Here is a 55,935-nt window from a genome sequence, read left to right as displayed (position 1 = left end):
GGCGGTGGCGACGGTGCAGGCGCAGGACTTCACGCGAACGATGACGGCGGAGGAGCAGGCCGCGGCGGGTTTGGAGAAATTGAGCCCGGCGGAACTCGCGAAGCTCAAGGCCGCGGTCGAGCGCTACAAGGCCGGTGCGGTCGCCGTGGTGCAGGAGGCGGCGGAGCAGAAGGTCGCGGCGACGCAGGCGCAGGTGCAGGAAGTCGCGCGTCAAGCCGCGGCGTCCGAAGCGAAGGCGAAAGAGGCCGAGGAGAAGGCCGCGGCTGCGGAAGCGAAGGCCAAGGCGGCGGCGGAAAAGCCGGCGGTGGCCGAGAAGAAGGGCCCCGGTTGGCTGGGAGCTCTGATCACTTTGAGACGCGCGGAGGCGAAGCCGGAGGCCGAGGAGGCGATCGAATCCCGTCTGGCCGGCTCCGTCTCGACGTTCAGCGGACGCCGGACGTTCACGCTGGAGAACGGACAAGTCTGGCAGATGACGGAGTCGGACGCCTATGCGGGGCCGACCTACGATCATCCCGTGGTGCGGGTGCGGCCGGGGATGTTTGGCACTTTCTGGCTGCAGATCCCCGAGGCGGCGATCCGTGTGAAGGTTAAGCCGGTTAAACTCGAATAGCGCACTTTTCGTCGCGCCGCCGTTGCGAGGCAGCGATGACGCGCTAGTTTTCGGAATCATGAAACTGATCGCATGCCTGCTCGCTGGGATGATCGCGGTGTCTGCGACCGCAGCCGACGCGTTCCTCAAGAACCTGCCGCCCGAGAAATTCGCCGCCGCCGGTTTGAACAAACTGACAGCCGAGGAACTCGCGCAATTGGAACAGTTGATCGCCGAGCGTGAGCAGGGGGCGGTGAAAACCGCCGTGGCGACCGTGCGCGCGGAAGCGCCGAAGGCGGCGGCCAAGGCGGAGACGAAGGCGAGTGGTCCCAGCTGGCTGCGCGCGCTGGTGACGCTCCAGGAGACGGCGGACAAGCCCGAGGCGGCGGAGGCGGTCGAGAGCCGGCTGGCGGGCGACTACGAGGGGTGGACCGGCAAGACCGTTTTCAAACTGGAGAACGGCCAAATCTGGCAACAGACGGGCGGCAGCGCGCGCTACGACGACAAGCGCCACGCGCCAGCGGTGAAGATCTACCCCGGTATGCTCGGCGCCTATTGGCTCGAGATCGAAGGCGTGCGCGAGCGGGTGAAGGTGAAGCCGGTAAAGTTGAATTGAAGTGCGGGTTGGGTGCCCGCACCCGGCGTCCGGGCAGTAATGCGATGGCCCGCGGGGTGAGGGCGCACCGCCCACAGAAGATGGGAAAGAAAAAGGCGCGCCGTTGGGCGCGCCTTTGAAGGGAGGGAGGGCCGGCGGGAAGCCGGCGCTACTCAGACGGACGGAGGGGCGTCGGGGGCGGGGGCTTCAGGGGCTTCGTTCGCGGCTTCCTCGTCCGGGGAGGAAATCACTTTCGCGATCGCCAGGAGCTTGTCGCCAGCCTCGAGGTTGACGAGGCGGACGCCTTTCGCGCCGCGACCGGTTTCGCGGATTTCCTTCACGCGGGTGCGGATGCTTTGGCCCTTGGCGGTGAGGAGCATGACCTCGTCGGTGTCGCGGACGCTGAGGGCGCCGGCGACCGCGACGGAGCCGTCGTCGGGCAAGTCGATCGCGATGACGCCAGTGCCGCCGCGGCGGGTCTTGCGGTAGTCTTCGAACGGCGTGCGTTTGCCGACGCCGTCTTCGCGGGCGACGAGCAGGCGCGCCTCGTGGTCGCAAACTTCGAGGGCTTGCAGGTAGTCGCCGGCTTTCTTGAAGCGCATTCCGGTGACGCCGCCGGTGAAGCGGCCTTGCGAGCGCAGGCCGAGCTTCGGGCCTTCGGCTTCCTCGCCTTCGGCGGCGGGCGCGGTGGTGGCGGTGGCATCGGCGCCTTCGACATCGTCGGTCTCGGCGGCGCCTTCGTAGAAGCGGACGGCCTGGCCTTGGTGCGAGACGAGGACGATCTCGTTCGAGCCGTTGGTGAGGACGGCGCCGACGATGGCGTCGCCTTCGGAGAGCTTCATGCCGCGGATGCCGCCTTCGCGGGTGGCGCCTTCGTATTCGGCGAGGGCGGTCTTTTTGATCGCGCCGCTCTTGGTGGCCATGACGACGAAGTGCTCGGGCGTGAATTCCTTTACGCAGAGGAGCGCGGCGAGTTTCTCGCCGTTGGTGAGGCGGAGGAAGGAGGCGACGGACTTGCCCTTGGCGGTGCGGGTGCCTTCGGGGATTTCGTAGACCTTCTTCGCGTGGCACTGGCCGGTGCTGGTTAAGAACAGCACGTAGTCGTGCGTCGAGGCGGTGAAGAGGTTTTCGACGAAATCGTCCTCGTAGGTCTCGGCGCCGATGACGCCTTTGCCGCCGCGTTTCTGGGAGCGGTATTCGGCGACGGGCGTGCGCTTGATGAAGCCGAGGTGCGAGACGGTGATGACGGCGCCCTCGTTCGGGATGACGTCCTCCATGCGGAGGTCGCCGGCGTCGTCGATGATCTGCGTGCGGCGCGGGGAGGCGTATTTGTCGCGGAGGGCGATCAGCTCGCTCTTGATGAGGGCGAGGAGCTTCGACTCGTCGTCGAGGATGCCTTGGAGCTCCTCGATGAGTTTCATGAGTTCGAGGTATTCGGCTTCGATCTTGCCGCGTTCGAGGCCGGTGAGCTGGTAGAGGCGGAGTTCGAGGATGGCGTTGGTCTGCGCTTCGGAGAGCGGATACTTGAGCATCAACCGCTGCTTGGCCTCCTCCTTGTCTTTCGACGCGCGGATGATCTTCACGAAGTCGTCGAGGTTATCGAGGGCGATGATGTAGCCTTCGAGGATGTGGGCGCGTTCCTTGGCGCGGTTGAGGCGGAACTGCGTGCGGCGGGTGACGACGTCGCGGCGGTGGTCGATGTAGCACTCGATGAGTTCCTTGATGTTCATCTGCTTCGGCCGCTTCTTGTCGAGGGCCAGCAGGATGACGCCGAAGGAGGATTCGAGGGCGGTCTTCTGGTAAAGCTGATTGATGATGACCTGCGACTGCTCGCCGCGCTTCAGCTCGATGACGATGCGCGTGTTCTCGTCGGACTCGTCGCGGAGGTCGCGGATGCCGTCGATTTCCTTTTCGCGGACGAGCTCGGCGATGCGGAGCACGAGTGTCGCGCGGTTAACGTTGTAGGGAATCTCGGTGATGACGATCTGCTCGCCGCCGCCCTTGAGTTCCTCGGTGTGGGCTTTGCCGCGCATGCGGACGATGCCCTTGCCGGTGGTGAGGTAGGAGCGGATGCCGGCGCGGCCGTTGATGTAGCCGCCGGTCGGGAAGTCGGGGCCGGGGATGTAGGTGACGAGCTCGTCGACGGAGACGTTGGGGCGGTCGATGACGACGCACGTCGCGTCGATGATCTCGCTGAGGTTGTGCGGCGGGATGTTGGTCGTCATGCCGACCGCGATGCCGGTCGAGCCGTTCATCAGGAGGTTCGGCAGCGCGGCGGGAAGGACGGTGGGCTCGGTGGTCGACTCCTTGTAGTTAGGCGCGAAGTCGACGGTCTCTTCCTCGATGTCCTTGAGCAGCTCTTCGGAAATGTCGCGGAGGCGGCACTCGGTGTAGCGGTAGGCGGCGGGCGGGTCGCCGTCGACGGAGCCGAAGTTGCCCTGCGGGTCGATGAGCTGGTAGCGCATCACCCAGTTTTGCGCGAGGCGGACGAGAGTGTCGTAAACGGAGGAGTCGCCGTGCGGGTGGTAGTTCTTAAGGACTTCACCGACGACACCGGCGCACTTGTCGAAGGCGCGGTTGTGGAGGAGTCCTTCGCGGAGCATCGCGTAGAGGATGCGGCGCTGCACCGGCTTCAGGCCGTCGCGGGCGTCGGGGAGCGCGCGACTGATGATGACCGACATCGAATAATCGATGTAGGCGGTCTGCATGATGTCGGTGATGTTGGCGGTGGAGAGCTTTTCGTTGGCCGTATACATGGCTGCGGGGAAATCTTTCTCGTTCTCTTACTCGTTCTCGTTCTCCCGGTCGCTTTCCCGTCGAGAACGAGAAAGAGAACGACGAACGAGAACGATGGGAATCAAACGTCCAGATATTGGACGTTGAGGGCGTTGTCTTCGATGAACTGGCGGCGGGGGGCGACTTCTTCGCCCATGAGGAGGGTGAAGAGGGCGTCGGCTTTCGCGGCGTCGTTGATGTTCACCTTGAGGAGGCGGCGCTTGTCGGGGTCCATCGTCGTCTCGTAGAGCTGCTTCGGGTTCATTTCACCGAGACCCTTGTAGCGTTGGATGGAGAGGCCCTTGCGGCCGTTGGCGCGGATCTGGCCGATGATCTCGAGCGGCGAGTGCAGCTCGGTTTTGACCTCGTTTTTCGTGCCGGGGTTTTCGGTGAAGACGTAGCGCGCGGCCTCGGTGGGCGCGAACTTCGTCTCGATGCCGGCGTGCGCGAGGGCCTTGAGGAGCTTGGTCATTTCGTTCGCCTCGAAGATCTCGTGGATCGTGACGCGGCGAACGGGGCCGGAGGGCGCCGAGGAGTTGCCGTTCGCGGCGGCGGCTTCGGATTCCTGGGCATCGGCGGCGGCGCGGTCCTTGTCGGTGCGGAGGAACTTGTGCGACTCCTTGTTGCCTTCGCGGATGCGCTGGATGTAGCGCGGCAGTTCGTGGGTCTTCGGGTCGTGTTGGTCGAGGTATTCCGAGAGCTGCGCGCCGTAGCGCGTGATGCCGCTGCCGAGCTTCTCGAGGGCGGCGAGCATCTCGACGATCGGGTCGATCTGCGTGGGCGCGAAGACGTGTTGGTCGGCGGCGCGGGCGAGGACGATGTCCTCGGAGCCGAGTTCGAGGAGGATGCGGTTGAGCTGCTCGTCGTTGTCGACGTATTGCTCGCGCTTCTTGCGCTTGATTTTGTAGAGCGGCGGCTGGGCGATGTAGACGTAACCGCGCTCGATCACGCCCTTCATTTGGCGGTAGAGGAACGTCAGGAGCAGCGTGCGGATGTGCGAGCCGTCGACGTCCGCGTCGGTCATGATGATGATGCGGTGGTAGCGGGCTTTGTCGGCGTTGAAGGAGGCGTCGTCCTCGCCGGTGCCGATGCCGGTGCCGATGGCGGTGATGAGGGTGCGGATTTCCTCGTTGGAGAGGACCTTGTCGAGCTGGGCCTTCTCGGAGTTGATCAACTTGCCGCGGAGTGGGAGGATGGCCTGATAGCGGCGGTCGCGGCCCTGTTTGGCGGAGCCGCCGGCCGAGTCGCCCTCGACGATGTAGAGTTCGCAGACGGCCGGGTCTTTTTCGGAGCAGTCGGCGAGTTTGCCGGGGAGGCCGCCGCCGGAGAGGGCGCCTTTGCGGATGGTCTCGCGGGCCTTGCGCGCGGCTTCGCGGGCGCGGGCGGCCATGAGCGACTTTTCGATGATGCGCTTGGCGATGCTCGGCGTCTGTTCGAAGGCGAACATCAGGCCCTCGTAGGTGGCGGAGCCGACGATCGACTCCACTTCGGGCGAGAGCAGCTTCACCTTGGTCTGCGACTCGAATTTCGGGTCGCTGTGCTTGATCGCGATGACGGCGGCGAGGCCTTCGCGGACGTCGTCACCGGTGATTTGCGGGTCCTTTTCCTTGAGGAGATTGTTGGCCTTGGCGAATTGGTTGATCGCGCGGGTCATCGCCGAGCGGAAGCCGGAGAGGTGCGTGCCGCCGTCGGGATTATGGATCGTGTTGGTGTAGCAGAGGACGAGGTCGTTGTAGGAGTCGTTGTATTGGAGGACGACTTCGAGGTGCACCTCGGCTTTTTTCTCATCGATGGTGGTCTCGACTTCCTTGGCGATGCGGACGGGCTGCGGGTGCAGCGCGGTCTTGCCTTGGTTGATCTGCTTAACGAATTCGACGACGCCGTCCTTGTAGAAATAGCGCTCGGGCTTCGGCTCGGAGGGGCGCTCGTCGGTGAAGATGATCTCGAGGCCGGAGTTGAGGAACGCCAGTTCGCGCAGGCGTTGGGAGATTTTGTCGGCCTTGAAGACGGTGGTCTCCTTGAAGATTTCCGGGTCGGGCTTGAAGGTGATGAGCGTGCCGGTGCCCTTGGCCTTGCCGATGACTTCGAGCTTTTTGGTGGTCTTGCCGCGTGCGAAGGTCATGTGGTGCACCTGCCCGCCGCGGGAGACCTCAACCTCGAACCACTCGGAGACGGCGTTCACGCACTTGGCGCCGACGCCGTGGGTGCCGCCGGAGAACTTGTAGCCGCCCTGGCCGTATTTGCCGCCGGAATGGAGCGTGGTGAGCACCATCTCGACGCCGGGAATCTTGTATTGCGGATGGATGTCGACCGGGATGCCGCGGCCGTCGTCGCGCACGGAGATGGAGCCATCGAGGTGGATGGTGACGTCGATGCGTTTGCAGTGGCCGGCGAGATGTTCGTCGACGGAGTTGTCCAACACCTCGGAAACGCAGTGGTGCAGCGCGCGTTCGTCGGTGCCGCCGATATACATGCCGGGCTTTTTGCGGACGGCTTCGAGGCCCTCGAGTTTGCCCAGTTTGGAGGCGTCGTAGGTGTCGCCGGCGGGAGGATTTTTCGGTGCGTGGGAGGCGTCGTCAGGAGCGGACATTCAGGTGAAAATGGGTATGGGAAAACGTCGCGGAAAAGGGCGGGCGGCACAAGGGATTTTTCAGGTTTTTTGGGGTATTTTAGAAAACTGAAAACCAACAACTTACAGCGTAAAACGGACGCTGGTTTTTGGGGCGCGGCGGGCGGTGCCACGGAGAGCCATTCGGCCCGGTTGGAGTCGAGCGCGATTGAGCGCAGGTTTTGGCGGAAATTCCGCGTGCCGGAGGTTTCGTTTGACGGTGTCGCGGCGCGGCGGGCAGTGTCGCCGCATGGCTGCGATCAAATTGGATAACCTGCTCGCGTTGCAGGAGGCGGACATGAAGCGCTTGACGCTGGAGCAGCAACTCGGTGCCGTGCCCCGCGACATCGCCGCCGTCGAAGCGAAGATCGCTTCCGAAAAGCAGGCGATCGAGACCGCGAAGACCGAGTGGCACGGGCTGGAGGCGAAGAAGAAGTCGCTCGAGAACGACATCAAGTCCGCGCAGGAGAAGGCCGCCAAGTATCGCACGCAGCAGCTCGAGGTGCGCAAGAACGACGAGTATCGCGCGCTCACCCACGAGATCGAGACGATGGAGGCGACGATCGGTGGCTTCGAGGAGGAGGAGCTGAAGGTGATGTATGCGATCGACGAGGCGAAGAAGCGCTTCGCCGCCGCCGAGCGCGTGCTGAAGGAGAATATTTCCGGCCACGAGGCGAAGATCGCGTCGCTGCGCGCGCACGAGAAGGAGCTGAAGGCCGACCACGACCGCGCGGTCGCCGAGACGAACGCGGCGCGCGGCGCCGTGCCGGAGCCGCAGGCGCGGCTCTACGATCGTCTCGCGAAAAAGCCGGGCTTGCCGGTGTGCGTGCCGGTGCAGGGCGGCCGCTGCGGCGGTTGCCACATGAAAGTTTCCTCGAACATCGAGTTCGAGGCGCGCAAGTCGGAGAATATTGTCACTTGCGATCAGTGCGGCCGCATCGTTCTCTGGCGGCTCTAGTTTCGGGGCCAGACCTTCGCTCCGAGTTCTTTGAACCAGGAGAGGAAAGTCCGGACACCATCGGGCAGGATTCCGCGTGAAAGCGCGGGCGCGTCGCGTCAAGGCGTCGCGATGGACAGTGTCACAGAGAACAAACCGCCCGCCGTCGCTCGGCTTCGCCGAGCTATGGCGCGGTAAGGGTGAAAAGGTGGGGTAAGAGCCCACCGCGCTCGGTAGCAATGCCGGCGGCACGAAAAACCCAATCCGGTGCAAGGCAACATAGGCGGCTGGGCGGCCCGTCCGATAGCCGCGGGTATGCCGCACCCCGTCGGAGTTCCGCGCAAGCGGCGCGAAGACGGGGCAAGTCTCTGCTTGCAGGGAGTTGAGAGAAATGAAGGTCAGCCCCGACTCTGTCGGGGTCACAGAATCCGGCTTACGGCGTCGAAACTAGTTCATCACCACGCGGGGCGTGCTGCGACGAGCGGCACGCCCCGCTCCATTTGGCGGAAGGACGGGCCGCAAAAGCGCAAGAAGCGCCAAAGCACACCATGGGCGGCCCGGGTCGTGTCACTTTGGGTGGCGTTGCGGTGGGCGCTGCCGGCGGTATCTTTACGGCGGGCGAGAGGGTGGATCGGGTTGACCTCAACCCGATCCGAGCGCGTTGGGGTCAACGCGTTCCACCGGCGGGCGAGGCGATTTCGAGGCGGACAAGGGGTGGCGGCGCGGCTTTCATGCGCGGCGTGCGGAATCGCGGACTATTGCCGAGGCAGTTTACGAGCACGTCCTGGATGCCGGCCGACACGCATCTGGTGTTGGCCGCGTGCGGCGTGTTGCTGTTCACGGCTCAGCGGCTGACGGGCTACATGGGATTGTGGCTCTACCATCATCTCGCCTACGAGCATCTGGTGCTGGCGGCGCATGTGTTGGGCGGGGCGGGACTCGTAGTGACGCTCACGCTCGGGGCGCGGGAGGTGGCGATGCAGTCGCGCGTGATGCCCGTGTGGCGTGTGGTGGCGAACCACGGCTGGAGCGTGGGAGCGTTCCTCGTCGTGTTGCTGTGGTGGATGTGCTGGCCGGGCTGGCGGCCGGCGACGAACGGCGGGCGCGCGCTCGCGGCGAGCGTTTATCTCGTGGCGATGCTGGCGGCGTTGCGGCCGTTCGAGGCGTGGGTGGCAACGCGGCCGCGCGCGGGGGCTTGGCGGGTGTGGTTGCCGGTGGTGCTGTGGCAGGCTTACAGCCTGCATTGGGAGCTGGCGCTGAATTTCCTGAAGGACGACGTCACCGGGCAGCGCGGCGCGGTGCAGTGGGAGCAGATCGCGGCAGATTTCGCCGGAACGGCGCTGGGGCTCGCGTGGGCGCGGTGGGCGGCGCGCGGGGCGAGGGAATGAGCGGGACGCGGGCGTGGGCGGGCACCGCGCGACATTCGCGGCGGTCCCAGCGGTCCCGCCCTACCGCACGCGGTGGGTGTGGCGGGCGCAGTGGGTGGCGTGGAAGTGCGCGTGGGCGGGCGGCGCTAGAAGGTCATGACGCTCGTGTAGACGGCGCGGTCGGTGGCGGTGTTGAGTTCGTCCCAGCGGGTGACGCGGAACGGGTTGGCGCCGCCGAAATTGCCGAGCGATTCGTCGTAGTGAAATTGGGCGCTGGTGCCGTTGAGCGTGATGTCGTTCGCGACGACGGAGCCGAAGGTTTGGACGGAGCCGTCGAGCGTCACGGAGCCGAAGGGCGCGTAGAGCACGCCGGAGAAGACGCCGTTGCCTTTGACGCTGATGGCCTGCGTGCCGCTGGTTTTGGTGCCGTAGATCTGGAGGTTTACGGGCTGGCCCATCGTGGCGGCGGAGGTGCCGCCGTTCATGGCGCCCTGGCCGCTGATGTTGATGTCGCCGGCGGCGTAGATTTCGAGGGAAGCGCCGGAGCTGACATTGATGCCACCGCTGCCGCCTTTGATGTCGATGCAGTTGCCGACGGTGTCGGTGACTTTCAGGACGACCTTTTTGCCGGCGGCGATGGTGTAGACCTTGTTCGAGCCGCCAATGCTGGAGCAGGAGATGTAGTATTTCCCGTCGGCGGCCAGCGTGGCGCCGGCGATGTCGTCGGGCAGTATTTTGCTGGTGCTGAGGGCGCCGGCGTTGGCGTAGGTGTAGGTGGAGGGCGCGGAGACGTTGTCGAAGCTCGCGGAAAAATCCGTGGTGACGTGCGAGGCGACGGTGGTGCCGGTGGGGGTGCCAAAGGGTCCGATGGTGCCGGTGGCGCCGACGCTCGGGGCGGAGCCGCCGGTGCCGACGTAGCCCCAGATGTCGGCGTTGTCGACGAGGACGGCGTTCACGCCGACGGAGATGGAGCCGACGGAGCCGGCGTCGTTTTTCGTGGCGGCGCTGTAGACGACGGGGGCGGTGGCGGGGTTGTTGTCGGGGTCGGAATTCCAGCTGTCGATCTGCGGGCTGCCGTTGAAGTTGATGGTCTGCTTGGCAACGAGGCCGTTGGCGAATTTCGAGGTCTTGCGCAACTGGACGCGGACCCATTTTTCGACGGGGGCGACGGTGTTGTCGCCGCGGACGGTGACGAGGGAGCGGGCGATGATGTTGGGCGCGGCGGCGCCGTCGTAGTTGTAGACGTAGACGCGGAGTTCGCCGGTGGCGTTCTGGTCGAACTGGAGCGTGCTGTCGGAGGACGAGGTCCACTTGCGGCGCATGTCGTTCGAGCCGACGGCGGTCCAGCCGTCGCTGGTGAACGAGTAGGTGGAGTCGGCCACGAGCTTGTTGATCGAATACATGGCTTCCTCGAGACCGTTTTCCGCGAGGTTCATCGCGGCGTTGTTGTAGAGGGAGCGGTTGGAGGTCTTCAGCGCGGAGCGGCCGACGTTGATGTAGGTGACGAGCGAGATGCCGATGACCGCGCAGAGCAGCATCGCCACGATGAGGAGGGAACCGCGTTCGGCGACGGCGCGGGCGCGGCGCGGCGTGCGGGAGGAAGGAGACGGCGTGATCATCGGCGTCGGCGGGTCAGGCGGTGACGCGCTTGTTGCGCAGGATGTAGCGGGCGGAGAGCACGAGGTTGGTGGCGCGGGCGGCGGTGGTGGTCGTGCGCGCGGCCTCGAGGGAGATTTGGAGCTGCTTGGTGGTCTGGCCGGCGGTGGTGAGGGCGGAGGCGCTGGCGAAATCGGTGATCTCGGCGCCGTTGATCGTGTAGGCTTTGTAGGTGAAGGAGGTGATGCCGCTGAGCATCGTGCGCGCGGTCGCGGTGCCGACTTGGCGCGAGAGCGCGCCGGACGCGTAGGCCCAGGTGATGTTGGTCGAGTCGACGACGAGCGTGACGGATTGGTTGCTGTTCCAGGTGATGGCGCTGGCTTGCCGGACGTCCTGGGCGAACTGCTCGAGGCCGCGGCGGGCCTGGCCTTCCATGTCGTTGTAATTTTGGATGTTCGCGCCGCTGCGTCCGAGAAACAGGAAGCACGTCATCACGCCGGTGAGGATGAACGCGGCGAGGCTCGAGCTGATGAGGACTTCGACGAGCGTGAAGCCGCGACGGCGAGTGCGCGGGCCGGCGTCAGGGACGTGCGAGAGTGTAGTAGTAGTCATAGAGTCCGTTTTTCATGTAGCGCATCTGGAAGCGGCGGTCCTGCGTGCGGCCGTCGTAGGTGCGCCATCGCACGGAGATGGTGATCAGCGCGACGTCCGAGGGGCGCGCGGAGTCGAGCGCGGTGGTGCGGGTAATCGTGTAGTCGCCCTGGATGGCGGTCGCGGTGGAGAAATAGGTGGCGCCGTCGAACATCTCGACACCGGCGGGGCTGCCGGTGGGAAACGGCGCGGTGGTGTCCGTCGCGGTGGCCAGCGCGGTGACCGTCGTCCAGCTCATCATGCGGATGCGCTCGATCTCGCTTTGGATGATCTGGGAGGCGAGCGTGGTGCCGCGCGCGACGTCGAGGAACTTGTAGCCCTGCTGCATCGCGAGGATCGAGGTCGAGATGCCGAGCGCCATGACGAACGTCGCCATCATGACTTCGAGAATGGTGAAGCCGCGGCGCGCCGCGCGGCGCCGTGGGGCGGGAGGCGTTGAAGCGGAGAGGGAACGGACCGGATGCACGTCCCGAGCTTAGCGCTCGCGGACGCGGACCGACACAGACGGAGGCCTCGCTAAACTGGCCCTACGCGTCAGGGCCGAACGGGCGGTTTCGGGCTGCGACTTTCGGCATAGAGCACCGCGGCTTGGGAGCGGCGGCTGATCTGCAGCTTCTCGAAAATGTTGCTGAGGTAGTTCTTCACCGTCTTGTCGCTCAGGCCCATCTGCTCGGCGATTTCCTTGTTGGTCTTGCCGTCGGCGACGAGGGCGAGGACGCGGCGTTCCTGCGCGGAGAGTTGGGCGAGTTTGTCCTGCTCGCTTTGCGGCGCGCCGTGGCGCACGAGGTTGAGCACGCGCGTGGTGACGGCGGGATCGAGGATGAATTTGCCCGAGGCGACGTCGATGATCGCCTGCCAGAGCGCCTGGGCGTTGATTTCCTTGAGGAGGTAACCGTGCGCGCCGCTGCTCATGGCTTCGTAGACGAGGTTGTCGTCGATGACGGAGGTGAGGATGAGGACGCGCGTATCCGGGAGTTGGGCGAGGATCTGGCGGCACGCTTCGAAGCCGGTGCCGTCGGGGAGGCGGATGTCGAGCAGCACCACGTCGGGCTGGAGGCGCGTCGTCTCGGTGACGGCGGTGGCGACGGACGAGGCCTCGCCGAGCACCTGCAAATGGTAGCCGTCCGCGCGGGTGGCGAGGAGCGTCTTGAGTCCGGTGCGGACGAGTTCGCTGTCGTCGACGAGGAGGAGGGTGATGGTCTTGGTGGCGGTGCTGGTCATGGGGTCGAGGGACGTTGGGAAAATTGGAGGGTGATCTCGGTTCCCTTTCCGATGGTCGAGGCGATCGTGAAGGTGGCGCCGATCTCGCTGGCGCGCGAGGCGAGGTTGGCGAGGCCGCTGCCGCGACGGGCGTGGGCGGCGTCGAAGCCGGCGCCGTCGTCGCGGATGCGCAGCACGGGCCGATCGGTTTCGCGCGCGAGTTGGATGGCGACGTGGCGCGCGCCGCCGTGGCGGAGGGCGTTGCTGACGCACTCGCGCACGATCTGGAGCGTGTGAACTTCCTCGCGGGCGGAGAGCGTGGCGGCGGGCAGCTCGATTTGGAGTTCGAACTGGACCGGATGGAGCGACTGGAGCGTGGTGAGGAGCGAGCGGAGGACTTGGTCGAACTCGGGGCGGTCGGCGAACTCGGGTTCGAGTCCTTGGATGAAGGAGCGGACTTCGCGAATGGTCTGGTTCAACGCATCCCGCGCGGCGTCGAGTTTGCGCTCGGCGGCGGCCGGGTCGCAGGAGAGCGACGCGCGCACGCCTTCGAGGCCGAGGCCGGCGGCGTAGATGGACTGAATGACGCCGTCGTGCAGGTCACGGGCGAGGCGGGCCTTGAGTTCGCTGGATTGGCGGAGCTCCTCGCGGCTCTGGCGGAGCGCGGTTTCGGCGCGGCGGCGTTCGTCGATCTCGCGCTCAAGTTCCTGGCGGTGTTCGAACGACCCGGCGACGAGCGTGGCGAGGCGGCCGAAGATGTCGGGTTGCATCGCGAGCGCGTGGAGGGGCGCGGGGGAGTTTTCCGCGAGGCTTTGTTCGAGGCGGCGCAGCGGGCGCACAACCCAGCGCGTGACGCCGATGGCCGTGGTGACGATGACGATGCCGCCGAAAACCAGGAAAAGCAGGATCTCGTAGTCGTTGCCGATGTCGATCGGCTCGGCGGTGCGCACCCGGTGCACGGAGCGGAAGACCGCGACGGTTTGCCCGGTCCAGTCGGCGAGTTTTCGATCCGTGACGACTTCGTTCGGCGAGGCGGGCGGCGGCTCGGCGCCCGGCGCGACGATTTGGACGTCGCTTTCGAGGACCTGTTGCAGGCTGCGGCGGTAGTCAGAGTCCCAGAGGCGTGCGACGATGAACCAGCCGTGCGGAGCGGTGGTGCGCGTGGTGTCTTCCGAGGGCTGGATGGGGCCGGCGCGGATTTCCAGGAGGCCGGCTTTGCTCGCGAAGAAGAAATGGGCGAACTTCTTCTGCCGCAGGTGAGGCAGGACGTCGGCCACGGCGAACGGCGGCGTGCGCAGCGCGGGGTCGACGCCGCGCACCGCGCCGTGGATTTGTTTGCCGTTGGCGCAGATCACCCAGGCGGCGTGAGCGTTGAAATTCGGCAGGCTGGCGTCGATGTTGACCGTGGCCCAGTTTGGATCGGGCTTGTCGATGAACTGGAACATCTCGCCCCAGTTCGAGTAGTCGTTGGCGAAGTTGCGCAGCGTCTGGCCGGTCAGTTCGAGCAGACGTTCGGTGAGCGCGGCGCGTTCCTGGGCGATTTGGCCGAACATCTGGCTGCCTTCGCGCTTTTGCGAATCCCGCAACAGGCCGACACTCAGCGCGAAGACCCCGAGGACGAGGCAGAGCAGCACGATGAGCCGGGTTTGAGTCTTCATCCAAGGTTTCAGGCTGCGACATAGGGGGTTTCACCCGGACGAGCAACCAAACACAAGGCGGAGGGCCATTTGGCCCCATGGGAGAAAGCTCTTGACTCACCCCGGCGATTTTGGGTCCTTCCACGTTTCCTAAATTTTAAACCGTCATGGCCAACACCAAGTCCGCTATCAAAGCCGCGCGTAAATCCGCCCGTAACGCCGCGCGCAACAAGACCGTCAAGACCCGCCTGAAGACCCTCGCCAAGGCGGTCGCCGCCAGCGCCAACGATCCGGAGAAGGCCCGCGCCACCGCCATCGCCTACAGCTCCGCCCTGGACAAGGCCGTGAAGAGCCACGTCATCCACCGCAACACCGCCTCGCACCACAAGTCGCAGGTCGCGAAGTATATCTTCGCCAAGAAGTGAGCGGTCGCTGACGCGATCCCTTTAAAACCCCCGCGCGCCGTGAGGTCGCGGGGTTTTTCTTTGCCCGAGCCGGACGTCGGCGCGCGGGTGCATCGTGGGTTGCGCTGATGCGCGCCAAGCTCTGGAGTAGTCGCGTGGTCGAGGCTCCCGAAAACGTGCGGCGTCACTTCCTGACGTGGCAAACACCCCTGCTGCCGCCAGCGGTGGCGTGGCTCGCGCGCGGTTGGGACGGCGCCGGTCCGCTCGATCTGTCGCGTGTCGCGGTCATCGTGCCGACGCGGCAAGCGGGGCGCCGTTTGCGGGCAGGCCTCGCGGAGCACGCCGCGACACGCTGGCAGGCGGCGTTCCCGCCGCTCGTCCTGCCGCCCGAAGCGCTGCTGGCGCCAGCGGAGAAAGCCGCCCCGGTCGCCACGGCGTTGCAGGCAACGCTCGCGTGGACGCGCGTGTTGCAGGACATCGATCTCGCGGAGTTCCGCGCCGTTTTCCCCGTCGATCCGCCGGCGCGCAACTTCGCGTGGGCGCTGCGGCTCGCGCAGGAGCTCCAGCGCCTGCAGGCCACGTTGGCCGAGGAAGCGCTGACGCTGGCCGACGTCGCGACGCGCATGCCGGCCGACTTCGTCGAGCGCGAGCGCTGGCTGCAGCTCGGCGCGCTCGGCCGCCTGCACAGCGCCGCGCTCGCTGCGCGTGTCTGGCGCGAACCGCAGGCGGCGCGCATCGCGGCCGCGCGCGAACCGGCCGCGTTGGCCGGTATCGAGCGCATCGTCGTCCTCGCCGTGCCCGATCCGCTGCCGCTCGCGCTCACGGCGCTCGCCGCGCATGCGCGCGAGTTGCCGGTCGAGGTCGTGGTTTTTGCGCCCGAGAGCGAAGCGGCAAATTTCGACGCGTGGGGCCGGCCGCTGGCGGACGCTTGGGCGCGGCGCGAGGCGCCGTTCGCGGATTTTGCGGCGCACGTGCATCTGCGCGCCGATGCGGCGGCGCAGGCCGAGGAAATCGCCCGCGTAGCGCGGCTCTACCCGCAGGCCGACGGCGCGCTCGGTGTCGGCGTGGCCGATACCGCTCTGGCCGCGCTGGCGGAGAACGCGCTGGAGCGCGCGGGCGTCGCCGCCTTCAACCCCGCTGGTGCGCGGCACGACGCGCACGGCTTCTACCAATTTCTCGCCGCACTCGCCGACTGCGCGCGCGAGCCGTCCTTCGCGCACGCTCTCGCGCTCGCGCGGACGCCCGAGACGCGGGCGTGGCTGCGCGCGGAGCTCGGCGAGAGTTTTCGCGCGACCGAGTGGCTGAAACAACTCGACGATCTGCGCGCGGAGCACCTGCCCGCGACGCTGGCCGAGGCGCGGCACTACGCGCACGCGAACCCGCGCACAGCGACGGCAGCGCGCGGTCTCGCCGCGCTGGCGGAGTTGCGCGACATGCTCGGCGCAGCGGACTTCGCGGACGGCGTGAGCGCCGTGCTCGCGCGGGTGTTTGCGGAGCGGCCGCTCGATCTCGCGCGGGCGGAAGACCGGCATTTCGCCGAAGACGCGCGAGCTTGGACCGAGGTCGTGCGCGAGTGCGCCGAGGCGGCGGAAAAGTTTCCGCGTGTGACGCGTGACGAGTGGTGGGAGATCGCACTGCGGCGTTTCGGCGAGCAACCACGCGAGGCGGACAAACCTGCTGGCGCGATCGAGCTGCAAGGCTGGCTCGAATTGCCGTTCGAGGACGCGCCGCACGTCGTCGTGGCCGGCTTCAACGAAGGCGCCGTGCCTGAAGCGGTGAGCGGCGATGTGTTTCTGCCCGAAACGCTCCGGGTGCTGTTTGGCCTGAAGACCAACGCGCAGCGCTTCGCGCGCGACGCGTATCTGTTGCACGCGCTCGTGGCATCGCGCCGCGACGGCGGCCGCGTCGATGTGCTGCTCGGCAAAACGTCGGCATCGGGCGATCCGCTGCGGCCGTCGCGGCTGCTGCTTCAGTGTGCGGACGAAAAACTGCCGGCGCGCGTGGCGCATTTGTTTCGCGAACTCGAGTCCGCGCGCACGCTGCCGGCGTGGGAGCGCGCGTGGCAACTCGCGCCGCGCCGCGCGCCGCCGCCGGAGAAGCTCTCGCCGACGGCGTTCCGCAGCTGGCTCGCGTGTCCGTTCCGTTTCTACCTGAAGCACGTCCTGAAAATGGAAGCGGTCGACGCGGCGAAGCGCGAGCTGGACGTCTTCGATTTCGGCCGGCTCTGCCATTTGCCGCTGGAAAAATTCGCCGCGGAGCCGTGGCGCGATTGCACGGACGAGCGTGCGTTGGCGGCGATGCTGGTCGAGGAATTCGACCGCGCGGCGACGGCGCGTTACGGCGAGGCGCCGTCGGTGCCGATCGTGGCGCAGTTGGAATCGGCACGGCAGCGGTTGCGCTGGGCGGCGAAAGTGCAGGCGCGCGAACGCGCGGACGGCTGGGTGATCGCGGCGATCGAGAAAGATTTCGCGGTGCCGTTCGGCGGTTTCCAGCTGCGCGGCCGGATCGACCGCATCGACCGGCACGAAGCGACCGGTGCGTGGCGCGTGATCGACTACAAGACGAGCGACACCGCGAAGACGCCCGCCGACGCGCATCTCGACACGCCATGGAATCACGTGCCGGAGTGGGCGCGGCTGACCGTCGACGGCCGCGAGCGCCAGTGGATCGACCTGCAACTCCCGCTCTACCTGCTCGCGCTGCCGACGATTTTGCCCGAGGCGAAGGAGCGCGCGGCGTGCGGCTATTTCAATCTGCCCAAGGCTGCGAGCGCGACGACGCTGGCGCTGTGGGACGGCTACTCGGTGGAGCTGCACGAGTCGGCGCTGCGCTGTGCCGAGGGCGTGGCGGCGGCCGTGCGCGCGGGGAATTTCTGGCCGCCGAACGAGGAACTGCGGCCGGATTACGATGAGTTCGCGCCGCTGTTTCAGCGCGGAGTAGAGGACAGTGTGCGGTGGGAGGTGACGCTATGATCGCGCCGCGGTTGGTGATGATCCACGCGTCGGCGGGCACGGGAAAAACCTTCCGGCTGACGAATCGCTTCATCGCGCTGCTCGCCGCCGGCGCGGCGCCGGAGCGGATCGTGGCGCTGACCTTCACGCGCAAGGCGGCGGGCGAATTTTTCGACAGCATCCTCGGCAAGCTCGCCGATGCGGCGGCGAACGAGCAGCGCGCGGCGACACTCGCGCACAATCTCGGCCGGCCGGAGTTGCGCGCGGCGGATTTCCTGCGGCTGCTGCGCGCGATGATCGATGCGCTGCACCGGCTGCGGCTCGGCACGCTCGACAGTTTCTTCGCGAAGATCGCGCAGGCGTTTCCGTTCGAGCTCGGGCTCGCGGGAGATTTCGAAGTGCTCGAAGGTCACGCGGCGACGCGCGAACGCGAACGCGCGCTGCGGCAGCTCTTCGCGCGCGGCGGCACGCTCGACGAGGCGCAGCGCGATTTTCTGGAGGCGTTCAAGCTCGCGACTTTCGGCACCGAGGAGAAGCAGCTCGCGCGACGCATGGACCAGTTTCTCGACGAGAAATACGAGCGCTTCCTCGAAGTGCCGGAGCCGACGCTGTGGGGCGTGGCGCAGCGCCTCTGGTCCGACGGGCAGCCGTGGCTCGCGGATTTGCCGTTGCCCGCGGTCGTGGCGACGCTGCGGCGCTGGCTCGATGGCGCGGCGATGAATGACGCGCAGCGTGAACGTTGGGCGCGGCTCGCGTTGGAGTTGCCGGAGTGGTCGATCGGCGCGCCGTGGAGCGCGGAGATGAAGTATTTCCTGCCGAAACTGCTCGAGGCGTGGCCGGCGATTTCGGCCGGCGCGGCGGAGCTGACGATCGAGCGGAAGAAGCAGGCGCTCGACGCGGCGGGTTGCGCCGTGGCGGCGGATCTCGTGCGTGCGGTGGCGGGCGCGGAGTTGCGGCGGCAGCTGGCGATCACGCAGGGCTTGCACGCGGTGCTGAGCCGCTACGACGCGGTCTACAGCGCGCTCGTGCGGCGCGCGGGCAAGTTGACTTTCGGCGACGTCACGCGGTTGTTGCGGCCGGACGCGGGCGCGCGCGAGTTGTCGTTCGGCGAGGCGGGCGAGGGTCGGTTGATGCTCGAGTATCGGCTCGATGCGGGGATCGACCACTGGCTGCTCGACGAGTTTCAGGACACGAGCCGCGGGCAGTGGAGCGTGTTGGAAAATCTGATCGACGAAGTCGTGCAGGACGCGGACGAGCGGCGGACGTTTTTCTGCGTCGGCGATGTGAAGCAGTCGATCTACGCGTGGCGCGAGGGCGATCCGACGTTGATGCGCGACATCCGGCGGCACTACAACGGCGACGCGGACGCGAACGCGCCGATCACGACGGAGCCGCTCGACGCGTCGTGGCGCTCCGGGCCGGAAGTGATCGCGATGGTCAACGCCGTGTTCGGCGCCGATGAGACGATCGCGACGCTGTTCCCCGGCGAAGCGAGCCGGCGCTGGAACGAGGAGTGGCGCGAGCATTTCACGGAGCGCGGCGACCGCGCGGGGCAGGCGGCGCTGTTGCTCGCGGAAGATGAAAACGCGCGCCGCGCGCTCACGCTGCAGTTGATCCGTGAGATCGATCCGCTGGCGCGCGGGCTGACCTGCGCGGTGCTCACGCGGTCGAACGATCAGGCGACGGAGATCGCGGATTTCCTCCGTCGCGAAGGCGGCGTGCCGGCGGTGGCGGAATCGGATTTGCGCGTGGCGGCGGACAATCCCGTCGGCGCGGCGCTGCTCGCGCTCGTGCAGGCGGCGGCGCATCCGGGCGACACGCTGGCGTGGGAACACGTGCGCATGACGCCGCTCCACGCGGCGCTCGCGGCCGAGGGAGCCGCGACGCGCGAGGCGGCGATGGAGCGCGTGCTGGCGCAGATCGCGGAGGACGGCTTCGAGCGCTTCGCGGAGCATTGGTGCGCGCGGCTAGCGCTGACGGGGGATTTCGCGCCGGAGCGCGCGCGGCAGTTTGCGGCGGCGGCGGCGCTGTTCGATGCGCAGGGGCGGCGCGATCCGGACGAGTTTGTGCGGTTCATGAACGACTACACGCTGCGCGAGCCCGAGAGCGCGGCGGTGGTGCGCGTGATGACGGTGCACAAGTCCAAGGGCCTCGGTTTCGACGTCGTGATTTTGCCGGAGCTCGAAGGCACAAAGCTCGCCGCCGCACCGCGCGGGTTGGCGGTGCATCGCGACGAGGAGACGCACGAGGCGCGTTGGGTGCTGGAGTTGCCCAAGGCGGAGCTCGTCGAGGCGGACTCGGTTTTGAACGCCCACGCGGAACGCGCGGCGGGCGAACGGTGCTACGAGGCGTTGTCGCTGCTCTACGTGGCGGTGACGCGCGCGAAGCGTGCGATGTATGCGATCACGGAGCCGGTGGCGGCGAAGTCGCGCTCGTCGAATTATCCGAAACTCCTCGCCGAGACGCTCGGCAGTGACGCGCGCCCGGTGCGCGTGGGCGCGTGCGAAGCGAACGGCGTGTGGGCACAGGGCGAGGCGGAGTGGTTCGCGCGGTTGGAGCCGGCGGCGGCACCGACGCGGGCGGAGGTGCTTTCGGCGATCGATGCGCCGGCGGCGACGCGGCGCATGGCGCGGCGGCCGTCGGGCGAGCGGGGTGGGGGCGTGCGGGCGGCGGAGCTGTTCGCGCCGCAGGCGCGCGCGGCGGTGGATTTCGGCGCGGGAGTGCATCGACTGCTGGCGCAGGTTGAATGGTGCGCGAGTGGCGAGATCGAGGCGCGGGCGGCGACTTGGCAGGCGGACGGCGCGAGCGACGAGGCGATCAGCGAAGTCGTCGGGTGCTTGCGCGCGCCGGCGTTGCGGGAGTTGTGGACGCGCGCGGACGGTGTGGAGGTCTGGCGCGAGCGGTCGTTTGAGGTGGTCTTGGAGGGGGCGTGGGTGTCGGGCGTGTTCGACCGCGTCGCGGTGTGGCGCGGGCTGGACGGGCGCGCGACGGCGGCGACGGTGTTCGATTTCAAGACCGATGCTGTGATTGCTGACGCGGCCCATGTGGAGCGGGCGATTGCGCGACATGCGGCGCAGCTGAATCTCTATCGGCGCGTGGTGGCGCGACTGGCGGGTTTGGCGGAGTCGAAGGTCGGCGCGGAGGTGGTTTTCACGGTTTTGGCGCGGCGGTTTCCGGTGCCGGCGGCGAGCTAACTTCGGGCTTTACAGAGGAGGGTGCGCGCCGCACGTTGGCCCCTCTAACACCACCTTTTCACCATGGGAAATCTCAAGAAGAAGCGCCGTCTGAAGATGTCGAAGCACAAGCGCCGCAAGCGCCTGAAGGCAAATCGCCACAAGAAGCGCACCTGGCAGAAGTGAGCGCGGGCTTCGCGCCGCCACTCGCATCGCCTTTCGAAACCCGCCGTGTTCGCGGCGGGTTTTTTCGTCTCCGCGCGGTAGGGTAAATATCTAGTAATCCTTGGCCCTGATGGGTCTACCGGGGGTTTTGGTCTTGTGTAGAATGGGGGCTGAACCTATCCGGTTAGCTCCGTCACACTAGAAACCGTCAGCCGTTCGCGCGTGCGTTATCCCCATTTTGGCCGCGCTGTCGACCTGTCACCTCTCCTCATTTTTCACGCATATGTTCGGCAAGAAGACCAAGGGCTTTTGCGTCGATTTCGGCGATCAGGCCGTGCTGCTCGCGCGCTTGTCCCAGGAAGACGCGCCGCTGGTCGTGGAGGAAGTGAAGGAGTTTGCCGCCGCCGACTCCGAGGGTCTCCAGAACTACCTGAAGACCGCCGACGGCAAGGGCCCCACCGGTTACGCGCACGCGAAAGTCTCGCTGTATCCGGCGCGCCGCATCGTCCGCCGCCACACGATGGATCTGAAGCGCGTGAAGGAGCCCGGCTACGTGCCCGAGGTGCTGACGCAGAGCTTTCGCGTCGAGGCCGATAAGTTCACCACGTTGCTGCTCAATCCCGCCGACGGCTCGGAATACGACGTCGCGAAGGGCAACCAGAAAGAGGCGCTCTTCTGCGGCATGCCGTCCGACGACATCGTGCAGTGGCAGGAAAAACTGCTGGAATTCGGACTTTATCCCGAGCAGTTGGAATTGGGCACCGTTGCCACGCTCGGCGCGCTGGTGAGCTACCAGAAGTTCAAGCAGTCAAAGGCACCGCTGCTCCTTTTGGAGATGGGCGAGGAGGCCACCCAGTGTTTCATCCTCACTGCGGAAGGCGTGGATATTTCCCGCCCCATCGCGTCCGGCATCTCCGCGATGATCCCCGTCGTGCAAAAGGAGCTCGGCCTCAAGGACGAGGAGTCCGCCAAGAAACTTTTCTATTCGAACACCTTCGATTTCACGAGCATGGGCGGCTCGCTGATCAAGAAGCTCCTGAAGGAACTGCAGTCGTCCATCGGCTTCTACGAAGTGCAAACCGGCCAGTCGATCGGCGCGGTGCTCTGCACGCAGCTCCCCTCGAGCCTCGCCTGGCTCAGCCCGACGATCGCGAGCTCGCTCGGCGTCCAATCCTTCAAGGCCGAGCTGCTCCCATGGGCGCAGTCGCTCGGCATTTCCCTGGCCCCGGGCGTCACTCTCGCGGCCCCCGACGAACGCTGGCTCGGCCTTTTCGGCCTGATGGCTTCCTACAACAATGGCCCTGTCGCTGCTGAACAAAAAGGCTGACGCCGCGCCGCCAGCGGCGCCGCTGTGGCACCCGAACTTCCGCAACTTCGAACGGTTGCCGGACACGAAGGTCGTGCGCACGACCTTCTTCATCAACGTCGGCGGCATCGCCACGGCCGTGCTGCTGCTCGCGTTCGTGGGCTGGCGCGAATACCAGACGCACGTCTTCAACTCCCAGCGCGCCACCGCCGAAGCCGAAATCGCGAAGAACCAGAAGCTGCACCAGGAAGGTCTGCGCCTCACCAAGCTGTTCGCCGACGAGGACAAGAAAATCGCCGAGGCCGTCGCGTTCGTGAAGATGCCCGTCGAGCCCACCGCGCTGCTCTCGCTGTTCGGCGCGAGCCTCCCCAAGGAAATCCAGCTCGAATACGTCGACCTTCGCCCGAACGACCCTGCTGGCGCGCGCTGCACACTCCGCGGCCTCGCCGCCGGCGCGAAGGACCAGGCCAGCGGCTTCGCCTCCGCCTACGTCGAGACGCTCCGCACCCAGCCGCGCCTCGCCGAAATTTTCGACGGCGTGAAACTCAACGCCATCACCCCCGACCCGAAATCGGGAGCGCTGCTGTTCGAGATCGAGCTGAAATTCAAAGGCGCGAAGGAGGCGAAGAAGTCATGACCGGCGCCGATCTCCTCGCCCTCGTCAAGAAACAGCCCATCGCCTTCGCGTGCGGCCTGCTCGCACTGCTTTGCGGCGTGGCTCTCTATTTCCGCAGCGACGCCGTCGACGAGGCGCAGCGCCTCTTCGAGGAAAAGGACAAGGAATCCCAGAAGATCGCGCTCAACGCCCGCCACACCACCGGCCTCGCCGAGCAGGTGCAGGAAATCCAGGCGGGCGCCAAGCAACTCGAGTCGCGCCTCGTTCACGCCGGCGACCTCGCCAACAACCTCCAATTTTTCTACCGCCTCGAGAACGAGACCGGCGTGAAGCTCATCGACGTCCGCCAGAATTCGCTCCCAACGCCGAAGGCAAACGCGCCGAAGACACTGTTCATCCCCGTATCCTTCAGCCTCACCCTGCAAGGCAGCTACGCCCAAGTGTGGGCGTTCATCCGCCGCGTCGAGACCGGCCCGCATTTCGTGCGCTTCGACCGACTCACCGTTTCGAAACTCGAAGGCGCCGGCCGGTCCGAAGCCGGTGTCGGCGCCGGCTTGGATCAGATGAACGCCGTGTTCACCGTCGAACTGCTCGGCACGCCATGAAGACTCTCCGCCTCGCCGTCCCGTTCACCCTGCTCGCCGCGCTCGCCGTCGCCGCCGACGTGCCGCCGGTCGTCGCTCCCGCCGCACGCACGGCCAGCCTCGGCAGCGCCAAGCACCTTCTCGCCGCCAAGGACGTCGCCGCGCCCGCCAATCTTCCCGATCCATTCCATTCCGAGGCATTCGTCGAATTCGCGACCGCGGCAGGCACCGCCGCCGTCGGCAACGCCGGGGCCGGCACCGGCCCGGGAGCCGCCGCCCGCCCCGGCGCCCCGCGCAATGCCCGCGATCTCCTCGCCGCGATGGGCGACGCGCTGAAGCCCACCGGCTACATCCTCATGGCGGGCCAGCCGTCGCTCTCGTTCGGTCAAAAGCGGGTCAAACCCGGCGGCACACTCACAATCACCTTTGAAGGCGCGGAATACACGGTAGAGGTCACCGCCATCGACCGCGCCAATTTCACTCTCCGGTTGAACAACGAAGAATATACCCGGCCCATCAAGAAATGAGGACACCCCCCATGAGCACCCGCACCCTCGCCGCTGCCGCCTTGGCGCTTTCGCTGCTCGGCTCTGTCACCGCGCAGACCCCGGCCGCCGCGCCCGCCGCAGATAAGCCCGCCGCCACCGTCGCCGGTGCCCAGCCCACGCAAGCCTCCGTTTCCCGGGACAAGGACACGCTCTCCGTCGATTTCCCCGAGGAGGACGTGAAGACCATCCTCCGCAACGTCGCCGACCTCTTCGAACTCAACATCGTCGTTCCCGACACCCTCGTCGGCAAGACGTCGATCAAGCTTCGCGACGTCACCTGGCGCCAGATTTTCGATACCGTCCTCTCGCCGGTTGGCTACACCTACATTGAGGAGGGCAACATCATCAAGATAGTCAGCCGCGAGTCGCTCACGCAGGAGCCCGCCACGACCGAAGTCTTCATCCTCAACAACGCCAAGGCCGCGGACATCAAGCCCACGGTCGACGGCCTCGTCGACGCCGCGCAGGGCGGCAAGATCCTCATCGACGTCCGCTCCAACGCGCTCGTCGTCACCACCCAGCCCTCGCGCATGACGCGCATCCGCGCGATCATCGAGAAGCTCGATAAGGCCACCGACCAAGTGATGATCGAGTCGAAGTTCGTCGAAGTCAGCGACAGCGACATCCGCAACATCGGCGTCAACTGGGCGTCGCTGCAGGGCGTGCAACTCAGCGCGGGGAAATTGTCCCAGACTTGGAGTAAGGGGGCCAGCCAGACGGGGACCAATGGTTCGAATACTAATAACGGAACCAACCTGACAAACACTACCGGCCATCAGAATGTGGTCGGGGACCAACATGGCACGACTAATAGTAACACTGCCACGGCGAATACACAGACCGGTTTTTCCACTAGCCTACCGACCGGGACATCGGGCGCAGCTAGCTCAGTTTCATTTCCCTCTGGGAGCGTTTCCCTGACAAATCCGAATGCGACGATTTCAACCGTGACTGGTCCTCCGACGATCCAAACCACCGATGCACAAGGCAATCCGATGACACAAGCTCTCCCAATCAGCACAACTAACTCAACTACAGTTGCTGTTGACGGATTAAGTCACACGACCTCGACGAACGATACTCTTACTACGGGTGCTACCAACACCGTAACGTCGGTGGTAAATAACTTACTTGGATTAACCAATTCAAACACGCAGTCCCGACTCGCCTCCGCTGTCTTCACTGCTTCCGATTTCAACATCATCGTCTCGGCGCTGAAACAGCAAAATAACACGAAGGTCATTTCCAATCCGACCATCGTGACGCTCAACAACACCGAGGCGTTCATCAATATTGGCTCCGAATACCCGATCCCGAGCTACACCTATAACTCCGAGCGCGGCACCTTCGAAGTCTCCGGCTTCCAATACAAACCCATCGGCGTGATCCTGAAAGTGACCCCGCAGGTCAACGCGCAGGGTGTCATCCGCATGACCCTCGAACCCGAAATCAGCAGTTCGAACCGCGAGACCACCTTCGGCGGCGCCGGCGGCGCGTCGATTCCGATCATCGACACGCGCAAGGTGAAGACGCAGGTCTCACTCAAGGACGGCTACACCGCCGGCATCGGCGGCCTTATGTCCGCGAGCAAGGCCCACGGTGGAACCAAGGTTCCGGTTCTCGGCAGCATCCCGGTTCTCGGCCGCCTTTTCTCCTCGAAGAGCGTCAACGACGTCACGACGAACCTGCTCATCTTCATCACCGCGAAGACCGTCTCGGCTGACGGCGCGGATCCGTCGCAAGTGTTCAACGCCGCCGCCCTCGAGGCCGCCGGCGAGACGCCCGCCGCGAAGACGACAAAATAGGCCTTCTGCGTTCGCCACGGAGTGGAGGCATCCCGCTTCGTGGCCGAGGGCGCTCGGTCCGGTCGGTGCTGCGGATTGCCACAGATATTTCGGTCACCTTCATATCAACCAGGGCCACAAGAAAGGCAGGATCATGAACAAGGTGAGCAGACTTATCGTTGCGTGCGTTTATTGCGCATTGGTGTCCTTCGCTTCCGCGGGCACTCAGTATCTGTCCAGTGAAACCTGGATGAACTACGGCCCCGGTCGCCAGGTATTGCTGAAGGCCGGTCAAACCGTGACTTTCGACGATGGCACCGGGTATTTGATTTCAGGAAACCTGAGCACGTCGTTCACCAATAATGTCGCTTACAGTTCGACGCGCTCGGTCTTGCTGGGTTTAGGGACGTTCGCGCAGTTCGCGGGCGGCTACCTCAGCAGCGGGTATCTGACGAGCAACTCCACCTTGCTCTACTACGGCGCCTCATCGAGCGCGCTGTTCTCCCCGAACTCACTCGTGACATTCAGCGGCGGATACGTGGCCAGCGGCTACGTCACGTCGTCGTTCTCCTACCTGCCCTACGGCCCGTCCCGGACGGTCGAGGTCAATATCGCGGCCAAAGTCGAATTCGCCGGCGGTTACCTGTCCAAGTGCGTCCTGGCCTCCCCGTATTACATTTACTACGGCCCGAGCCGGCAGGCGTATATGAGGGCGTCCGGCGTCTTCACGAAGTTTGCGGGAGGCTATCTGGCTGGAGGCGTGACGGAGACGAATCAATACCTCACCACCTCGGGCGGCCTGCAGTATGTGCTGGCGTCCACCATCGTCGCGTTTTCGGGCGGCTACTACACGCCGTGACGGCGTAGCGGCTACCACCCGCTCACGAAGCCCTGGGCGTATTTGATCGCGAACACGCCCAGATTCTTCGCCGCATGCGCCGCGATGCACGGCAGCAGCGAATGCGACGGATTCAGTTTCCAAAACCGCACCGCGTAGAACCACAGCGAACTGGCGAACACCACCGCCGTGCTGAACCACGCCTTCGTCCCCAGCTGCGCGTGCAACGCGCCATCGCGCCACTGCCACAGGAACGGATGCAGCAGCGCGAAGAGCAGGGACGCGCCCACAATGCCGCCGACCAGCGCGGCTCGCCCGCGATGCTCCACCACGATGAAGCCGCGAAAAATCAACTCCTCGCCGAACGCCGCCGCGAGCGTGTAGAGCCCGAACAGCGCGGTCACGCGGGTCTGCTCGCCGGCGATGCCGAGCGCGATCTCGCCCCACGTCTCCAGCGCCAGCAAGGCGAGCGCGCCGAGCGCGGCCAGCGCCACCGCCGTGATCGTCGCGGGCGTCACCCCGGGCAGCGGACGCGGCACCGGCGTGCCGGCGCGAGCGGCCCGCAAATCGTCGAGCCAGAGCTTTGCCACGTATCCGGTGGCAGCGAGCAAGACGAGCAACAGCAAGGGGTTTTCCTGGCCCATGTTTCGACCAAACGCGATTCGCGCCGTCTCTGGCAAGACTTGCAGGAGCTTTTTGTTAGCCTTTCCGCCCTCCCTTCCTAGCCTCACGCGCGATGTCCGGACCCGCGCCACACACCGTCTTTGCCGAGAACGACCCGGCCGCTGTCTTCACCCGCCTCGCCCCGCAGATGGCGGCGCTCGATGCGTTCATGCAGGATCAGGTCGCACATTTCGAGCCCGAGATCCGCGAGATGGCGGCGTATTGCGTCGAGACCTCCGGCAAGCGTCTGCGTCCCACGCTGGTGTTCATCTCCGGCTGGCAAGGCGATGGCGTGATCGATCAGAATCTCGTGCGTGCTGCCGGCGTCGTGGAAATGGTCCACATGGCGACGCTCGTGCACGACGACATCATGGACCAAGCCGAGCTGCGCCGCAGCCGGCCGACCGCCTCGCGCAAATTTGGCCCCGACGCCGCCGTGCTGCTCGGCGATGCGCTGTTCGCCCAAGCGCTGCACGTCGCCTCGCAATTCCCCACCACCGACGTGTGCCTCGCCGTCTCCGAGTCGACTCGCAAGGTTTGCTCCGGCGAGATCATGCAGACGCTGCACCGCCGCGACATGGGCGTGACGATGGAAGCCTATTACCGCGTCATCGACTTCAAGACGGCGGAGCTTTTCCGCGTTTCGTGCCACCTCGGTGCCAAACTCTCCGGCGCGCCCGCCGCCTTCGTGCAGGCCGCCAACGACTACGGCCGCCACCTCGGCATCGCCTACCAGATTTACGACGACCTCGTGGACTTCCTCGGCGAGGAAAAGCGCATCGGCAAGACCCTCGGCACCGACCTCGCCAGCGGCAAGCTCACGCTCCCGCTCATGCTGTTGCTCGAGAAACTGCCCGCCCATGAGCGCGCCGAAGTCGTCGCCGCGATGCAGCAAGCCAAGCCGTTGCCGCTCCACGCCAGCATCGAGCGCATGCGCCAGCTCGGCATCGCTGCCGGCGTCGTGGCGGCGGTCGAGGAGGAACTGGCCCGCGCGCTCTCGGTCCTTATGCCTCACGGGGGCCTCGCTCCCGTGCCCCTGCTGAGGCAACTCAGTGGGCTGTTGCAGGGCCAAATCGCTGCCTTGCAGGCTCCGACCAAGCCTTAATTCGCCGTTGCCTCCGGACGGCGCCAATCCGACCTTACACCTCCCGATGAATCTCTCGAAGGTCTTCGCCAAGACCCTCGTCACCTCGCCTGAACGTCAGGCGGAGGCGGATTCGGATATTGAGGTCGTCAAACGCGTGCAAGCGGGCGACGTGGCGGCCTTCGACGTGTTGATCCGCAAATACCGCGAGCGGGTCTTCGGTGTCGTTTACAACCTGACCTCTAATCGCGAGGACACCGCCGACCTCGTGCAGGACGCCTTCATCAAGGCCTTCCAGTCGATCAATCGCTTCCAGGGCCAGTCGTCTTTCTTCACCTGGCTCTACAAAATCGCGGTCAACACGACACTTAGTCACCTACGCAAGAATAGGTTGCGCACATTCTTCAGCCTGGAGAAAGTCCAGGAAGACGGCACGTCGAGCGAGATTCTCAACCAGCTCACCGACACGACTGGAGCCGACCGCGATGCCTATCTGCGCGAGCTTCAGGAAAAATTGAACGAGGCGATGCAAAAACTGTCTATCAAGCATCGCACCGTCATCACCTTGTTTGAAATCGATGGACTCAGCCACGCCGAGATTGCCGAAGTCATGGACTGCTCCGAAGGCACCGTGCGCTCCCGCCTGCACTACGCGAAGCAGTTCCTCCAAGGCGAATTGAGCAAATACCTCCGCTGAACCTCATGTCGCAACGCCCGCAAAATTCCAAGATCACCGTCGAAGACCTGCTGCGCCTCAAACGCGCGGAGCGTCCCGACGCCGAGTTTTGGAACAAGTTCGAAGTCGAGCTGCGCCAGAAGCAACTCGCCGCGCTCGTCGAACGCCGCCCGTGGTGGCAGCGCGTTCCGCTGCTGCTGAACCGCCGCGCCTACCTGCCCGTCGGCGCCACCGCCGTCCTTACTTTCACGCTCGTCTCGCTCCGCTATTACGCCCCGACCCAGGTCGCCGCCATTGCTCCCGCCGAAATGGCCGCTCCGGCGCCCGTGGCCTCGCAAGTCGCCGAGCCGCGCCACGACATCGTCGCTTCCGTCGCCGCGAGCCAGCCTCGCATTGAGCAAGTCGCGGTCGAGGATCAGCCGCGCGCCACGGCTCAGGTCCAGCTTTCCGATGAGATGCCCGCCAAGAGCGATGAGCTGATCCCCTGGACCGCTCCGCGCGGCGAGCAAAGCCCGTCCGCTCGCTCCATCGCCGCCAATCTCGCCAGCCTCGCCGAAACCGATCCCGATCTCGCCAACGCGCTCCTCGCCGGCAACCGCGTGCCGTCTTCTTCCAGCGCGGTTCAGAACATGGCCGGCAACGCGGCGGAACTCGCCGGCGTCGCCGCCGTCTCCTCGCGCCGCAATCGTCTGCTCGCCGCGATGGGCGACCGCCAATTCACGCCCGACCCCGCCGCGCCCGAAGTCGTCCGCGAGCGTCTCGCGCGCCGTCTCGGCGACACCGAACTCGCCGGCGGCTGGACCCGCGTCGGCCTGAAGGCCGACCGCGTCTCGCTCAAGTTCTGAGCCGAGACCGCGATTCCCCCGCCCAGCCCGCCTCGCGCGGGCTTTTTCATTTTTGCGAACCGCGCGCTCGCACCTAGCTTCCGTCCGATGAGAACCGAACGCGATTCGATGGGCGAAATGGCCGTGCCAGACGACGCGCTCTACGGCGCCTCCACGCAACGCGCCGTGCTCAACTTCCCCGTGAGCGGCCGCCCGCTGCCGTCGACCTTTATCGGCGCGCTCGGCCTCGTGAAGTGGGCCTGCGCTCGCGCCAACGCCGAGCTTGGCCTCCTCGCTCCCGAAAAAGCCCGCCTCATCGAGCAAGTCGCGCTCGAGATCTCCGACGGGCGGCACACGGCGCATTTCCCGATCGACGTTTTTCAAACCGGCTCCGCCACCTCGACGAACATGAACGCCAACGAGGTGATCGCCAACCGCGCGAGCCAGCTCGCCGGCTTGCCGATCGGCGCGAAGAAGCCGCTGCACCCGAACGACGACGTCAATCTCGGCCAATCGTCCAACGACGTCATTCCGACCACGCTGCACGTCTCCGTCGCGCTCGCCTTGCACCGCGACCTCGCGCCGGCGCTCGATGCGCTCGCCGCCGAACTCGATTGCAAAGCCGCCGCGTGGCAGGGCGTTGTGAAGATCGGCCGCACGCACCTGATGGACGCCACGCCGCTGACGCTCGGCCAGGAATTCTCCGGCTACGCGATGCAGGCGCACAAGGCCGCCGAACGCGCGCGCCGCGCCGTGCGCGTGCTGAGCGAACTCGCGATCGGCGGCACCGCCGTCGGCACCGGCCTCAACACCCACGTTGAGTTCGGCGCGCGGGTGGCGCGTCTGCTCAACGAGCGCACCGGCCTGACGTTTCGCGAGGCGCAGAATCACTTCGAGGCCCAGGCCGCGCGCGACGATTGCGTCGAAGCCGCCGGCCAGCTCGCCGCCATCGCCGCGGCCCTCACGAAAATCGCCAACGATCTCCGCCTGCTCGGTTCGGGGCCGCGCGCCGGCTTTGCGGAGATCAAGTTGCCTGCCACGCAACCCGGCTCGTCGATCATGCCCGGCAAAGTGAATCCGGTGATGAGCGAGATGCTCGTGCAGGTCTGCCTCTACGCGCAGGGCCTCGCGCAGACGATCCAGCTCGCCGGTCGCGACGGACACTTCGAACTAAACGTGACTCTCCCGCTCATGGCGCATTGCTTCCATGAGGCCATTTCCTGCCTCACCAACGCGACTCGCACGTTCACCGAAAAATGCGTCGTGGGCCTCGAAGCCGATCCTGCGCGCTGTCGCGAGCTCGTCGACCGTTCGCTCATGCTCGTCACCGCGCTCAATCCGCACATCGGCTACGACGCCGCTGCCGCGATCGCCAAAGAGGCCTACGTCACCGGCCGCACGCTGCGCGAACTCGTGCTCGAGAAAAAGCTCATGGACGCCGCGACCCTCGACCGCGTGCTCGACCCGCTCGCGATGACGCAACCCGGCGCGAGTTCGCCCGGTGCCGGCGGCGGCTGATTGAGTGCGGGACGCCACTCCGCCGGCGCCATAGTCTGATTCGCGGCGGCGACGGAGCGCCGCCCTCTATTTTCCGATGTCCTCGATTCATCAAACCACTCTCACGATCCGCTCGCCCGGCCAAGGCACGCACGAGATCACCGACGAACTCGCGCGTGAACTCGCGCGCAGCGGTCTGCAGCGCGGCGTCGCGACGATTTTCTGCCAGCACACGAGCGCGAGTCTCGTGATCATGGAAAACGCCGACCCGTCCGCGCGACGCGATCTCGAGGCGTGGCTCAACCGGTTGGTGCCGGAGGACGACCAGCATTTCACGCACACGCTCGAGGGCGCGGACGACATGCCGAGCCACATCAAGATGGCGCTCACGCGCACGAGCGAACAGGTGCCGTTCGCCGAGGGACGGTTGCTGCTCGGCACGTGGCAGGGCGTTTTCCTCTGGGAACACCGTCGCTCGGCGCACACGCGGCGCGTGGTGGTGACGTTCGTCGGCGAGTGAGCGGGCGCTTGACCCGAGTGCCGCGCTCGGCTGACCTGATCGCGGATGTCATTTGCAGAGATTGTCTGACTAGCCACTGGCTGAACACCGGCCGCGTTTCGCGGCGGGCTTTTCATTATTCCCGGCAGCCAACGCCCAGCGAGGCGGCGCCGAGCCAGCCAGTGTGATGCGGCCCGCGAAAACGCGGGATATTTTTCCAGACCTGCCGGGATTTCGCATCCCATGTCAGACCATTATCGCTTTTCCCCGCCTGAGTGCCGCGGCGCGAAGCTTTCCTATCTCAAATGCCGGCACTGCCGCGGCGAGTTCTCCCTCGACGCGCCGGGCACGCGCCATCGCAACCACTGCCCGTGGTGCCTGTGGAGCGTGCATCTGGACAACAAGCCCGGCGATCGCGCCGCCGACTGTGGCGGCGGGATGGAGCCGATCGCCATCCACGCCGCGACCGACGGCGAGTGGCTGCTCGTGCATCAGTGCCGGACCTGCTTCACGGTCCACGTGAACCGCATCGCGGGCGACGATAGCGAACGCGAATTACTCGGGCTCGCCGTGCGTCCGTTGCGGAACGCGCCGTTCCCGATCTAACGTCGGCTGGCGTCAGCCACGCTGGCGCCAGCCCCACTTCCCACTTTCGCTCAATGCGGCGCGCAGATGCCGCAGTTCTGGACGAAGAAGTCGTTGCCCTTGTCGTCGACGAGGATGAACGCCGGGAAATCCTGCACCTCGATTTTCCACACGGCCTCCATGCCGAGCTCGGGATACTCGTGCACCTCGACCTTCTTGATCGAGTCCTTGGCGAGGATCGCCGCCGGGCCGCCGATGCTGCCGAGGTAGAAACCGCCGTGTTTCTTGCAGGCGTCGGTGACCTGCTTCGAGCGGTTGCCCTTGGCGAGCATCACCATCGAGCCGCCGAGCGACTGGAAGAGGTCGACGTAGCTGTCCATGCGGCCGGCCGTCGTCGGACCGAACGAACCGGACGCGTAACCGGCAGGCGTCTTCGCGGGGCCGGCGTAGTAGACCGGGTGGTCTTTGAAATACTGCGGCAATCCCTGGCCGGCATCGACGCGCTCCTTGAGCTTCGCATGCGCGATGTCGCGCGCGACGATCATCGGGCCGTTGAGCAACACGCGCGTCGTGACGGGCAATTTGGAAAGCGCCGCGCGGATCTCGGCCATCGGCTGGTTCAGGTCGATGCGCACGGCGCTGTCGTCCTTGAACGTCCGCATCTCGGCCGGGATGAAGCGCCCGGGGTTGGTCTCCATCTGTTCGAGGAAGACGCCGTCTTTCGTGATCTTCGCCTTGATGTTGCGGTCGGCGCTGCATGAAACGCCCATGCCGACCGGGCAGCTCGCGCCGTGGCGCGGCAGGCGGATGATGCGGACATCGAGGGCGAAATATTTGCCGCCGAACTGCGCGCCGACGCCGCTCTGTTGTGCGAACTTGAGCACCTTGGCCTCCATCTCGACGTCGCGGAACGCACGGCCGTGCGCGTCGCCGGTGGTCGGCAGCGTGTCGTAGTATTTCGTGGAGGCGAGCTTCACGGTCTTCAGGCACGTCTCGGCGCTGGTGCCGCCGATGACGAACACGAGGTGATACGGCGGGCACGCGGCGGTGCCGAGCAGCTGCATCTTGTCGACGACGAACTTCTCTAGGCTCTTCGGATTGAGCAGTGCCTTCGTCTCCTGGAACAGGTAGGTCTTGTTCGCCGAGCCGCCGCCTTTCGCAACGAAGAGCAGCTCGTATTTCTGGCCCTCGGTGGCGTAGAGGTCGATCTGCGCGGGCAGGTTGGTGCCGGTGTTGACCTCCTTGAACATGTCGAGCGCCGCGGTCTGCGAATAGCGGAGGTTTTCCTTCGTGTAGCACTCGTAGACGCCGCGCGAGAGCCACTCGGCGTCGTTGGCGCCGGTCCAGACTTGCTGGCCCTTCTTGCCGAAGACGATCGCGGTGCCGGTGTCCTGACACATCGGCAGAATGCCGCCGGCGGCGATCTCGGCGTTCTTGAGCAGCGTGAGCGCGACGTAGCGGTCATTGTTCGACGCCTCGGGGTCTTTCAAGATCGCGGCGACTTGCTCGACGTGCTTCGTGCGGAGGAAAAAATTGGCGTCGTGCAACGCCTCGCGCGCGACGTAGGCCAGCGTCTCCGGCGTGATTTTGAGAACCTCTTTGCCTTCGAAGGTTGCGGTCGAGACGCCTTCCTTCGTGAGCAGGCGATAGGTCGTATCGTCGGGGCCGTGGGCGAACGTGTCGGAATAGGTGAACGCGGGCGTAGCCATGCCCGGCAGCGTAGGGAAGGGCGGCGCGAGCACAAGCAGCCGCCGTGACGTGACGCGCAGCTATAAACCGGGCGCGCCGCCGCGTCAGAGAATCTTCAGCTTCGGCAGGTCCTGCACATCGATGTAGCCGACCGGTCGGCCATCCGCGTCGAGCGCGAACAGGTCGGAGATCTTGAACTGCTGAAAAAGTTTCAACGCTTCGACCGCCAGCACGTCGGCGCCGATCGTCTTGCCGCCGCGGGTCATGAATTGCGCGACGGGCGCCTTCAGGAAATCCGCGCCGCCGTTGAGCGCCGTGCGGCGGAAATCGCCGTCGGTGAAGATGCCCGCGAGTTTTCCGTCCGCCGTCGTGAGCGCCACCGCGCCGGCCTTCGCGCCGGTCATCGCCAGGATCGCCTCCTGCACGGTCGTCTTCGCCTCCGGGAGCAGCGGGCAGCCTTCGCCGGTGCGCATGATGTCCTTCACGCGGAGCAGCAGTGTCATGCCGAGCGTGCCGGACGGGTGATACTTCGCGAAATCCTCGCGCGTCACGCCGCGCGTCTCGAGCAACACCATCGCGAGGGCGTCGCCGAGGCCGAGCGCGGCCGTCGTGCTGGCCGTCGGCGCGAGCGCCAGCGGACACGCCTCGCGCGGCGCGCGGTAGATGAGCCTCAGGTCGGCACCGCGCGCCAGTTCGCTCTCGGGCGCGCCGGTGAGCGCCACCGTTTTCAGTCCGAACCGTTCGAACAGCGGCAACAGGCGCAGCATCTCGTGCGTCGAGCCGCTGTTGCTGAGGAGAAACGCCAAATCACCCGCCGCGCACAATCCGAGGTCGCCGTGCAGCGCGTTGGTCGGATCGAGGAAGGCCGACGGCACGCCGGTGCTGTTGAACGTGCCCGTGAGTTTCTGCGCGATGTGCGCGGACTTGCCGATGCCGGTGAAGATGAGTTTCCGGCCGGCGGAGATCGTCTCCTCGACGGCGCGCACGACGTCCACGAAATCGCCGTTGAGGATCGCCGCGGTGGCGTCGAGCGCTTCGCGCTCGATGGCGAGACATTGGCGGGCCTTGGCGAGAATCGTAGGGGCGTCGAGTGGCATCTGGACTTGTAGTGGGGGAGACCGGGCGCAAACCTACGCGCCACTTCCGCTCGTTCAATTCCTTTCCCGTGCCGCGCGTTCCTGTCCTGCTCCGTCGCCACGTGCTGCCGCTCGTCGCGGTGGCCGTTTTGGCGTTGGGTTTGGCCGGATGCGGCGGCGACAGCCGGCAATCCTACGCGACGGAGGCGGACGAGCCGTATTACCGCCAAGCCGAGCAGATGAAGCGCTCCGGCCGCCTGCAGGAAGCTCTCTCCGCCTATCTCAAGGTCATCGAAAAACGCGGCGACGACGCGCCGGAATCCCACCTCGAAGCGGGGTTGATCTACGCGCAGCACATCCGCGACCCGATCGCCGCGATCTACCATTTCCGAAAATACCTCTCGCTCCGACCGAACAGCGCGCAGGCCCCGCTCGTGAAGCAGCGGATCGACGCGGCCGTGCGGGATTTCGCGCGCACGTTGCCGGCCCAGCCGCTCGACACGCAGGTCCAGCGCGTCGACCTCATCGCGGCGATGGACAAGCTGAAGCTCGAAAACGACATCCTGAAGCAGCAAGTCGCCGACCTCCAAGCCGGCCGCGAAAACACCGTGACCGCCGCGCCGACGGATTCGCCGGCCGAGCGTTCCACGCCCACGCTGACGCCCGCGCCGACACCCACCACCCGCGCGCCGGTGATCGCCGGAGGCAGCGCGAACAATTTCTCGGTCAACCTCGAAACCATGCCGACGGTGCGCACGCGTCCGGCGACCGCGCGTCCCGAGCCGGCGAAGCCCGCGCCCACGACGCGCCCCGCCGCCGCCACGGCGCAAAAGCAAACGCCGACGACGCAAGCACCGCAGCCCGCGCGCGGCGCCCGCACGCACACGGTGCGCCCGGGCGACACGCTCTCGAATCTCTCGCAGCGCTACTACGGCAATCGCACGCGTTGGCGCGACATCTTCCAAGCCAACCGCGCCACGATGCGCAACGAGGGCGACCTCAAGATCGGCTCGCAGATCACGATCCCGCCCTGAGCGGGCGTAGGCGACGGCCCGATGCACGCCGTCCACTATGGCGCACTTTCGAGCTTACAGCGTTTGGCGGACTGCTTAGCGCTTCTCCATGCCACGCACCTCCCGCCGGACATCCGTTTTCACCGAGTCGCTGATTCGCGAGATGACGCGCGTCGCCCTGCGGCACGGCGCGGTGAATCTCTCCCAGGGTTTCCCGGACTTCAATCCGCCGGCCGAGATCCTGGCTGCGGCGAAGGCGGAGATGGACACCGACCACCACCAATACGCCATCACGTGGGGTGCGCCGCCACTCCGCGAGGCGCTCGCCGCCAAGCTCACCCGTTGCACCGGGCTCCCGTGCGATCCGGAGAGAAATCTCATCGTCACCTGCGGCGCCACCGAAGCGATGATGGTCGCGGTGATGACCGTCGCCGACGTCGGCGACAGCATCGGGCTGTTCTCGCCCTTCTACGAGAATTACAGCGCCGACGCGATCCTCTCGGGCGTGAAGCCCGTCTTCGCCACGCTCCAGCCGCCGCACTACTCGTTTGATCCGGATGAGCTGCGCCGCGTCTTCGCGAGCGGCATCAAGGCCTTCGTGCTCTGCAATCCGTCGAATCCGACCGGCAAGGTCTTCACCCGCGCCGAGCTCGAGCAAATCGCCGCGCTCGCGCAGGAGTTCGACGTCTGGATCATCACCGATGAAGTCTACGAGCACATCGTCTTCGCGCCGCACCAGCACACGTATCTCTCGGCGCTGCCGGGCATGGCGGAGCGCACGGTGATGTGCAGCTCGCTCTCGAAAACCTTCGCGATCACCGGCTGGCGACTCGGTTATGTTTTCGCGTCGGCGGCCATGGTCGCGCAGGGCCGCAAGGTGCACGACTTCCTCACCGTCGGCGCCGCCGCGCCCTTGCAGCACGCGATCGTCGCCGGACTGAAAATGCCGCCGGCCTACTACGACGCGCTCGCTGCCGAGTATGCGGAGCGGCGTGACATCTTCCTCGGCTATCTCGACCGCACCGGCTTGCGCTACACCACGCCGGAGGGCGCGTATTTCGTGATGCTCGACATCTCGCCTTTCGGTTTCGCGAACGACGTCGAGTTCGCTCACTGGATGACGCGCGAGATCGGTGTCGCGCCGGTGCCGGGCTCGGTGTTCTTCCCGACGCCGGAGCACCGCTACGTGCGCCTGAACTTCGCCAAACGCCACGAGACGCTGCACGCCGCCGGCGAGCGGCTGCTGAAACTCCGCCGCGGATGACGTTGGTGTCGCGCCCGACGAAGCCTTGGTTCGCACGTCACGTCCCGCCGGGCGTGTTCACGATCCGTGGCCTCATGGGCGTGTGCCACCTGCTCGTCGACGAACGCGGGGAGGCGGTGCTGCTCGACACCGGTCTCATCGGCGAGCGCACGCAGATCCGCTGGATGCTTCGCCGACTCGGCCTCGAACCGGAATCGGTCAAGGCGATCCTGCTCACGCATGGGCATCTCGACCACGGCGCGAACGCCGCGTGGGCGCAACGTTTCACCGGCGCGCCGCTCTACGCGCATCCCGCCGAACAGGCGCACCTCGACGGCACTTATCCGTTCAAGGGCGCGGCCCGCTGGTGCGGCCGCTTGGAGCGGGTGGGCTACAACGTTCTCAACTACCGCCCGGCGCGCATCGACCGTTTCATCGCGGACGGCGACGAGTTGCCGTTCTGGGGCGGTTTGCGCGTGGTGCATCTGCCCGGCCACACGGAGGGCCACTGCGGCTTCTACAGCGCGCGGCACGATCTGCTTTTCAGCGGCGACTTGTTCGCGAGCTACTTCTTCAACGTGCACTTTCCGCCGCCGTTCCTGAACGCGCGTCCGGACCTGCTCGTGGACAGCGTGCGCAAGACGATCGCGCTGAACCCGCGCTGGATCGTGCCACAGCACTACGACGTGCTCGACGGCGAATTGCACCGTCGGCGCTTTCACGCGCTCTGCGAGCGCGCGGTCCAGCGCAGCCGGCGGACGACGCGGCTCTGATCAGTGTTTGCCGGAGGACTTCACCGCCTCCACGCCAGCCATCATGATCTTGTCGGTCCACGCGAGCGCGATGGCGGAGAGCACGAACACGCCGTGGATGATGACCTGCCACATCACGCCTTGATCGGTGAAAGCGATGCTCGGCGAGCGGACTTCGATGAAGGTTTTCAGCAGGTGAATCGACGAGATGCTGATGAGCGCGGTGGCGAGCTTCACCTTGAGGACGCCGGCGTTCACATGGCTGAGCCACTCGGGTTGGTCGACGTGGTTGTCGATGTGCAGGCGCGACACGAAGGTCTCGTAGCCGCCGATGATCACCATGATGAGGAGATTGGCGATCATCACGACGTCGATCAGGCCGAGCACGCCGAGCATGATGGCGGTGCTCGGGTCCTTCACGGTGCCGGGGCCGGTCACGATGTGGAACAGGTGCCACAGCTCGACGAAGAACTGGTAGACGTAGACCGCCTGCGCGGCGATGAGGCCGACGTAGAGCGGCGCCTGCAGCCAGCGGCTGGCGAAGATCGTGCGTTCGAGGAAGGCTTCGGTGCGTGAACTCGGCTCGGACATGGGCCCGGACTAGTGCGCAACTCCGCGCCGGTGTAAAGCGGGATGTCAGCTCACGGTGGCGCGCAGCGCCCGGGCCTCGGCGAGGACTTCGCGCGCGGCGGCCAGCGCGTCGCCGGCAGTCGCCTCGGGGATCGGGGCGATCGGCGCGGGGGCGGCGTGCGCTTCGTCGGGATCGCCGAGTCCGGCGTGGCGGAATTGGCGCAGGCGCTCGAGGACGAGGTCGCGGATTTCCTGGGCGTTGTCGACGCCGTGGAAAATGCCGGTGTGCAGCGATTCGCCATCGTGCTTGCCGTGCTCGGTGACCCCGCCGCCGCCCGCAGACTGCACGCGCACGTCGGCGATGCCCAGCAGGCGCTGAAGCGGGCCTTGCGAGACCTCGACCTGCTGGAGGTTGGCGAAACTCATGGTCGACTCCTGCAGCGACCAGATGCCGGCGCGGATGCGCAGGCTGCGATCGGTGACGATATACCAGCGCAGTTCCCAATCGAGACGCACGGCCGCGAACGTGAAGGGCAGTTGCACGAGAAAACCGGCGATGGTGAGCAGTTCGATGACCGCCACCAAGTCCATCGACCAAGGCGGCAGGCGGCGGGCTAACTCGCGGAAACGTTCCTCGTCCGAGGGTCGGGGGCGCTTTTTCTTCTTAGGAGCGGACGCGTCCTCGGTCGGCTGCGTTGCGGGCGCGGCGGCGGGCGTGCTGGCAGCGGAAGCGGCGATGGCCGCGGTGCGGACCGCCACGAAACCTCCGCGCAGCTGTGCGATGAAGAAGAGCGAGAAAGCGATGCCGGCCGCGGCACCGACCTGGGTGAAAATCCAGCGGGTGAGGCGGACGTAGTAGAAATTCCGACCGGCGCGGAACGTGCGCACGGAGCCTGGCGCACCGAGTGGCGGCTCCGGTTCGGTCGGCACTCGCATCCAGCGCAAGACGAGGGAACGCACCCGGTCAAACATCTGCGGACCCTCCGTGTTTGGCGCCATGTTTGGCGAGGGCCTGGCGGGTGGCGCGCAGCTCGGCGGCGACTTCGCGGAGCGCGGCGGCGAGGTCGGCGTCTTGTCCGGTTGGCGGCGTGGCTGGGGCGGCGCTGGGTTTGATGGCGGGGTCCTTTACTCCGCGCATCTGATGATAGAGGAAGTCGCGGACGGCTTCGAACTCGCGCAGGCCCTCGATGGTCATCTCGGCGCCGGAGCTGCCGCTCGCGGTTTGCACGAGGATGCGGGCGAGACCGAGCCAGCGTTCGACGAGGTTGGAACGCAGATGGATGTCCTGGATGCGCGCGTATTGAACGATGATTTCGCGGCGGAACAGGATGCCCCAGCTCATGGAGATGCCGTCCGCCGTGAACTTGTAGCGCATCGTGTGGTAGCGGAAGTAGTAGTAGGGACCGACGATGAGCAGCAGCGGCGGGAAAACCAGCAACGACAGGAAGTAATACGTGAGCAGGTTGCGGTGCGGTCGCTCGATCGCGTGGATGGCGGCTTCGGAGGGGGCGGAGGTCACGCGCGAGAGATGGCGGGTTTCGGGGCCAAGCTCAATGGCGGACGCGGCGATCGGTCGCCGGACGGCCCCGAGCGGCTCCCGGGTGGCGTGTGCAGTTTGCCGGGGCCGCTGCGCCGGGATTTCCCCCACGATGAATGAGACGGCTTGCGGCTACTTTCGCCGCGCTTGCAGGTCGGACTCTCGAACCATGAACAAATCGCTCTCCGTTGCGCTGCTTGTCGTCGGCGTCGTGTTGTTGGTTTTCGGCTTCAACGCATCGCAATCCGTCAGCTCCGACGTTTCCCGCGCCTTCACGGGCAATCCCACGGACAAATCGGTGTGGTTCTTCGTGGGTGGCGCCGTGGCGGCAATCCTGGGTCTGTTCGGCCTTTTTGCCGGCCGCGGTTCGAAACGGCTCTAGCTTCCACGTCAACTCGTCCTCTCCATGCTCGGCTACACCATCCTCTTCCTGATCATTGCCATTGTGGCTGGCGCACTCGGCTTCGGTGTCGTCGCCGGCACGGCGGCCGTGATCGCCAAGGTCTGCTTCGTGATCTTCCTCGTGCTGTTTCTCTTCTCGCTCTTCCGCGGCACCACGCGGCGCCCGTGAGAATCAGGCCGAGTATTCGGCCCAGCTCGAGCTGGTCTCGGTGACGCGGATGCGTTCCACGCGGACGTTCGGCCCGATGGCGTAGTTGCCGCTCGGGGTTGGCTCGGCGAGGCGGCGCGTGAGCTCGTCGAAGATCGCTTTCGCCATGACTTCGGTGGTCGGGTCGCGGTCCGGAAACGAGACGATGCGCTCGCCGTAGGCTTTTTGGAAATAGGCGAACTGCGGGTCCGCGGTGTTGATCGCGAGCGCGTGGTCCCAGCGACCGAGGAAGTCCGCGAGCATGAGCTTCACGGCCTTGAAGTCGCAGACCATGTCGTTCGCATCGAGACTGTCGGCGACGAGCACGACCTCGACCTTGCGGCTGTGGCCGTGCGGGAAGCGGCACTTTTCCGGGTGCTTGGAGAGCAGGTGTCCGCTCTCGATCTCGAAAATTTTGGCGATGCGGTAGGGCATCCGGTCAGACGACTTTCGAGAAGCCGGTGCGTTTCTTCTCGAGATGCGCGTCGAAGCGCATGCCGAAGATGCGGAGGAAAAGCTGGCCGATCTGTGTGATCGCTACGCGGCCGGGCGTGCGCTCGATAAGGCCGTCGGCCTCGAGGTCGCCGAGCGTGGCGAGCTCGGCGGCGTAGGTCTGCTCGAAGTCGAGGCCGAGCTGCTTGGAGAGCTTGGCGAAATCGAGGCCGCGCGCGCACATGATGTCGGTGATGATCGTGCGGCGGCGCTTGTCGTCCTCCGAGAGCAGGTAGCCGCGCTCGATCGGCAGGCGGCCTTCCTTGATCGCGGTTTCGTAGTCGGGGAGTTCCTTGTAGTTCTGGCGGAAGGATCCGTCGGTCTGCGAAATCGAGGACATGCCGAAGCCGTAGAGCGAGGCGCCGGCGCGGGTCGTGTAGCCTTGGAAATTGCGGTGGAGCGTGCCTTCGGCGAAGGCGACGGCGAGTTCGTCCTGCGGGCGGGCGAAGTGGTCCATGCCAATCGTCGCGTAGCCGGCGGCGACGAGCTTGTGCGACGCGGACATGAGCATCGTCAGCTTTTCCTCGGTGCTCGGGAGTTGCTGGCGCTGGTCGAAGATTTTTTGCGCAGGCTTCACCCACGGCACGTGCGCGTAGCTGAAGACGGCGAGGCGGTCGGGATTGAGCGCGATGACTTCGTCGACCGTCTTGCTGAACGAATCGGGCGTTTGCAGCGGCAGGCCGTAGATGAGGTCGACGCTGACGGACTGGTAACCCGCTTCGCGGAGCCAATCGATCGCTTGCTTCGTCATCGCGAGCGGCTGCCAGCGGTGGATGGCGACCTGCACCTGCGGGTTCGTGTCCTGCACGCCGAGCGAGGCGCGGTTGCAGCCGAGGCGGCGGAAGGCTTCGACGTGCTCCTTGGTCAGGCGGCGCGGGTCGATCTCGACGGAGATTTCGGCGTCGGCGGAGAACTTGAAATACTTGTGGATCGCGGCGGCGAGGCGATCGATGTCGGCCGGCGGCAGGAAGGTTGGCGTGCCGCCGCCGAAGTGCAGCTGCGTGACGGGGCGGTTCAGGTCGAGCAGCGGCGCGGTCATCTCGAGCTCCTTGATCAGGAGGTCGACGTATTCCGAGGCCGACGCGCGGCGCATCGTGATGACGGTGTTGCAGCCGCAATACCAGCAAAGCGACTCGCAGAACGGCAGGTGGAAGTAGAGCGAGAGCGGCGTGCTGGCGTCGGCGTTGTCGCGGCGGATCTCCTGGAGCAAGGCGTAGCGGTCGATCTGGTCGGAGAACTGCGGCGCGGTCGGATACGACGTGTAGCGCGGGCCGGGAATGTTGTATTTCCGGACCAGCTCAAGCGCGGGTTCGATGGCGGGAGGGACGGTGTAGCGTGGAGACACCATAGTGCGGAAAGGGTAGACCAGCGCCCGGCGAGTGGCTGCGCATCTGTTGTCGTTTTTTGGTCGGGGTCGGTCGGGCTTGGGGATTGCGGCCCGGGAGCCGCCGCGCTTGCGTGTCCGTCCGATGAATCGCCGCGATTTTCTCCAACGCAGTGGGGCGCTCGCTCTCGGCGCTACCGCTGGCATTCTGGCTCCGTCTGCGGCGCTGGCGACGCCGCCGAACCCCGGGAGGCGCCGCGTCCTGCGCGTGGCGCATTTCACGGATATCCATGTCCGGCCCGATCAGCCCGATCTCCAGCATCCGGCGGCGGGCATGGCGGAGGCGATCCGCCACGCGCAGGCGCAGGGCGACCGGCCTGAGCTGTTGCTGTTCGGGGGCGATTGCATCGGCGATGCGCTCTACACGCCGAAGGAAGAAGTGCTCGCGCAATGGGACGTGTGGAACCGCGTCTTTTCGGCCGAGGTGAAGACGCCGGCCAAGCTGTGCCTCGGCAACCACGACATCTACGGCTGGGCGCACAAGGATCGCGCGGCCGCGGAACGCGATCCGCACTACGGCAAGACGCTCGCGTTGGACCGGCTGGGCCTGACGGATCGCTATTACTCGTTCGATCAAGCCGGCTGGCATTTCGTCGTGCTCGACAGCATGGAGCCGGACTATGCGAGCGACCACCACTACATCGCGCGGATTGATGAGGCGCAGTTCGCCTGGCTGGCGCGCGATCTGGTGGCGACTCCTGCCGCGACGCCGATTTGCGTGCTTTCGCACATTCCGATCTTCAGCGCCGCTGCGTTCTTCGACGGCCCGCGTGAACGCGGACCGGATTGGGTCGTGCCCGGCGCGTGGATGCACATCGATGCGCGGCGCATCAAGGACCTGTTCCACCAGCATCCGAACGTGAAGGTCTGCCTCAGCGGCCACCTGCACATGGAGGACGACGTCACCTATCTCGGCGTGCGTTATCTGTGCAACGGCGCCGTGTGCGGTGGCTGGTGGAAGGGCAAGCACCAGGAATTCAGCCCCGCCTACGCGCTGATCGACTTCCACGACGACGGCAGCGTGGAGAACACGCTGGTGCGCTACCGCGGCGCCTGACCGGGACGCGGGCGGGTTCAGTGTCCCGCGAGAGCCTCGGCGAGTTCCGCGGGGGCCGGTGCAGGAGTCTTCTTCGGCGCACCGCTGCGACGCAGGCGAGCGGCTTCGGCGACGGAGACTGCGCCCGGTGCCCAATCGGGCAGGCGGGGGCGGGCGCGGCGCTCGATGATGTTCACCAAGGCGTCGACCGCTTCTCCCAAGGCTTGGGAATTGGACTCGAGCTGCGCGGCGTTGGCGGCGGCCTCCTCGGCGTGCGCGGCTTCGGCCTGGGTCGACTTGTCGAGTTCGCTGACCGCTTTGTTGACCTGGGCGATGCCCTGGTCCTGCTCCTGCGCGGCCCGGGTGATCTGCGCGACGAGTTCGTTTACCTCGCGGGCTTTCGCGGTGATGTCGGCGAATCCTTCGGTGACTTTCCGGGTGATCGCGACGCCGTCGCGGCTCTTGGCGATGGAGTCGTCGATGCGCTCGGTCGTCTCGCGCGCAGCGGCGGCGGCGCGCTGGGCGAGATTGCGCACTTCCTCGGCGACGACGGCGAAGCCCGCGCCCGCCTCGCCGGCGCGGGCGGCCTCGACGGCGGCGTTCAGGGCGAGGATGTTCGTCTGGAAGGCGATCTCGTCGATCGTCTTGATGATTTTCGCGATGTTGCCGGAGGAGGATTGGATGGCGTCCATGGCGCGGGCCATGTCGCCGATGTCCTTCGAGCCGGACTCGGCGGCGGCCCGCATGCCGTCGGCGAGTTCCTTGGTGCGCAGGACGCTCTCGCTGTTGTTGCGCGAAGTGCCGGAGATTTCCTCGATGGTGGCGCCGATTTCCTCGAGTGCGGCCGCCTGTTGCGAGGCGCCGCGCGCGAGGGTGTCGGACGTGCTGTTCACCGCACGGGCGAGGTCGCCGAGTTCGGTGGAGCGGCCGGTGAGGCCCGCGCAAAGCGAGCGCAGCTGGATGTTGATGCCGCGGGCGATCCACCACGTCGTGGCGGAGGCGACGAGCACGAGAATCGCGAGGGCGCCGAGGCCGCGGTATTGCTCGCTCTGCTTCGCCGCGATGCGCTGTTGCAGTAAGCGATCCAGTTCGGTGGCGCTCTTGGTCCAGAACGCGAAGCTGGCTTCGTGCGCTTCCCGGCCGGCGGCGGCCAGCGTGGCGGCGGTGACGGCGGGGTTGCCGGCGGCGAGACCGTCCACCTGCGCGATGAACGCATCGAGCGCGTGGTGCCAGGCGGCGGAGGCGGCGGTGAGCTCGTTCGCGAGGGTCGGGCTGACGCCGTAGAAATTGGCATCCTCGTTCAACGTGGTCGAAAGGTCGCCGTCGATGCGAGCGGTGTTCACATCGCGCAGCATGGCGGCTTGCACGAGGGCCTCGCGCTGGGCGCCGGCGTCGAGAGCGCCGGTCCGGAGCGGCGGGACGAATTTGGCGGTGACCGTCGCGATGCGTTCCTGGAGTTCCGGGAGGACGCAAAGCGTGACGTCCATCAGGTAGTAGCTGTCGAGATCGGGATCGAGGATGAGGTTCGAGGTGTCGCCGCCGTGGGCGATCAGGCCGCGCGCATCGGTCATCAACGCGGCGGTCGCGGCCACGTTGACCTTGCCGCCGGTGGCGGATTGCCAGCGGTCGCGGATCGCGGAGGGCATCAGCTGTTCGCGGTGGCGTTGCGTGAGCCCGGGCAGGGTGAACTGGAGCGCCTCGCCGTCTTCGCGCAGCGCGGCGTCGAGATCGGCGAAGGCTTGGTCGATTGCGGCCGACGTGCCCGCATCGGCCTCCCCGGCGGCGGCCTCAATCTGGGTGCGGCCGGCGAGCCGCAGCAAGTTTTCGAGCGGGCGCTGGACGGCGTTGCCGCGAAGTTCCTGTTGAGCGAACTCGATGTGTCCGTGGATGCCTTTGGCGAGAAGCCAAACGGCGAGTGCGGTGAACGGCACGGCGAACACCAAGCCGATGAGCGCGAGTCGTCGATTGATCCGCTGATCTTGAATCGTCAGTTTCACTGGTTGTCGGGGGAGTAAAACCCCTATCGGCCGGCGGCATGGCCGAGTTAAACGCAAACCTCAGCGTAGGTTGCGCAAGATTTGCGCGACGTTTCTTCTTCAGAGGGGAATTCGCCGCCCGCGAAGTCAGCTAAATGTGTCCTAACCGGCGAAAAATCTCAGGATGCGTTGGAGCGACGCCGCGAGCCGGTCGATCTCGGCCTCGGTGTTGTAGAGGTAGAAGCTGGCGCGCGAAGTCGAGGCGAGGCCGAGTTTGCGCATGAGCGGCTGGTTGCAGTGGTGGCCGCCGCGTAGCGCGATGCCGTCCTCGTCGGCGAAGGTCACGACGTCGTGCGCGTGCACGTGCTCGAAGGCGAAGCTGACGAGCCCGCTGCGCGCCGCGCCGACGCGCGGGCCGATGATGCGGATGCCGGGCAGCACGCTGAGTTTCTCCATCGCGTAGCGGGAAAGTTGGTCGTCGTGCGCGGCGATGGCGGCGCGGCCGACGGCGTCGAGGTAATCGCAGGCGGCGGCGAGGCCGATGGCGCCGGCGACGTGGGGCGTGCCGGCTTCGAAGCGTTCGGGCGCGGGTTTCCAGGTGGCCTGTTCGTAGGTGACCTGCACAACCATGCCGCCGCCGGTCTCGTCGGGGGCGAGTTTGTCGAGCAGCGCGCGGCGACCGTAGAGGACGCCGATGCCGGTGGGGCCGCACATCTTGTGGGCGGAGAAGGCGAGGAAGTCGCAGCCGAGTTCCTGCACATCGAGCGGCATGTGGCCGATGGATTGCGCGGCGTCGATGACGGTGACGGCGCCGACGGCGCGCGCGCGGCGGCAGAACTCGGCGGCGGGATTGATCGTGCCGAGCGTGTTGGAAATGTGCGTGAACGCGAAGAGCTTCACCTGCGGCGTGAGCAGCGCGTCGAGCGCGGCGAGGTCGGCGCCGCCTTCGCCGTCGGCGCCGAGGAGCGGCACGTATTTGAGCGTGGCTCCGGCGGCTTGGGCAGCTTGTTGCCACGGCACGAGATTGGAGTGGTGCTCGAATTCGGTCGTGAGCACGACGTCGCCGGGCTTCAGGTGCGCGTGGCTCCAGCTGCGCGCGACGAGGTTGATGCTCTCGGTGGTGCCGCGCGTGAAGATGATCTCGGCGGGGTCGGCGGCGTTGATGAACTTGGCCACGCGGGCGCGGGCGCCTTCGTAGGCGTCGGTGGCGCGCATGGAGAGTGCGTGGAGGCCGCGGTGGACGTTCGAGTTGTCGCGCTCGTAGTAGCGGACGAGGGCGTCGATCACCGCGCGGGGCTTTTGCGACGTGGCGCCGTTGTCGAGGTAGACGAGCGGCTTGCCGTTCACCTGCTGGTGGAGGATCGGGAAATCGGCGCGGATTTTTTGCGGATCGAGGGACATTTCGGAGGAGCGTTCTCGTTCTCTTACTCGTTCTCGTTGTCTGGTTCGTTGCTCCCCGAGAACGAGAAGGAGAACGAGGAACGAGAACGATCGGTGCGGCGGCGGTCAGTCCTTGTGTGTCTCGGTGGTCGCGTCGGCCGGGTCGTTCTTCAGCGCGTTCAGTGCGGCGTGCCAGCCGAGCGTGGCGCATTTGATGCGCGCGGGGAAGGAGTGCACGCCGGCGAAGGCGGCGAGATCGTTGATCTCCTCGGGCGGTTCGCCGGTGGTGACGATGTGGTGGAACTGGTCGTAGAGTTGCTGCGCTTCGGCGGCGGTTTTGCCCTTGAGCTGCGTCGTCATCAGCGACGCGCTCGCCTGCGAGATGGCGCAGCCCGCGCCGTCGAACGAGATGTCGGCGATGCGGTCGCCGTCGAGCCGGAGGAACACGCTGCATTGGTCGCCGCACGTCGGGTTGTCGCCGTGGGCGACGCGGTTGGCCGTGGGCAATTTGCCGCGGTTCCGCGGGCGGCGGTTGTGGTCCAGAATGACGGACTGGTAGAGGTCGGTGAGATCGTTCATCGGCCGGCGAATGGACCGCCGAAGCTAGTCCGGTGCTCCCGGTTGGCAAACAGAGTTTCCGGCGTATGACCGGTGGGCGCCGGGTGTGCCGGCCGAACGCTCGCGCCGCTGTGCGCGCGGGTGCGACGCGCGCTCACTCGGCGGGCTTTTCGGCCTCGGCGATGGCGCGCTGAAAAACTTCCGTGGGTTGCGCGCCCGAAAGCGCGAGCTTCTGGTTGAAGACGAAGAACGGCACGCCGGTGATGCCTTGCGCGCCCATCGATTGGGCGAGGTCGCGCACGTGCTGGCGCAGATCGGTGTTGGCGAGGAGCACGGCGACCTGCTCGGCGCGGAGTCCGTGCGGTGCGGCGAGTTCGGCGAGCACGGCTGCATCGCCGATGTCGCGGCCCTCGAGAAAATACGCGGCGAAGATCGCATCGACGAACGAGCGCTGGGTCGCGGAATCCTGAATCGCGGCGACCAGAATGTGCGCGGAAAGCGTGTTCGGCATCGTGCGCACCTTCGCGAAATCCAGCGCGATGCCAGCGTCGCGCGCGGCCGCCTCGACGCGGCCGAACATTTCGTCCGGGTTCGCGCCGTAGCGTTCGCGCAGGTAGTCGCGGAGATCCGCGCCTTCGGCCGGCGTGTCGGCGTTGAGTTGGAAGGGATGATAGCGCACCTGCGCGTCGCCGCCGGCTGCGGCCCGTGCGCCGAGCACTGCGGCCAGGCGGCGACTGCCGATGAAGCACCATGGGCAGGCGAAATCCGAGACCACGTCGACGTTGAGCATGGGGCGAAGCAATCGGGACGTGTCGGATACGCAAGCGCCGGTGCCGTGATTCCCGATTCCGCGTCGGGGCTCTGCCCGCTGCACTGACCGCACCTTTGCGATTCGCTGCAAGAAATCGCCATGCCCGTCCGTTTCAAAGGCGCGGACACGAACCGGGTCCGCCCAACCTCCAACCCGTATCCCCATGAAAAAACTGACCACCGCATTCGTTCTGTCCCTGCTGACCTCCGTCCTCGCCCTGGCCGGCCCCGCCGCCAAGGATTCCAAGGAGGCGCCTGCTCGCGACAAGCAGGCGCCGGCGAAGGAAAAAGGCCCCTGCGAAAAGGAGCGCGAGACCAAGGAGAAGCAGTGCGAGAAGCTCGGCAGCGGCATGGCCGCCGATGCCTGCAAGAAGGCCGCCGAGCACAACGAGAAAAACTGCAAGGCCGCCGAGGACGCGAAGTAATCGGCGTGCGCTTTCCGCTCAGCCGCGGCGCGCGGCTGGGCGTGACGCCGCGCAGGCACCGGGCGCGCCGGGTGCTTCGCTACGGCTTCGCGGTGGCGCGCGAGCCGCCACGAACCTGAACCCGATAACCGGTGAGCCACCGCGCGTCGTCGCTCGAGAGGTAGCGCGCCGCGAGCGTTTCGCCGAGGCGGGCGCGGAGACGTTCCTCGATGCGCGCGGCGAGGACGCGGTTCGACAGGCCGATCTCGCGCGGCTTTTCCTGGTCGATCCAAAACTGTTCGCGAATCCACCATGCATCGAGCGCGGTGGTGTTGTCGACGTCTTCGCCGAGCGCGTCGTGCATGCGCGCGAATTTCGGCTCGGCGGAGGCAAAGTAGATGGCGAAGCGATCGTCGCCGATGAGGTCGCGGATGCGGCGGCGATGGTCGAGGATCACGTCCCGCTGGCCAATCCGCAGGCGCGCGCCGTTCTCGCCGGCGAGCGCCTCGAACTCGCGCTGCCAATCGTAGATCGTGCGGCGCTCGTCGTCGGTGAGCGGCACGTTTTCGAAATGGCGTCCGGTTTTTTGGGCGGATTCGGAGTTCATCAGGCGGAACTCGGCGATTTGGTCGTATTCGAGGACGCGCAGGAGCGTGCGTTGCCAGCGGCCGTTGACGGCGAGCATGGTCTCACTGCGGTGTGCCGGGTCGATCTCGATGCCTGTGGCGGCGCGCAAGCGCGCGGCGCGGACCCGCGGGAGAAACAGGCGGTCGATCGCCTTGATCGCGTCGATTTGCTCCGGTCGCAACCAGCCCCAGGCGCGCGGGATGTCGACCTCCCAGAGTTTGGCCAGCTTCGGCTCGAACCAGCGCAACTCGTCGGGCGTCGCGCCGCTGCGGCGCAGGCGGGCGAGGCTGGCCGCCGCATCCTCGTCGGCGCGGAGCTGGCGCCAGAACTCGTTTTCGCGATCGAGCTGCCGCAGCTCTTCGGACGTGAGCAGTTTCTCGTCGGCGCGTGTTGCTGGAGCGAGGAACGCGGTGAGCAGCGCGAGCGCGGCCAGGGCACGGAGCGGAGTTTTCATTCTGAACGAAGGCAGAGCGCCGGATCGGTGCGCGCGGCGCGCCAAGCGGGCAACGCGCAGGCCGCGACGACGCAGGCGAGCAGCACGGCGCTCGCGATGCCGAAGGTTTCGAGCGCGGGCGGCGGCGTGCCGTAGAGGGTGGCTTGCGCGGCTTGCCCGAGCGTCCACGCCCCGAGCGCGCCGGCGGCACCGCCGACTGCGGCGAGCACCAGGCCCTCGCGTAGGACGAGCCCGACGATTTGGCGCGGCGTGGCCCCGAGCGTGAGTCGCACGCCGAACTCGCGCGTCCGTTGCGCGGTGGTGAGCACGAGCAGCGCGCCGAAGCCCGCCAGCGCGAGCCCAACCGCGAGCACGGCCGCGGTGAGAAGCGATTGCGCGGCGAGGCGCGCGGGCGCGGTTTGCGCAGCCATATACTGTTCGAGCGGCAGCGCCGCGCGCGGGGCCAGGGTTGTGTCCACCGCGCTCAGGGCCGCGCGGAAAGACGCTTCGGAGAAAGGCGCTGCGCCATCGAGGCGCACGAACAAAACGAAGCCGCTCACCGGTGCCTGCGCGAACGGCTCGTAGAACTGTGGCGGCGCGGCCTGCAGGATGTTGCCTTGTTTCACGTCTGCGACGACGCCCACGACACGCCGCCACTCGCGTGGTCCGACGGCGGGCACGATCCATTGATCGAGTGCGTTGCCCTGCGGGAAATACTGCCGTGCCAGCGACTCGCTGACGATCGCGACGCGCGGGCTGCCCGCGCGGTCATCGGCGTTGAAGAACCGGCCCGCCACCAGCCGGGCCCCGACGGTTGAAAAGTAGTTTGGGCCGACTCCGTAATAGACGCAGCGGGGCAGGTCGGCGGCGCGCTCCACCGCCACGCTGCTGCGCTGGAAGGCGAACGTGACCGAGCCGGTGAGCGGCGAGGTCGTGGAAACGGCGGCCGCACTCACGCCAGGTTGGACCTGCAGGCTTTGTTCGAGATCGGTGGCTAGGCGCACGATTTTCTCCGGTGTGTCGTAGCGGGCGGCCGGCACATTCAGCCAAGAGAGCCAAAGTCCGCCGACGCGCAGTCCCGGGTCGATGTGCCGGACGGCCTGCCAGCTGTGCACGAGCAGCGCGGCATTTGCCGCGAGTGCGAACGAGGCCGCAAGTTGCGCCACGACCAGCAGTCGCTGGAACGAGCGCACACGACGATCGGCGATGGCGGATGTCGCCAGGCTTTCCCGCTCGATGGCGCGGCGCGCCACGCGGAAGGCTTCGCTCGCGAGCAGCGCGGCGTTGAGCGCAGCCAGCGTGACGGCGGCGAGCGCGGTGTTCGGCCCGAATTCGACTCTGATCCAACGCGGAAAGGTATCGGGCGAGATGCGCTCGATCAGCGCCGGCAGCACAGCGGCGGTGGCGGTGCCGAGTCCCACGCCCGCGATGGCGAGGAGCGCGCCTTCCATGATCAACGGGCGGACGAGCCGTGAGACAGTCGCACCGAGCGCGGCGCGCACGGCCAACTCGTGCTGGCGGGAATGCAGACGCGCGAAGAATAGACCGGTGGCGTTGAGGGCGGCGAGCAAGGCCGCGCCGAGAGCTGCGCCGCCGAGCATCGAGAGCAGCGGACGCAACGGCGCGGAAAATTCGTCGCGCCATTCGCGCGTCTGCAGGCGATAGCCGCTCAGTTCATTGGGTTGAGCGGCAGCGAGCGTGGCGCACAGGCGCTCGACCTCGGCTCGGGCGGTGGCGACCGTGACGCCAGGAGCGAGGCGCGCTTCGACGCGATGCGTCGGGTAGAAGAAATTCCGGGCGAGGCCCTCGTTGGCCGGCTGAAGGCACCATACACCTTCGTTCTTCCAGGGTGGAACTAGGGCGGGCATGACGCCGATGACGACGCGCTCGCGGCCGGCGAGGCGCACGCGACGGCCGATCACGTCCTGGTCGCGGGCGAAGCGTTCGGTCCAGAGCGATTCGGACAGCATGACGCCGCTGGTGTCGCCGGAGCGCTCTTCGTCGGCCGTGAACGTGCGGCCGAGCCGCGCACGCACACCGATGACGGCGAAGGTGTCCGCGTTGACGTTGAGCATGACGGTTTCCGTCGCGCGGTCCCCCGACTCCAGTGTCGCCGATTCGGGCCGGCTCATGGCGATCGTCACGAAACTTGCGGCGTGCTCGCGCAGATAGAGCGCCACGCCGGACGGCACCAGCGCCGACACGCGCTTGCCGTCGCGGACGGGGAACAGTTGCACGACGCTTTCGGGCGCGGGGAAACCGGGGTCGCGCCAGAGGAAGGCGTCGAGCACGGTGAACAGGGCCAGTGCGAGCGTCGCGCCCGCGGCGAACACGGCCACGATGAGCAAGGAGTGGGCGGGATGGCGCGCGAGCGAACGAGTGGCGGTCGACAGAGCCGTCATGAGGGTAAGGGACGTGGCCCGCGTCCTACCCGGGTAATGGCAAGGCGCGGCTGCGATGTCTACGGTCGAGTCGCCGGAATCTTAGGCGTCGTCGCGCGGGAATCGCTCAGCGGTCGGGGGCCGGCGTGGCTTGGAGGAGGCGGGCGATGAGTTTGCGGGCGCGGACGAGGCCGACGATGCGGCGGCTGGCGGCGTCGGCGATGACGGGCATGGATTTGTAGCCGTGTTCGCGGAAGGCCGAGGCGGCGAGCAGCGCGGTGTCGGTCGCGAGGATTGCGGCGGGCGCGGCGACCATGAATTGCGCGACGGGCGTCTCGGGCGCGGCGCCGTTGCCTTGCACGCGGAGCAGATCGGTGAGCGTCACGATGCCTTCGAGGCGATCGCCGGGGCCGGCGACGAAGAAGAGATCGTTGGTCGTCTCGGCGAAGAGGCGCGTGACTTCGCGCAACGGCGTCGTCGGCGCGAGGAAGGGCTGCGGTGCGGGCTCGACGAAGTCGGCGAGGGCGAGCGCGCGCAGCGTGGCGACGGCGCGCGGGCGTTCCTGCCAGAAGGTGCCGGAGCGGCGCGTGATGGCGGCGGTGAGCGCGGCGCGGAGCGGAGTGAGGGATTTCGAGATCGTGCTGAAGACGTGGCGACCCATCACGACGACTTCGACGACGCTGCGCGCGCGGACGGAAGCGGTGCGCGGCTGATTGTTGATGAGCGCTTGTTCGCCGAAGAAGCTGCCGGGGCCGAGCACGGCGATGATTTCGCCGGCGGGGTTTTCCTGCGTGGCGCGCACCACTTCGACTTCGCCGCTCTCGATCACGTAGAAGGCGGAAGGCGGCTCGCCTTGGCGGACGATGAAGTTGCCCGGTTCGTAGTGCGCGTGCGTGACGCGCTCGGTGGTGTCGGTGCGGATATACGCGAGGTCGCGCGGGAAGAGCAGCAGCCACGCCCAGTCGGCGCCGACTTGGATGCGCCGGCCCCACGAGGGCATCTTGAAGAGATAGACGCCGCGCCAGGCGAACCACGCCCAGAAGCCGCTAAGGCGAAAGCCGAACAGCTCGGCCACCGCGCGGTGTCCGCCGATGGAACAGAGTTGTCCGAGCAGGCGGAACGAAAAGGGCCGCGTCGGTGCGCCGCGCAGGACGCGCGCGAGGTTTTGCGCGCATTGGCGACCTTGGCGCTCGGCGAACTGGCCGGTGGGCGGCGAGAGCTGTTGATCGAGCGCGTTGACGATCAGCGCGCAGTCGCCGACCGCCCAGGCGTTGGCGTGGCCGCGCAGGCGGAGGTCGGGTTCGGTGAGGAGGCGGCCCTTTTCCTTCGGGGCGTCCATGCGCTCGATGAATGGCGCGGCGGTGCTGCCGATGGTGCAGACGATGGTGCCGCCGCGCACGAAGCCGTCGCCCGTGCCCACGCCTTCGCCGGTGGCGAGCGTGACGCGGCAGTTCAGGCGGATGGTGACGCCGGCGGCGGCCATTTTCTCCCGGGCGAACTCGCGGAGCTGTTCGCTGATTTCCGGGAGCAATTGGTCGCGCGAGTGGATGAGCGTGACGGTGACGTCCTCGGGGCGGATGTGATGGAAGAAACGCAGCGAGCCGCGCACGAGGTCGTTGATTTCGCCGGCGGCTTCGACGCCGCTGTAGCCGCCGCCGACGACGATGAACGAGAGATACCAGCGGCGCTTTTCCGGATCGTCGCAGACTTCGGCGCGTTCGAGTTGTTGGAGGACGTGCGTGCGGAGGACGGCGGCGTCGCCGACGGTTTTCAACGGAAACGCGTGGTCGGCCATGCCGGGCACGACATTGAGGTTCGAGACGGCGCCGGCGGCGATGACGACGTGGTCGTAGCCGAGGCGGGCGGGCGAGCCGTCGTGCGAGACGACCTCGAGTTCGTTGCGCGCGAGGTCGAGGTTGAGGACTTCCTCGGTGCGGCAGATGACGTCGGGCAGCAGCTGGCGCAGCGGGACGATAACGTCCTGCAAGCTCAGCGAGGAGCCCACGGCGTCGGCCAGCAGCGGGCTGAAAACGAGATGGTTCTCGCGGTTGAAGAGGATGATTTCGGCGTCGTTGCGGCGGAGTTCGCGGCGCAGGGTCTGCGCACACTTCACTCCGCCGAAGCCGCCGCCGATGATGACGATGCGAGTGCGAGCCATGACGTGGATGCTCGGAGGTTGGCCAGAAATCTTCCGACCGCAATCGGACACGGCAGCAGCGGCACCTTGGGCGGGCGGATGTCGGTCGACGAAAGAGAGGTGGAGAAATTTGTCTGGCGTGCTGCGGGGCCGCCGGGTTTCCCGGCACCGCTCTCGCGCGCGGCGTATTTCGCGTCCGCGTCTCTCCTCAACCCTGCCTCCCGCCTGTCCGCCATGAATACCGCCCCGAAGATCATGATCGTTCGCCACGCCGAAAAGCCCGCCGCCAAGGGTTCGCCGCACGGAGTCGATATCAACGGCAAGCAGGACCCGGAGTCGCTGATCCCGCTCGGCTGGCAGCGGGCGGGCGGGCTCGCGACGTTGTTTGCGCCGTCGAACGGGCAGTTCAAGAGCGCGCAGCTCGCTAAGCCGCAGTTCCTGTTTGCGTCAGGGGTGGGCAAGCACAGCAACAGCCTGCGTCCGCAGGAGACGATTACGCCGACGAGCCAGCTGCTCGGCGTCGCGATCGACGGCAGTTGCCTGAAGGGTCAGGAAGCGGCGCTGGCCGCGCGGATCGTGCAGTGCGCGGGTGTCGTGCTGGTGGCGTGGGAGCATCAGGACATTCCAACCATCGCCAACGCGATCCTCGGTAACTCGACCACCGTGCCGCAAAAGTGGCCGGGCGATCGGTTCGATCTGGTGTGGATCTTCGACCTGAATGCCGCGACCGGGAAGTATGCGTTCAGCCAGGTTCCGCAAATGCTGCTGGCCGGTGACAGCCCGACGCCGATCGCTTAACCGGCGCCGCGCGCGGCAGCCAAGGCAGCGGCGAGTGCGTGAGGCGGGTTTGCGATTCGGGAAAGCGCTGCTGCCTTGAGCGGCCGGGATGTGAAAGGGCGGTTGAGGGCAACCGCCCCGACCGAACGCTTCAGGTGAGACGTTTCACGCGGAGCGAGACGCTGCCGCGGTTGTTTTCATAGAAACCCCAGGCGTCGTTGGCGTAGGCGAAGAGGTAGCCGTCTTCGGTGGGCTGGAGGACGAGCGGCTGGGGCGTGCTTTCACCAATGAGGAAGGTTTGGTGCGGGAAGGGCGAGCCGTCGGGCGTGGGGTTGACGCCGTTTTGCGGACCGTCGTTGGCGATGGCGCCGATGAGGGCGAACCACGGCCAGGCTTCGTGGCGTTTGGTGCCGACGAAGTTCAGGCCGGGGTTGTCCTTCACCTTGTTCACGACGTTCTCGATCTTGCCGAGGACGCTGCTGGCGAGGTGCGCGATTTCGCCGAAGTGGAATTTGCGGTCGGCGGCGCCGCCGGGGCCGCAGGGGACGTCCTTGTCGAGCCATTCGCCGGTGGCGGTGAAGGTGTAGCTGGCGCCGGCTTCGAGGTAGAGGCCGGTTTCGTTCCAGGCGTTGCGGGCGTAGATGTCGATGGGCTCGCTCGTCTCGCCGACGGCGAGGGTGGCGGTCGGGTGGTGATAGGGCGATTGCGTGATCGGCGGCTTGGCTTCGCGGTCGATGGCGCTGCGGTGATAGTGCGGCGAGGTGGGCGCGAGCATCGGTCGGTTGCGCGGCCGCGATTGGAGGTGCTCGAAGCCGCCGGAGTAGGAATCGTGGAGGACGCCGCGGTGCGTGGGCTGGATTTGCGCGAGCATGTCGGGGCGGAAGGCGAGACCGGCAACTTGCGCCTCGGCGATCATCCA

At 66.5% G+C, this 55,935-nt stretch carries 51 protein-coding genes and 1 other RNA gene (2 of these 52 only partly in view); 29 read left to right on the top strand and 23 right to left on the bottom strand.

Going from position 1 to position 55,935, the window contains the following annotated elements:
• Together HZA32_20820 and HZA32_20815 are read left to right on the top strand one after the other, a co-directional pair.
• Positions 1 to 610, top strand: partial view of a hypothetical protein gene (locus HZA32_20820; GenBank protein ID MBI5426526.1) — the 3' portion only. 38 nt of this gene lie to the left of the window's left edge; 610 of the gene's 648 nt are visible here — the last part of the coding sequence; the start codon falls outside the window, past its left edge; the stop codon is at positions 608 to 610.
• A gap of 58 nt (positions 611 to 668) precedes the next feature.
• Positions 669 to 1,205, top strand: coding sequence for a hypothetical protein (locus HZA32_20815; protein ID MBI5426525.1), 537 nt, complete (start codon positions 669 to 671; stop codon positions 1,203 to 1,205).
• A 152-nt stretch (positions 1,206 to 1,357) separates the two neighbouring features.
• On the opposite strand, the gene gyrA is transcribed toward HZA32_20815, so the two are convergent.
• Positions 1,358 to 3,940, bottom strand: a complete 2,583-nt coding sequence (gene gyrA / locus HZA32_20810; protein ID MBI5426524.1) for a DNA gyrase subunit A — start codon at positions 3,938 to 3,940, stop codon at positions 1,358 to 1,360.
• A gap of 101 nt (positions 3,941 to 4,041) precedes the next feature.
• Entirely contained in the window at positions 4,042 to 6,549 is a 2,508-nt protein-coding gene (gene gyrB, locus HZA32_20805; GenBank protein MBI5426523.1) for a DNA topoisomerase (ATP-hydrolyzing) subunit B, read from the bottom strand.
• A 268-nt stretch (positions 6,550 to 6,817) separates the two neighbouring features.
• On the opposite strand from gyrB, the gene HZA32_20800 reads away from it, so the two are divergent.
• From HZA32_20800 to HZA32_20790, 3 genes are all read left to right on the top strand, one after another.
• A complete protein-coding gene (locus HZA32_20800; protein ID MBI5426522.1) occupies positions 6,818 to 7,525 on the top strand; it encodes a hypothetical protein in 708 nt (235 codons plus the stop codon).
• Positions 7,526 to 7,955: RNase P RNA component class A (rnpB, locus tag HZA32_20795), an RNA gene on the top strand.
• Positions 7,956 to 8,292: 337 nt separating this feature from the next.
• Positions 8,293 to 8,892: a hypothetical protein gene (locus HZA32_20790; protein ID MBI5426521.1), complete on the top strand. Its 600-nt coding sequence runs from the start codon at positions 8,293 to 8,295 to the stop codon at positions 8,890 to 8,892.
• Positions 8,893 to 9,017: 125 nt separating this feature from the next.
• Here HZA32_20790 and HZA32_20785 read toward each other — a convergent pair whose 3' ends face one another.
• The 5 genes from HZA32_20785 to HZA32_20765 form a co-directional block, all read right to left on the bottom strand.
• Positions 9,018 to 10,490: a hypothetical protein gene (locus HZA32_20785; protein ID MBI5426520.1), complete on the bottom strand. Its 1,473-nt coding sequence runs from the start codon at positions 10,488 to 10,490 to the stop codon at positions 9,018 to 9,020.
• 13 nt (positions 10,491 to 10,503) lie between these two features.
• Positions 10,504 to 11,079 (bottom strand): prepilin-type N-terminal cleavage/methylation domain-containing protein, encoded by a 576-nt coding sequence (locus HZA32_20780; GenBank protein ID MBI5426519.1) that lies wholly within the window; start codon positions 11,077 to 11,079, stop codon positions 10,504 to 10,506.
• Entirely contained in the window at positions 11,048 to 11,497 is a 450-nt protein-coding gene (locus HZA32_20775) for a hypothetical protein (protein ID MBI5426518.1), read from the bottom strand. Before HZA32_20775 ends, HZA32_20780 begins: the two co-directional genes overlap by 32 nt.
• 155 nt (positions 11,498 to 11,652) lie before the next feature.
• Positions 11,653 to 12,339: a response regulator transcription factor gene (locus HZA32_20770; protein MBI5426517.1), complete on the bottom strand. Its 687-nt coding sequence runs from the start codon at positions 12,337 to 12,339 to the stop codon at positions 11,653 to 11,655.
• Positions 12,336 to 13,976, bottom strand: coding sequence for a hypothetical protein (locus HZA32_20765; GenBank protein ID MBI5426516.1), 1,641 nt, complete (start codon positions 13,974 to 13,976; stop codon positions 12,336 to 12,338). Before HZA32_20765 ends, HZA32_20770 begins: the two co-directional genes overlap by 4 nt.
• 146 nt (positions 13,977 to 14,122) lie before the next feature.
• Here HZA32_20765 and rpsT point away from each other — a divergent pair, with 146 nt between their 5' ends.
• The 10 genes from rpsT to HZA32_20715 all read left to right on the top strand — a co-directional run bounded on the left by rpsT (position 14,123) and on the right by HZA32_20715 (position 26,345).
• Positions 14,123 to 14,380: a 30S ribosomal protein S20 gene (gene rpsT, locus HZA32_20760; GenBank protein MBI5426515.1), complete on the top strand. Its 258-nt coding sequence runs from the start codon at positions 14,123 to 14,125 to the stop codon at positions 14,378 to 14,380.
• A gap of 107 nt (positions 14,381 to 14,487) precedes the next feature.
• Positions 14,488 to 17,331, top strand: coding sequence for a PD-(D/E)XK nuclease family protein (locus tag HZA32_20755; protein ID MBI5426514.1), 2,844 nt, complete (start codon positions 14,488 to 14,490; stop codon positions 17,329 to 17,331).
• Complete coding sequence (locus tag HZA32_20750) at positions 17,328 to 20,504, top strand: UvrD-helicase domain-containing protein (GenBank protein ID MBI5426513.1); 3,177 nt, start codon at positions 17,328 to 17,330, stop codon at positions 20,502 to 20,504. The genes HZA32_20755 and HZA32_20750 overlap by 4 nt, the downstream gene beginning before the upstream one ends.
• A gap of 63 nt (positions 20,505 to 20,567) precedes the next feature.
• Positions 20,568 to 20,669: an AURKAIP1/COX24 domain-containing protein gene (locus tag HZA32_20745; protein ID MBI5426512.1), complete on the top strand. Its 102-nt coding sequence runs from the start codon at positions 20,568 to 20,570 to the stop codon at positions 20,667 to 20,669.
• A 262-nt stretch (positions 20,670 to 20,931) separates the two neighbouring features.
• Positions 20,932 to 21,975 (top strand): hypothetical protein, encoded by a 1,044-nt coding sequence (locus tag HZA32_20740; GenBank protein MBI5426511.1) that lies wholly within the window; start codon positions 20,932 to 20,934, stop codon positions 21,973 to 21,975.
• Positions 21,944 to 22,591: a hypothetical protein gene (locus HZA32_20735; GenBank protein ID MBI5426510.1), complete on the top strand. Its 648-nt coding sequence runs from the start codon at positions 21,944 to 21,946 to the stop codon at positions 22,589 to 22,591. The genes HZA32_20740 and HZA32_20735 overlap by 32 nt, the downstream gene beginning before the upstream one ends.
• The gene (locus HZA32_20730) at positions 22,588 to 23,175 is read left to right on the top strand and encodes a hypothetical protein (protein MBI5426509.1); all 588 of its coding nucleotides are present in this window, start codon (positions 22,588 to 22,590) and stop codon (positions 23,173 to 23,175) included. Before HZA32_20735 ends, HZA32_20730 begins: the two co-directional genes overlap by 4 nt.
• Positions 23,172 to 23,681 carry a hypothetical protein gene (locus HZA32_20725; protein ID MBI5426508.1) on the top strand — a complete coding sequence of 170 codons (510 nt, stop codon included), beginning with the start codon at positions 23,172 to 23,174 and terminating at the stop codon, positions 23,679 to 23,681. Before HZA32_20730 ends, HZA32_20725 begins: the two co-directional genes overlap by 4 nt.
• A gap of 11 nt (positions 23,682 to 23,692) precedes the next feature.
• Positions 23,693 to 25,507: a hypothetical protein gene (locus HZA32_20720; protein MBI5426507.1), complete on the top strand. Its 1,815-nt coding sequence runs from the start codon at positions 23,693 to 23,695 to the stop codon at positions 25,505 to 25,507.
• 277 nt (positions 25,508 to 25,784) lie between these two features.
• Positions 25,785 to 26,345 (top strand): hypothetical protein, encoded by a 561-nt coding sequence (locus tag HZA32_20715; protein ID MBI5426506.1) that lies wholly within the window; start codon positions 25,785 to 25,787, stop codon positions 26,343 to 26,345.
• An 11-nt stretch (positions 26,346 to 26,356) separates the two neighbouring features.
• Here HZA32_20715 and HZA32_20710 read toward each other — a convergent pair whose 3' ends face one another.
• Entirely contained in the window at positions 26,357 to 26,968 is a 612-nt protein-coding gene (locus HZA32_20710; GenBank protein ID MBI5426505.1) for a CPBP family intramembrane metalloprotease, read from the bottom strand.
• Positions 26,969 to 27,060: 92 nt separating this feature from the next.
• On the opposite strand from HZA32_20710, the gene HZA32_20705 reads away from it, so the two are divergent.
• The 6 genes from HZA32_20705 to HZA32_20680 all read left to right on the top strand — a co-directional run bounded on the left by HZA32_20705 (position 27,061) and on the right by HZA32_20680 (position 32,173).
• On the top strand, positions 27,061 to 28,092 hold the full coding sequence (locus tag HZA32_20705) for a polyprenyl synthetase family protein (GenBank protein MBI5426504.1): 1,032 nt from the start codon (positions 27,061 to 27,063) through the stop codon (positions 28,090 to 28,092).
• A gap of 46 nt (positions 28,093 to 28,138) precedes the next feature.
• Positions 28,139 to 28,768: a sigma-70 family RNA polymerase sigma factor gene (locus HZA32_20700; GenBank protein ID MBI5426503.1), complete on the top strand. Its 630-nt coding sequence runs from the start codon at positions 28,139 to 28,141 to the stop codon at positions 28,766 to 28,768.
• Between the two features lie 5 nt (positions 28,769 to 28,773).
• Complete coding sequence (locus HZA32_20695; protein ID MBI5426502.1) at positions 28,774 to 29,592, top strand: hypothetical protein; 819 nt, start codon at positions 28,774 to 28,776, stop codon at positions 29,590 to 29,592.
• Positions 29,593 to 29,679: 87 nt separating this feature from the next.
• Positions 29,680 to 31,089, top strand: a complete 1,410-nt coding sequence (locus HZA32_20690) for a class II fumarate hydratase (protein ID MBI5426501.1) — start codon at positions 29,680 to 29,682, stop codon at positions 31,087 to 31,089.
• Positions 31,090 to 31,165: 76 nt separating this feature from the next.
• Positions 31,166 to 31,588 carry a YjbQ family protein gene (locus HZA32_20685; GenBank protein ID MBI5426500.1) on the top strand — a complete coding sequence of 141 codons (423 nt, stop codon included), beginning with the start codon at positions 31,166 to 31,168 and terminating at the stop codon, positions 31,586 to 31,588.
• A 222-nt stretch (positions 31,589 to 31,810) separates the two neighbouring features.
• Complete coding sequence (locus HZA32_20680) at positions 31,811 to 32,173, top strand: RNHCP domain-containing protein (protein MBI5426499.1); 363 nt, start codon at positions 31,811 to 31,813, stop codon at positions 32,171 to 32,173.
• A gap of 50 nt (positions 32,174 to 32,223) precedes the next feature.
• On the opposite strand, the gene HZA32_20675 is transcribed toward HZA32_20680, so the two are convergent.
• Complete coding sequence (locus HZA32_20675; GenBank protein ID MBI5426498.1) at positions 32,224 to 33,861, bottom strand: fumarate hydratase; 1,638 nt, start codon at positions 33,859 to 33,861, stop codon at positions 32,224 to 32,226.
• A gap of 84 nt (positions 33,862 to 33,945) precedes the next feature.
• On the bottom strand, positions 33,946 to 34,938 hold the full coding sequence (locus HZA32_20670) for a KpsF/GutQ family sugar-phosphate isomerase (GenBank protein MBI5426497.1): 993 nt from the start codon (positions 34,936 to 34,938) through the stop codon (positions 33,946 to 33,948).
• A gap of 68 nt (positions 34,939 to 35,006) precedes the next feature.
• On the opposite strand from HZA32_20670, the gene HZA32_20665 reads away from it, so the two are divergent.
• The 3 genes from HZA32_20665 to HZA32_20655 all read left to right on the top strand — a co-directional run bounded on the left by HZA32_20665 (position 35,007) and on the right by HZA32_20655 (position 37,946).
• Positions 35,007 to 35,951, top strand: a complete 945-nt coding sequence (locus tag HZA32_20665) for a LysM peptidoglycan-binding domain-containing protein (GenBank protein ID MBI5426496.1) — start codon at positions 35,007 to 35,009, stop codon at positions 35,949 to 35,951.
• An 88-nt stretch (positions 35,952 to 36,039) separates the two neighbouring features.
• Positions 36,040 to 37,194, top strand: a complete 1,155-nt coding sequence (locus tag HZA32_20660; GenBank protein MBI5426495.1) for an aminotransferase class I/II-fold pyridoxal phosphate-dependent enzyme — start codon at positions 36,040 to 36,042, stop codon at positions 37,192 to 37,194.
• A 53-nt stretch (positions 37,195 to 37,247) separates the two neighbouring features.
• Positions 37,248 to 37,946 carry an MBL fold metallo-hydrolase gene (locus tag HZA32_20655; GenBank protein ID MBI5426494.1) on the top strand — a complete coding sequence of 233 codons (699 nt, stop codon included), beginning with the start codon at positions 37,248 to 37,250 and terminating at the stop codon, positions 37,944 to 37,946.
• On the opposite strand, the gene HZA32_20650 is transcribed toward HZA32_20655, so the two are convergent.
• From HZA32_20650 to HZA32_20640, 3 genes are read right to left on the bottom strand one after another with little or no spacing between them, the layout of a single operon-like run.
• On the bottom strand, positions 37,947 to 38,516 hold the full coding sequence (locus tag HZA32_20650) for a TIGR00645 family protein (protein MBI5426493.1): 570 nt from the start codon (positions 38,514 to 38,516) through the stop codon (positions 37,947 to 37,949).
• 45 nt (positions 38,517 to 38,561) lie between these two features.
• Positions 38,562 to 39,455: a PH domain-containing protein gene (locus HZA32_20645; GenBank protein MBI5426492.1), complete on the bottom strand. Its 894-nt coding sequence runs from the start codon at positions 39,453 to 39,455 to the stop codon at positions 38,562 to 38,564.
• Positions 39,456 to 39,459: 4 nt separating this feature from the next.
• Positions 39,460 to 39,978 carry a PH domain-containing protein gene (locus tag HZA32_20640; protein MBI5426491.1) on the bottom strand — a complete coding sequence of 173 codons (519 nt, stop codon included), beginning with the start codon at positions 39,976 to 39,978 and terminating at the stop codon, positions 39,460 to 39,462.
• A gap of 223 nt (positions 39,979 to 40,201) precedes the next feature.
• Here HZA32_20640 and HZA32_20635 point away from each other — a divergent pair, with 223 nt between their 5' ends.
• Both HZA32_20635 and HZA32_20630 read left to right on the top strand, forming a co-directional pair.
• Positions 40,202 to 40,414 (top strand): DUF3185 family protein, encoded by a 213-nt coding sequence (locus HZA32_20635; protein ID MBI5426490.1) that lies wholly within the window; start codon positions 40,202 to 40,204, stop codon positions 40,412 to 40,414.
• A 24-nt stretch (positions 40,415 to 40,438) separates the two neighbouring features.
• Entirely contained in the window at positions 40,439 to 40,603 is a 165-nt protein-coding gene (locus tag HZA32_20630; GenBank protein ID MBI5426489.1) for a DUF1328 domain-containing protein, read from the top strand.
• A 3-nt stretch (positions 40,604 to 40,606) separates the two neighbouring features.
• Here HZA32_20630 and HZA32_20625 read toward each other — a convergent pair whose 3' ends face one another.
• Positions 40,607 to 41,056 carry a 6-carboxytetrahydropterin synthase gene (locus tag HZA32_20625; protein MBI5426488.1) on the bottom strand — a complete coding sequence of 150 codons (450 nt, stop codon included), beginning with the start codon at positions 41,054 to 41,056 and terminating at the stop codon, positions 40,607 to 40,609.
• 4 nt (positions 41,057 to 41,060) lie between these two features.
• Positions 41,061 to 42,461, bottom strand: a complete 1,401-nt coding sequence (gene hemN / locus HZA32_20620; protein MBI5426487.1) for an oxygen-independent coproporphyrinogen III oxidase — start codon at positions 42,459 to 42,461, stop codon at positions 41,061 to 41,063.
• A gap of 121 nt (positions 42,462 to 42,582) precedes the next feature.
• Between hemN and HZA32_20615 the strand changes: the two genes are divergently transcribed.
• Positions 42,583 to 43,554, top strand: coding sequence for a metallophosphoesterase (locus tag HZA32_20615; protein MBI5426486.1), 972 nt, complete (start codon positions 42,583 to 42,585; stop codon positions 43,552 to 43,554).
• Between the two features lie 17 nt (positions 43,555 to 43,571).
• Here the strand turns inward: HZA32_20615 and HZA32_20610 are convergent, their stop codons facing one another.
• The 4 genes from HZA32_20610 to HZA32_20595 all read right to left on the bottom strand — a co-directional run bounded on the left by HZA32_20610 (position 43,572) and on the right by HZA32_20595 (position 48,237).
• A complete protein-coding gene (locus tag HZA32_20610) occupies positions 43,572 to 45,179 on the bottom strand; it encodes a hypothetical protein (protein ID MBI5426485.1) in 1,608 nt (535 codons plus the stop codon).
• 492 nt (positions 45,180 to 45,671) lie between these two features.
• Positions 45,672 to 46,910 (bottom strand): cysteine desulfurase, encoded by a 1,239-nt coding sequence (locus HZA32_20605; GenBank protein ID MBI5426484.1) that lies wholly within the window; start codon positions 46,908 to 46,910, stop codon positions 45,672 to 45,674.
• 105 nt (positions 46,911 to 47,015) lie between these two features.
• Positions 47,016 to 47,468 (bottom strand): SUF system NifU family Fe-S cluster assembly protein, encoded by a 453-nt coding sequence (locus HZA32_20600; GenBank protein ID MBI5426483.1) that lies wholly within the window; start codon positions 47,466 to 47,468, stop codon positions 47,016 to 47,018.
• 133 nt (positions 47,469 to 47,601) lie between these two features.
• The gene (locus HZA32_20595) at positions 47,602 to 48,237 is read right to left on the bottom strand and encodes a DsbA family oxidoreductase (protein MBI5426482.1); all 636 of its coding nucleotides are present in this window, start codon (positions 48,235 to 48,237) and stop codon (positions 47,602 to 47,604) included.
• Positions 48,238 to 48,421: 184 nt separating this feature from the next.
• Between HZA32_20595 and HZA32_20590 the strand changes: the two genes are divergently transcribed.
• Positions 48,422 to 48,682 (top strand): hypothetical protein, encoded by a 261-nt coding sequence (locus HZA32_20590; protein MBI5426481.1) that lies wholly within the window; start codon positions 48,422 to 48,424, stop codon positions 48,680 to 48,682.
• A 79-nt stretch (positions 48,683 to 48,761) separates the two neighbouring features.
• On the opposite strand, the gene HZA32_20585 is transcribed toward HZA32_20590, so the two are convergent.
• The 3 genes from HZA32_20585 to HZA32_20575 form a co-directional block, all read right to left on the bottom strand.
• Positions 48,762 to 49,742: a hypothetical protein gene (locus HZA32_20585; protein MBI5426480.1), complete on the bottom strand. Its 981-nt coding sequence runs from the start codon at positions 49,740 to 49,742 to the stop codon at positions 48,762 to 48,764.
• On the bottom strand, positions 49,739 to 52,123 hold the full coding sequence (locus HZA32_20580) for an ABC transporter permease (GenBank protein ID MBI5426479.1): 2,385 nt from the start codon (positions 52,121 to 52,123) through the stop codon (positions 49,739 to 49,741). The genes HZA32_20585 and HZA32_20580 overlap by 4 nt, the downstream gene beginning before the upstream one ends.
• Before the next feature lie 106 nt (positions 52,124 to 52,229).
• Entirely contained in the window at positions 52,230 to 54,260 is a 2,031-nt protein-coding gene (locus HZA32_20575; protein ID MBI5426478.1) for an FAD-dependent oxidoreductase, read from the bottom strand.
• A 213-nt stretch (positions 54,261 to 54,473) separates the two neighbouring features.
• Between HZA32_20575 and HZA32_20570 the strand changes: the two genes are divergently transcribed.
• The gene (locus tag HZA32_20570; protein MBI5426477.1) at positions 54,474 to 55,037 is read left to right on the top strand and encodes a hypothetical protein; all 564 of its coding nucleotides are present in this window, start codon (positions 54,474 to 54,476) and stop codon (positions 55,035 to 55,037) included.
• Between the two features lie 130 nt (positions 55,038 to 55,167).
• Here HZA32_20570 and HZA32_20565 read toward each other — a convergent pair whose 3' ends face one another.
• On the bottom strand, positions 55,168 to 55,935 hold the end of the coding sequence (locus HZA32_20565; GenBank protein ID MBI5426476.1) for a DUF2235 domain-containing protein. It continues 819 nt past the right edge of the window; the window shows 768 of its 1,587 coding nt (coding positions 820–1,587); its start codon lies off the right edge, out of view; its stop codon occupies positions 55,168 to 55,170.

The sequence above is a fragment of the Opitutia bacterium genome (assembly GCA_016217545.1).
In the GTDB taxonomy this organism is placed as follows: domain Bacteria; phylum Verrucomicrobiota; class Verrucomicrobiia; order Opitutales; family Opitutaceae; genus Didemnitutus.
This window is presented reverse-complemented; position numbering and strand designations above follow the sequence as displayed.

Excerpts from the sequence above, each read along its gene's own strand:
- HZA32_20815 (MBI5426525.1), top strand. The coding sequence starts at position 669 with ATGAAACTGATCGCATGCCTGCTCGCTGGGATGATCGCGGTGTCTGCG.
- gyrA (MBI5426524.1), bottom strand. The coding sequence starts at position 3,940 with ATGTATACGGCCAACGAAAAGCTCTCCACCGCCAACATCACCGACATC.
- gyrB (MBI5426523.1), bottom strand. The coding sequence starts at position 6,549 with ATGTCCGCTCCTGACGACGCCTCCCACGCACCGAAAAATCCTCCCGCC.
- HZA32_20800 (MBI5426522.1), top strand. The coding sequence starts at position 6,818 with ATGGCTGCGATCAAATTGGATAACCTGCTCGCGTTGCAGGAGGCGGAC.
- HZA32_20790 (MBI5426521.1), top strand. The coding sequence starts at position 8,293 with ATGCCGGCCGACACGCATCTGGTGTTGGCCGCGTGCGGCGTGTTGCTG.
- HZA32_20785 (MBI5426520.1), bottom strand. The coding sequence starts at position 10,490 with ATGATCACGCCGTCTCCTTCCTCCCGCACGCCGCGCCGCGCCCGCGCC.
- HZA32_20780 (MBI5426519.1), bottom strand. The coding sequence starts at position 11,079 with ATGACTACTACTACACTCTCGCACGTCCCTGACGCCGGCCCGCGCACT.
- HZA32_20775 (MBI5426518.1), bottom strand. The coding sequence starts at position 11,497 with ATGATGGCGACGTTCGTCATGGCGCTCGGCATCTCGACCTCGATCCTC.
- HZA32_20770 (MBI5426517.1), bottom strand. The coding sequence starts at position 12,339 with ATGACCAGCACCGCCACCAAGACCATCACCCTCCTCCTCGTCGACGAC.
- HZA32_20765 (MBI5426516.1), bottom strand. The coding sequence starts at position 13,976 with ATGAAGACTCAAACCCGGCTCATCGTGCTGCTCTGCCTCGTCCTCGGG.
- rpsT (MBI5426515.1), top strand. The coding sequence starts at position 14,123 with ATGGCCAACACCAAGTCCGCTATCAAAGCCGCGCGTAAATCCGCCCGT.
- HZA32_20755 (MBI5426514.1), top strand. The coding sequence starts at position 14,488 with ATGCGCGCCAAGCTCTGGAGTAGTCGCGTGGTCGAGGCTCCCGAAAAC.
- HZA32_20750 (MBI5426513.1), top strand. The coding sequence starts at position 17,328 with ATGATCGCGCCGCGGTTGGTGATGATCCACGCGTCGGCGGGCACGGGA.
- HZA32_20745 (MBI5426512.1), top strand. The coding sequence starts at position 20,568 with ATGGGAAATCTCAAGAAGAAGCGCCGTCTGAAGATGTCGAAGCACAAG.
- HZA32_20740 (MBI5426511.1), top strand. The coding sequence starts at position 20,932 with ATGTTCGGCAAGAAGACCAAGGGCTTTTGCGTCGATTTCGGCGATCAG.
- HZA32_20735 (MBI5426510.1), top strand. The coding sequence starts at position 21,944 with ATGGCCCTGTCGCTGCTGAACAAAAAGGCTGACGCCGCGCCGCCAGCG.
- HZA32_20730 (MBI5426509.1), top strand. The coding sequence starts at position 22,588 with ATGACCGGCGCCGATCTCCTCGCCCTCGTCAAGAAACAGCCCATCGCC.
- HZA32_20725 (MBI5426508.1), top strand. The coding sequence starts at position 23,172 with ATGAAGACTCTCCGCCTCGCCGTCCCGTTCACCCTGCTCGCCGCGCTC.
- HZA32_20720 (MBI5426507.1), top strand. The coding sequence starts at position 23,693 with ATGAGCACCCGCACCCTCGCCGCTGCCGCCTTGGCGCTTTCGCTGCTC.
- HZA32_20710 (MBI5426505.1), bottom strand. The coding sequence starts at position 26,968 with ATGGGCCAGGAAAACCCCTTGCTGTTGCTCGTCTTGCTCGCTGCCACC.
- HZA32_20705 (MBI5426504.1), top strand. The coding sequence starts at position 27,061 with ATGTCCGGACCCGCGCCACACACCGTCTTTGCCGAGAACGACCCGGCC.
- HZA32_20700 (MBI5426503.1), top strand. The coding sequence starts at position 28,139 with ATGAATCTCTCGAAGGTCTTCGCCAAGACCCTCGTCACCTCGCCTGAA.
- HZA32_20695 (MBI5426502.1), top strand. The coding sequence starts at position 28,774 with ATGTCGCAACGCCCGCAAAATTCCAAGATCACCGTCGAAGACCTGCTG.
- HZA32_20690 (MBI5426501.1), top strand. The coding sequence starts at position 29,680 with ATGAGAACCGAACGCGATTCGATGGGCGAAATGGCCGTGCCAGACGAC.
- HZA32_20685 (MBI5426500.1), top strand. The coding sequence starts at position 31,166 with ATGTCCTCGATTCATCAAACCACTCTCACGATCCGCTCGCCCGGCCAA.
- HZA32_20680 (MBI5426499.1), top strand. The coding sequence starts at position 31,811 with ATGTCAGACCATTATCGCTTTTCCCCGCCTGAGTGCCGCGGCGCGAAG.
- HZA32_20675 (MBI5426498.1), bottom strand. The coding sequence starts at position 33,861 with ATGGCTACGCCCGCGTTCACCTATTCCGACACGTTCGCCCACGGCCCC.
- HZA32_20670 (MBI5426497.1), bottom strand. The coding sequence starts at position 34,938 with ATGCCACTCGACGCCCCTACGATTCTCGCCAAGGCCCGCCAATGTCTC.
- HZA32_20660 (MBI5426495.1), top strand. The coding sequence starts at position 36,040 with ATGCCACGCACCTCCCGCCGGACATCCGTTTTCACCGAGTCGCTGATT.
- HZA32_20650 (MBI5426493.1), bottom strand. The coding sequence starts at position 38,516 with ATGTCCGAGCCGAGTTCACGCACCGAAGCCTTCCTCGAACGCACGATC.
- HZA32_20635 (MBI5426490.1), top strand. The coding sequence starts at position 40,202 with ATGAACAAATCGCTCTCCGTTGCGCTGCTTGTCGTCGGCGTCGTGTTG.
- HZA32_20630 (MBI5426489.1), top strand. The coding sequence starts at position 40,439 with ATGCTCGGCTACACCATCCTCTTCCTGATCATTGCCATTGTGGCTGGC.
- HZA32_20625 (MBI5426488.1), bottom strand. The coding sequence starts at position 41,056 with ATGCCCTACCGCATCGCCAAAATTTTCGAGATCGAGAGCGGACACCTG.
- hemN (MBI5426487.1), bottom strand. The coding sequence starts at position 42,461 with ATGGTGTCTCCACGCTACACCGTCCCTCCCGCCATCGAACCCGCGCTT.
- HZA32_20615 (MBI5426486.1), top strand. The coding sequence starts at position 42,583 with ATGAATCGCCGCGATTTTCTCCAACGCAGTGGGGCGCTCGCTCTCGGC.
- HZA32_20610 (MBI5426485.1), bottom strand. The coding sequence starts at position 45,179 with ATGCCCTCCGCGATCCGCGACCGCTGGCAATCCGCCACCGGCGGCAAG.
- HZA32_20605 (MBI5426484.1), bottom strand. The coding sequence starts at position 46,910 with ATGTCCCTCGATCCGCAAAAAATCCGCGCCGATTTCCCGATCCTCCAC.
- HZA32_20600 (MBI5426483.1), bottom strand. The coding sequence starts at position 47,468 with ATGAACGATCTCACCGACCTCTACCAGTCCGTCATTCTGGACCACAAC.
- HZA32_20595 (MBI5426482.1), bottom strand. The coding sequence starts at position 48,237 with ATGCTCAACGTCGACGTGGTCTCGGATTTCGCCTGCCCATGGTGCTTC.
- HZA32_20590 (MBI5426481.1), top strand. The coding sequence starts at position 48,422 with ATGAAAAAACTGACCACCGCATTCGTTCTGTCCCTGCTGACCTCCGTC.
- HZA32_20585 (MBI5426480.1), bottom strand. The coding sequence starts at position 49,742 with ATGAAAACTCCGCTCCGTGCCCTGGCCGCGCTCGCGCTGCTCACCGCG.
- HZA32_20580 (MBI5426479.1), bottom strand. The coding sequence starts at position 52,123 with ATGACGGCTCTGTCGACCGCCACTCGTTCGCTCGCGCGCCATCCCGCC.
- HZA32_20575 (MBI5426478.1), bottom strand. The coding sequence starts at position 54,260 with ATGGCTCGCACTCGCATCGTCATCATCGGCGGCGGCTTCGGCGGAGTG.
- HZA32_20570 (MBI5426477.1), top strand. The coding sequence starts at position 54,474 with ATGAATACCGCCCCGAAGATCATGATCGTTCGCCACGCCGAAAAGCCC.